This is a genomic window from Orbus hercynius, assembly GCF_003634275.1.
In the GTDB taxonomy this organism is placed as follows: Bacteria; Pseudomonadota; Gammaproteobacteria; order Enterobacterales; family Orbaceae; genus Orbus; species Orbus hercynius.
Genome location: NZ_RBWY01000001.1, coordinates 1083653 through 1141323, shown reverse-complemented (window position 1 = coordinate 1141323; position 57671 = coordinate 1083653). Strand labels below are relative to the sequence as shown.

The following is a 57671-nucleotide window of genomic DNA, read 5'->3' as shown; positions in this document are numbered from 1 at the left end:
TGAAGTTTTCACTGTTAAATTATCGCAATTATTTATCAGTGATGTAATATTAAAAATTATTGTTTTTTATGTTAATCAAATAATGATGATTATTTTGATGCCGATTATTGTTATTTGGGGCCTGTTAATCTTTGTTGCGATAACTGAAACAGCGATTGCATATTTCGTCAATCGTAGACGAGTGCATATTGAAAATTTTGTTAAGACTATATAAAAAACAGCAATGTAAGTCATGTGGACATAGACATCATTTGTAACATCTGAGACAATAGCAAACTGATAACATCGGGCAAGGGAACAAATAATGACAGCAACAATTATTGATGGCAAAGCATTAGCTCAAAAAATAAGAACTGATATTATCGATAAAGTCGCGGCACGAAAAGCCGCTGGATTGCGCGTGCCGGGACTTGCTGTAATTCAGGTTGGCGATGATCCTGCATCTAAAATTTATGTTAACAATAAGCAAAAAGCGTGTGATGAAGTTGGGTTTACCTCTTTTGCTTATGATTATCCTTCTTCTACGACTCACGCACTATTAGATTTAATCGATGAACTCAATGTGCGCAAGGATGTAGATGGTATTTTAGTGCAATTACCATTGCCTGATTATATTGATAAAACACAAGTTTTAGAACGCATTGATCCCAAAAAAGATGTCGATGGTTTTCACCCCTTTAACATAGGCCGTTTGCTACAACGAGAGCCGATTTTACGACCTTGCACGCCTTATGGCATTGTAACGATGTTGAAATCGACTGGTGTGAATTTATCAGGTTTGAATGCAACCGTGGTTGGTGCATCAAGCATTGTTGGGCGGCCTATGGCATTAGAACTCTTGTTACTCGGTTGTACGACAACAATTACCCATAGCCGAACGCATGATCTTGCAGAGCACGTTAAGCGCGCAGATATTATTGTTGCAGGTGTGGGAATCCCTAATTTCGTTAAAGGCGAGTGGATTAAAGAGGGCGCAATCGTTATTGATGTCGGTATTAATCGTTTACCAGAGGGTAAATTAGTTGGCGATGTCGAGTTTGACGTCGCCGCGCAGCATGCTAGTTTTATTACTCCTGTCCCCGGTGGTGTTGGACCAATGACTGTTGCAACATTAATGCAAAATACCTTAAAAGCATGTGAGATATTAACTAAGTAGTGTGAGTGGTGGCAGTAAGCCGTTTTTATAATAACATTAAAATTGAAATACAAACATTTGAAGGAACATATTATGATTATTTTTCATACCAACAAAGGCGATATTAAAATTGAAACCTTTGATGATAAGGCACCAGAAACCGTTAAAAACTTTATTGAATATTGCAAAGAAGGGTTTTATGACAATACGATTTTCCATCGTGTCATCAATAACTTTATGATTCAGGGTGGTGGTTTCGAACAGGGTATGAAGCAAAAGAAAACCAAAGCGCCTATTAAAAATGAAGCAGATAATGGCTTGAAAAATGAGAAAGGTACGCTAGCAATGGCAAGAACGGCTGATCCTCATTCTGCATCTGCACAATTTTTTATTAATGTGGTTGATAATGATTATTTAAATTTCCGTTCTGCAGATGTTAATGGTTTTGGTTATTGTGTTTTTGCTAAAGTTATCGAAGGATTTGATGTTGTAGAGCAAATAAAATCAGTGAAAACAGGTCGCAATGGTATGCATTCAGATGTGCCAGTTGAGGATATCATAATTAAAAGCGTGACTGTTGAGTAGTTGATGCAGCGTTTTTTTATTGCTGATATACATTTAAATGAAAACGAGCCTGAGATAACTGCAGGCTTTTTACATTTTCTAGCCTCTTTACCCGCTAATTGTGAGCTGTATATTTTGGGTGATCTTTTTGATTATTGGATTGGTGATGATATTGCAACACCATTACATCTGATGATTGCACGGCACTTAAGCGCATTGACACGACGTAATATTAAAAGCTTTTTTATTCACGGTAATCGTGATTTTTTATTAAATCATCATTTTTGTCAATTGTGTCACATGCAGCTGCTACCTGAAGTGAGTGTTTTAGATGATCATCAAGATAAGATGGTTATTTTACACGGTGACTTGTTGTGTACGGATGACAAATCTTATCAGCGGTTTCGACGTAAAATGCACAACAAAGGATTACAACGACTGTTTTTATTACTACCACGTTATTTGCGTAATAAGATTGCTGATAAACTGCGTAATAAAAGCTATCAACATAATCAGCAGAAAGCAGAATATATTATGGATGTTAATCAACAAGCGGTTGAGTTACTGATGGCTAAGCAGCAGGCCAACGTAATGATTCATGGTCACATACACAAGCTTGCAACCCATGATGTTAAACTCGCGGGTACTATCGGTCAACGGATGGTATTAGGTGCATGGCATGATGGTGTAAACTATATTCATCAAGATGACCAAGGCCATCTTAATGTTATTTGTGCTAACCAAATCAGTTAAATAAATTGCCCATCGACATAAAACCAATGTGATTCATGTTTAATAAAGCGGCTGATTTCGTGCATTTTTTCCGCTTTACCACGGCTGTTCCGGTAACGGGCAGTGAATTGAACAAATGCTTCATTTGGCGTGTCACTATCCCAACTTTTATGAATAACCAGCTCAATCCATTTAGCCTCACTAATTTCATCGGCCAGTTGCTTTGGTAATGTTTTTGGGTGCCAGGTTTTAATCAAATAATCGGCTTTTTGCAGTGCATAAGCACTGTAACGCGAGCGCATCAATATTTCAGCTGTTGGCGCATTTTTTTGCCATAGGTGATAAGGCTCACAGCAATCTTGATATAATTTTGCTGAGCAACAAGGGCATTGTGTGGCTGTTTTTTTATTCATCATGGTCATCGTATTTAAAAATAGTAGTTAAGAAATGTCATTAGCACGGGCATAATGATAGTCAATAAAAAGCCTTGTACGATGGCGGGTGGAACCATCATAAAACCGCCCCCTTTTTGTAGCATTGGCAGCGTAAAATCCATTGACGTTGCACCACAAATCCCCAGTGAAGTGAGTTTAAAGCGATTAATCAGGCTTGGAATTAAAATAATCGCACAAAGTTCACGCATAATATCATTGAGAAAGGTAATACTGCCAATAACCGGTCCTTGTGCTTCAGTCATTAATACACCCGATAAAGAGTACCAACCAAATCCAGATGACATTGCCATACCAACATTAATCGGTAGCGCTAAAATAAACGAGGCAATCACACCGCCAAGTAAAGCACTTAAAGTAACAACTAATGTGGTTGTGATACCTATTTTATTGAGAATAATTTGTTTTATCGTAATATTATTGCTGCGCAGCTGTATGCCAACTAAAATTAATAAAATGACCAAAATCACTTTGGTTGCCAGACCATTATATTGCCAAACGGTTAGAGGAATCAGGCCAACAACAAAACCAAGGATTAAGGCAAAACAGATTTTTAATGATTCTAATATCATTTTGAGCCGAGAGGCGAGTGGCTCACTATTGTTATTGCTGTTACGCCAAGGTAGGATAATATCAAGCATAAACAAAAAAAGCACATTAAGGCCAAATGTACAGGCAAACAATAATAATGTTGAAAAAATGAGGGTTGATAAATGGCTGGCTAAATCATTAATCTGGGCAAGTTCAACCCCCATTAAAAAAAGAATCATATAGATGATAATACTGAGCGATAGGTTGATAAAGCTTAACCAACTCTTATTCGTCAGTTTCACGCAATAACCAACAAATAATGGCACTAATGCGATTAAGATGCCAAATAACATAAACTCACCTTTGAACGATAGATATTATTGTAATGGTGATAACTGCTGGTGAATATTATCGACCAGGTTATCTAATAGTGCATAGCGGTTACGATACTCCGACCGTTTTTTACTCGCGATTTCTTCAAGTGGTTTACGGTTAATGGTATTTGGAATTACAAAAAGTTTGTTGTTATCTTCTTGCCCATCAAGTGTTTGCCAAAACTCATTATAATCGGAGTGAAGCCGTTGAAAACGTTTTTTATATCGCCAATTATTATAAATATGGGTTTGATTACTCACCGCAACAATTTGTTCAAGCTTGAGGACATTTGCTAAAATGAGTGTACTTTCCACAACTAATCGTTTAGGGAATAAACCATAGCAGGCTTTGGTTGCTTGCTGAATTGCCGATCTGGCGTCTTTAAAATTTGAACCTTGTAATCCGGCGATAAACAGCGTTGATTTACCTTGATATTCAATAATTGAAAAAGTCAGCGTCGCAAGATCCACCTGATTTTGATCGTACATGGAAATACTAAGCTCACCTTCACGTGCATATTTATCCTCAGCATGAATAAACAGACTAATTGTTTCGTCATTTTTAGCGGTAAATTCGGCTAAGCGATACGGCTGCTCGCCATAAAATGCGTGCGTCATTTTATCATTATGCGCAGCTAAAAAATCATAATGATAGACCAGCGCTTGTAAGCACATTTTATTACTCATGCATGATGATAAATAGGGGCGCTGTAATTTACAGGGTAAATTGGTCTGCCTTGCTAAGTAGTCACCTAACAATCGGTAATTCGCTAAATGTTGTAGCCAAGTGAAAGTTCTTGGATTGATCAATAGCGAGCGTAACACGAATTTGCAACGATAGCTCCATTTTTGCCACAGTGGATTTAATTTTAACTGGCCAGAGTAGAGCCATTTAAACAGGACCAGTTTATTTTTAGGTGCAGTGATATTGCGAATATTATTCATATGTTAGGTCTAACAATTATTTAATTTGAGTATAAATAACTCATAAAAATGAGTATCATAACTGATAAAGTAAGATTAGTAGAGTGTTAAATATGAGTCAACAATCTGTTTTTGAAAAATTGAAGGTGAAACACATTACACCACCAGCCCAGTATCGGGTGATTTTACATAATGATGATTATACCACAATGGATTTTGTAATTGATGTATTAATGCGTTTTTTTGGTCATGATGAAAATCAAGCGACACAAATTATGTTTGCTGTGCACCAACAAGGTAAAGGCGTTTGTGGTATTTATTGCGCTGAAATTGCAGAGACCAAAGTTTTTCAGGTGACACAATACGCTAAGGAGCATCAATTTCCCTTAAAATGTACGATGGAGAAAGTATCATCATGATGAATAAACAATTACAGTTAGTAATCAGCGAAGGATTTAACGAGGCACAGTCATTAGGATACGAATATTTTACCGTCGAGCAGCTATTACTTGCATTATTAAAAGATCAAACGATTATTAAAATTTTAACGATGCTTAATGTTGATCTTGAGCAGTTAATCAGCGATCTTATCTTTTTTATTGAACAAAATGCCAGCTATTTACCTGATGTACAAGATGAATTGCTAACCGAACCTACGGTGGCATTTCATCGCGTGGTTGAGCGCGCGATTATTCAAGTGCAATCAGCAGAAAAAACAGAGGTGATGAGCAGTGATGTTTTAGTCTCGATTTTAACTGAGCAAGAGTCTTATGCGAGCTATTTATTGCAAAGTATGGGCGTTGATTGGTTGACATTAACGCATTACTTATCACATCAAATGTCTACGTCGACACCAAACGATGAGAATCACCATGATGACGTTAACGATGAGCAAAATCCCCTTGCACGCTATACCACTAATCTTAATCAGCTAGCTAAAGAAGGGCGAATTGATCCGCTTATTGGCCGTGAACATGATATTGAGCGCGTGATGCAGGTACTTTGTCGTCGACGCAAAAATAATCCGCTGTTAGTTGGGGAAGCTGGCGTTGGTAAAACCGCCATTGCCGAGGGACTTGCATGGCTTATTGAACAACACAAAGTACCCGATGTATTGGCGGATGCCACCATTTATGCCTTTGATATCGCAGCGCTTATCGCGGGTTCAACCTATCGCGGTGATTTTGAAAAACGGTTTAATGAATTAGTGAAAGCGTTAGAAAAACAGCCGAATAGTATTTTATTCATTGATGAAATTCATATGATTGTTGGCGCGGGATCGACAGGGGAAAGTAAATTAGATACCGCTAACTTATTTAAACCATTACTATCATCAGGCAAAGTCCGCGTAATGGGATCGACAACCTACCAAGAATACAGCCGGATTTTTGAAAAAGATCATGCTTTAGCACGCCGTTTTCAGAAAATTGATGTCATCGAACCCTCAATCAAAGATACGATTAAAATATTACAGGGCTTAAAAAAATATTATGAGCAGTATCATAACGTGACTTACACTGCTGATGCGCTGAAAAGCGCGGTGACGCTTTCAGTTAAATATTTACCTAATCGTTTTTTACCGGATAAAGCCATTGACTTGGTTGATGAAGCCGGCGCGAAAAATACCTTATTACCAGCTAAGCAACGTAAAAAAACAATCAGCGCGCGTGATATTGAAAAAATTATCGCTAAAATTGCGCGTATTCCTGATAGGACAGTGTCAACATCGGATAAAACGAAGCTACAAAATCTTGCTGCTGAATTAAACTCGGTTGTATTTGGTCAAGATAAAGCCATTGGTGCGCTGTGCGATGTGATCACGCTTAATCGTTCGGGATTAGGGCTTGATAACAAACCTATTGGTGCTTTTTTGTTTGCTGGGCCAACGGGCGTTGGTAAGACCGAAGTGACACTACAATTAGCCCGCAAACTGGGCGTTGAGTTATTGCGGTTTGATATGTCTGAATATAAAGAGTCCCATACGATTAGCCGATTAATTGGTTCGCCGCCTGGCTATGTCGGATACGAACAAGGCGGGCTGTTGACCGAGCAAGTGATTAAACACCCACATGCGGTGTTATTGCTTGATGAAATCGAAAAAGCCCATCCGGATATTTATAACTTGTTATTACAAATTATGGATAATGGTTCATTAACCGATAGTAATGGGCGTAAAGCCGATTTCAGAAATATCATTGTGGTGATGACAACCAATGCCGGTGTTCAAGAAACGGTGAAATCATCGATTGGATTTTCACAACAAGATAAAAGCCATGATGCGATGTTTGAAATCAATCGGGTATTTAGTCCTGAGTTTCGTAATCGTTTAGATAATATTATTTGGTTTGAGCATTTAAGCAAATCGATCATGTTACAAATTGTGGATAAATTTATTGGTGTATTAGCCGCTCAGCTGATCAATAAACACGTTGAATTAGTGATTTCAAATGAAGCAAAAAGCTGGTTGGCGCATAAGGGCTATGATCGAGCGATGGGGGCTAGGCCGATGTCGCGCGTTATTCAACAGCAGCTTAAAAAACCACTAGCGCAAGAGTTATTATTTGGTAAATTACAGCAAGGTGGCAAAATAACCATTGGGCTAAAGCATGATAAATTGAGTTTTCGCTATAATGTAAAATAGCTATGCTTATGTGATTGGTCATTGACTCATAAAATTAAAGCAGGCCGAATATCGACCTGCGTGCGGTGACAGTTTAAACTGCCAGACAATTAATAAATGGCTTGATACAGCGCGACAATTTCATTAAGGCTTGCATTGCGAGGATTACCACCAGTGCATACATCATCAAATGCTGCTTGTGCTAACGCTGGAATATCTTCTTGTTTTACGCCAATCTCTTTTAAGGTTGCCGGAATACCGACATCTTTATTGAGCTGCTTAACGGCATCTATTGCAGCATGACGCGCAGCTTCAATCGACATTTTTTCAGTGCCTTGTATACCCATTGCTTTGGCAATATCACGGTATTTATTGGCGGTAAAATCAGCGTTATATGCCATAATATGGGGTAGCAAAACCGCATTTGCCACACCGTGTGGCGTGCCATAAAATGCACCTAATGGATGCGCCATACCGTGCACTAAGCCCAGTCCGACATTAGAGAATCCCATCCCTGCAATGTATTGACCTAATGCCATATCTTCGCCGCCTTTTGCGATGCCTTTGACCGAATCACGCAGTGAGCGAGCAATGACTTCAATCGCTTTAAGATGAAACATATCAGAGAGCTCCCAAGCGCCTTTAGTGATATAACCTTCAATCGCGTGTGTTAAGGCATCAACCCCGGTTGCTGCTTTTAAACTTGCAGGCATGCTGGTCATCATATCTGAGTCGATAATTGCCACAACCGGAATATCATGCGGGTCAACACAGACAAACTTACGTTTTTTCTCTTCATCGGTGATAACGTAGTTGATCGTCACTTCAGCAGCGGTTCCTGCTGTGGTTGGAATGGCAATAGTTGGTACCGCTGATTTTTTGGTAGGAGCAACGCCTTCAAGGCTACGTACATCAGCAAACTCAGGATTATTAATAATAATACCGATTGCTTTTGCGGTGTCTTGTGGCGATCCCCCACCAATTGCGATAAGGTAATCAGCACCTGATTGTTTAAATACTTGTACACCTTTTTGCACGATACCGATCGTTGGATTTGGCATGACTTCATCAAAAATTTGATAGCTTAAGCCTGCTTTATCGAGTAAATCGGTGACTTTAGTTGCAACATTAAATTTAATCAGATCTTTATCGGTAACCACTAATGCTTTATTAAAATCGCGTTTTTTGACTTCATCCACTATGTGGTTAATTGAGCCTGCCCCAAAGTAGGATGTTTCATTTAATATCATACGATAAGCCATTTTATACCCCTTATTAATTTATAAAATAAATCTGGTCATTATGCCTTAAGGATCTCTTCGATTCTTTTGATTTGTTGGCTATTTAGCGTGCCATTAAAATTGCGCGAGATCGGTTTCATATAGCCGAATTGCTGGGCAACTGCTGTTTTGATCGTTGTCACAAAATCATCACCGACTAAATAAATTTCAGAAAGTTTGGCAATTTTTTTATGTAGATTCGCAACAGTAGTCAAATCATTGGCTTTATAAGCATTAAAGAGCGAGACAAAGACTTCTGGCACAATGTTGGTTAATCCAGATAGTACCCCAGCACCATTATTCATTAAGTTAGGCGCAAAATATTCATCAAATCCAGCAAATACGCTAAAGTCTTGGCGAATTTTTTGTGATTCTAACGTAATGAGTCTGGTATGCGATGCACAGTCAACCGTATCTTTAATACCGGCAAAGCGAGGGCAGTTATTCATTAAGTGTTTAACAATCGATACATCAACGTCACAACCGGTTCTTGCCGGGAAATTATAGATATACCAGTTGCCAGCTAATTGGCTATCTAAATATTCAAAATAGCTAATTAATTGATTTGGTGTTTGGCCATAATAGTAAGGTGGTAAAATCATGACGGCATCATAATTGTTACTATAGGCTTTTTCTGCCATGAGCAGGATATCACTGACAACCGTTGAAGAGACGTGAGCAATAAGTGGTAGCGATGTCATTTGTTTGGCTGCGTCAATCACGGAGAGACGTTCTTGGATATTCATATTGGCAAATTCACCAATCGTCCCCATCACTAAAATGCCACTTAACTTTGCATCAGTTAAGCGTTTGTAGTGCTGTTCTAGTGCATTAAAATCAATTTTTCCTGCTTGTGTAAATGGCGTAACAGAAGGGCAGATTGCCCCTGTTAATTGTGTTTTTTCGTGAGTTTGTGTTGTCATTTTTACGTACCTTATAGCAATTTAATATTAAAATATGATTGATTACATTACGTTATAAAGAAACTTCGCGTTTCCAGAATATAAAGTCATATTGTTCAAGGTGATCTGATTTGACGAGGTAGTCGTGGCTAGCTGTTTTGATGACTAAATCTAATAAGTCTTCCGCCACTTCCTGTAATGAAGCACCTTCGATAACAGGGCCACAGTCAAAATCAATCATGCTGCTTAACTTGTTGGCGGTGATTGAATTGGTCGCAATTTTCAGTACCGGTACAATCGGGTTACCTGTTGGTGTGCCTAAGCCCGTTGAGAAGATCACCACATTTGCACCAGCGGCCACCTGCCCAGTGACGGCTTCCACGTCATTACCTGGCGTACAAACTAAAGATAATCCTGATTCTGCCATAGGTTCGCTATAATCACATACCGCCGAGATTGGCGCATGACCGCCTTTTTTAGCTGCGCCAATCGATTTGATCGCATCGGTAATAAGACCATCTTTGATATTCCCCGGGCTTGGGTTATCGGCGATTGAAGCATTACAAAGTTTCGCTTCTTTTTCGTATTGATTCATCAGATCAAGGAAACGAACTTTATCGCTTTGTTTTTGGCAACGGGCAACCATATCGCCCTCGGCGCCACATAACTCAGGGAATTCAGCCAGTCCCGACGCGCCGCCTAAGGTCACAATAATATCTGAGACAATCCCCATTGTTGGGTTAGCGGAGATACCAGAGAAGCCATCGGAACCGCCGCATTTTACGCCTAATTTCAATTTAGATAACGGCACCGCTTGACGAGTGACTTCATTGGCGCCTGCGAGTTTTTCAAACGTCTGTTTAATTGCCAGTTCCATCATCTCTTCTTCATTTTGCCACTCTTGTTGGCGATAGAATAAATACGGTTTATTAAAATTCGGGTTACGTAATTTTAATTGTTCGTCAAAAATGCTGACCTGCGCTTTTTCACACCCTAATGCAAACACGGTAATACCGGCGACATTTGGGTGGTCGGCGTAAGCTGCTAAGACCTTACACAGTGAAATTGCATCATTAGCCGTGCCACCGCAGCCGCTGTTTACTGTCAATGCGCGGATACCATCGATATTTGGAAAAAGTTTATTTTGGTGAATAACGCTATCACTTGAGTGACAACCTAATAGATTTTTGGTGATTTCATCATATCGGGTTTGTTTGTAACCAAGCGGCGTAGCTAGTGCTTCTTGCAGCTTAAGTACGTTACGATTTTGGCAGAAAACTAAAGGAATGATTAACCAGTAGTTAGCCGTACCCACACGGCCGTCATCCCTGATGATGCCTTTAAACGTTTTATCTTGCCATTTTGACACATCAGGCGGGGTCCAATGATAGCTATGGTTATCTAAATTAACTTCTGCCGCGTAGTGTTTCACATTTTGCGTGGTAATAATGGCACCTTTGGCAATTGGCTGCGTTGCTTTTGCAACCGGTAAACCATATAAGTATAAAATATCACCAACATTCACGTCGTGCGTGGTAAATTTATGTTTGGCTGGCACATCGGTTGATAACACATAACTGCTATTATCCCAACACACTGACTCACCTTTTTTGAGATCTTTGAGCGCAACAATTAAGTTGTCTTTCTCATTAATTAATAATATTTTTTGCATACATTGCCTCACTATTTATTATAAGTTTTGCCTAAAAACGCGATTAGTATTGCGCACAAAATCGTGAATAAGGATAGGGTGATAAGTCCTGCACTTGCACTATTGGTTAATTTTTCCGCATAGACACGAATGTTGGGTGCAAGAAAGCTACAAAATGCGCCGATAGTGGTAATAAATCCAATCCCTGCCGCTAAAGCTGAGCCGGTTAATAATTGCGGTGGGAAAGTCCAAAATATTGGCTGAACCGCAAGGAAACCGGTTGCACATACGCAAAGTGCAATAATCGCAATAACGGGGCCAGCATAAGCTGAGATTGTTAAGCCTATCGCTGAGGCAACCATACAAATAATTGAGATACCGACACGTTTATTCGCAAACTGATCAGCATAACGCGGAATATAATAGACACCTAATGCTGAGATTGCCCATGGAATTGCAGCAACTAAAGAGGCTTTAAAACCAAGTGTTGTACCCATTAATGTGGCAACTTGTGATGGAAGGAAAAATAGTAAGCCATATACACCAATTTGAATTGTTCCGTAAATCAGTGCAAGATGCCATACGCGAGTATTTTTGAGTGCATCACTTACTTTACTTGTTGCCGCGGATTTCTGTTCTGATGCTAGTTGATTGGTTAACGCATCTCGCTCTTCTGCTGTTAAAAAACGTGCATCAGAGGGTTTATCGTCAAGGTAAAAGAAGCAGACTAAACCAAGAACCGCAGCGGGAAGCCCTTCTAAAACAAACATCCAGAACCAACCGGGTTTACCCAGCCAGCCATGTAATTCTAATAGTGCGCCTGATAATGGCGAACCTAATGTTAAGGCAAGTGGTACACCTAATACGAAAATACCAATTGCTGTTCCTCTGATTTTATTGGGAAAGAAAATTGACGCAAGTAATAAGATACCCGGATAAAAGCAGGCCTCAGCCATACCCAATACAAATCTTAAAATAATAAATTCGATTTCGTTAGTCACAAAACCCGTTAAGGCAGATAATACGCCCCATAGTACTGTTGTTGCTCCTAACCACCGTTTTGCCCCTAATTTGTTCATCATTAGATTAGCAGGAATACCACATAATGCATATGAGGCAAAGAAGATACCGGCCCCTAAGGCGTAGGCTTCATTACTTAAATTAATATCAGCGGCAAAGGCATCTTTGGCAAAACCGATATTGATACGATCAATAAATGCAACAAAATACATAATAAACATAAAAGGCATTAATCTTCGCCATGTTTTCTTTATGGCTGAATTAAGGATAGGATTCTCAAAAGTATGACTAATAGACATTGTTATTCTCCATCGGTATATTTTTTAATTTATTTTACGCCAATATATTGAAATAGATATCTGTATACGGTTGTTATTGTAGGGGGTGTTATGTCATTTAACAACATAAAGATAGGTTTAAATCCAAATATGTGAGATGGATCATAAAAATGATAATCGATGATATTAAATTGATTATTTAATTAATTTAGTAAGTGAAAATAATTTTAAATTGAATAAAATTATAATGTTATTTTAATTTATTGGAGGAGGGGATTAAAGTTTTAAACAGGTAATATTGCTTTTAAGATGACGTTAAAGCATCAGAAATCGGGATATCAAAAAAGAATCAGCCCATTGTTATGGGCGTACGGGATTATCGAATTTTTTTGCTTAGTTTGGTGGCGGCTTCAATGGCATATTTTGCAAAGTCACAAATTTTATCTTTAGGCATTTGAAATACGACGCCAGAGGTACTAATTGCAGCGATTACTTTGCCATTATGATCAAAAACGGGTACGGCAATGCAGGTGATGCCTTCAAAATCTTCACCATTATCAAATGCCCAACCATTTTCGCGCACTTTTTTAAGCTCCGCTTTAAATGAGCTGCGCGTTGTTATGGTCGTTTGTGTATGAGCTGGCAAGTCTTCATCGGGAAGAAGCTGATCTATTTGCTCATCGGGTAGCCAAGCGAGTAGTACTTTGCCTAAACCAGAACAATGCAATGATAATCGCTTACCGAGCCAGCTTTTTACCAAAATGGCGTTAGGGCTATCGACTTTAGCTAAGTAAATCGCAGAATTACCATCTAAAATACCTAAATGGCAAGCAAGCTGAGTTTTATCCCTAAGTTGAGTTAATGGTTCGATTGCTAATTCACGAATATTAAACTGTTCAACTGATTTATTACCAAATTCGTAAAACATCAATCCTAGAAAATATCTACCCTCGTTTTGACGTAGTAGGCCATTGGCGATTAAACTTGCAAGTAAGGTTGAGGTTGAACTCTGTGGTAACGAGAGCCCTTGATATATCTGTGTATATGTTGAGCCACCATTTTCGGCAATAAAATGAAAAATACGTGTTGCTTTATCAATGGCAGGAGCTTGAGTTGAGATGACATTCATTGATTTTAAGCTTAATACAATAGTTAAGTTAGTCTTTAGTATAAATGATTTTATTATATTCGCCTATAGTGATACTAAATGAGGTTGATGAATAAGTGAATTTAGATAAATTGAGATAGTACGGATTATAGATGAATAATTTAACGTTTGCAGGTAGCGCAATTCTTGTCTTTTGGTCATCATTTTTAGTCCGTGTTACTTTGCATATTGACACAATTTTATTATTGTTCACAATGCGTTTATATTTTACAAATAAGGCATCATTATGAAAAATCAGTTAGCGGTTAATTGGGACGATTTCCTTAAACATTATTGGCAGAAAAAACCAGTAGTATTACGCCAAGCTTTTCCAAATTTTATCGATCCAATAACGCCTGATGAGCTTGCTGGGCTGGCGATGGAGAGTGAAATTGAGAGCCGAATCGTCAGTAATAAAGATGAGAAGTGGGATGCAAAATACGGTCCATTTGAAGATTATAGCGAGTTAGGTGAAACCAATTGGAGTTTACTTGTACAAGCTGTTGATCATTGGCATGAAGAAGCGGCAACGTTAGTTGAACCGTTTCGCGTTTTTCCGCATTGGCAGTTTGAGGATTTAATGATCTCTTATGCGACGCCACAAGGTGGAGTTGGACCGCATATTGATAATTATGATGTCTTTATTACTCAGGGAATGGGAAAACGCCGTTGGCAAGTGGGCGATCGTAATCCTCATTATCGTCAATTTAGTGCGCATTCTGCATTATTACACGTGGAAGATTATGCGCCGATTATTGATGAAGAGCTTAATCCTGGCGATATTTTATATATTCCGATTGGTTACCCTCATAATGGTGTGAGTCTAACTGAGTCACTGAGTTATTCGGTTGGTTTTAGAACGCCGACATCACAAGAAATGTTAAGTGGTTTTGCTGATTATGTATTAGATAATGTGCCTAAAGGCATATTCTATCAAGATCCGACGCTACAACTATCTGACAAGCCATATCAAATTCAGCCTTATGAAATTGAGATACTGAGATCACAAATGTGCGCGTTGATTAATAATAATGATTTATTTCTTGATTGGTTTGGTAAGCAAACTAGCCAACCGATGCATGAACTTAACATTATTCCATTAGATCCACCTTACTCATATGAGGAATTGGTGCAGGAAATCGAGAGCGGGGCATCGTTATGCCGTGTACCGAGTATTCGTATTTTTAAACTTGGCGATCATGGTTATGTGCACGGTGAAAAAATCGCGTTATCGGCGCAGTTTATTGATTTATTGTGCCAAAAAAGCCAATTAACGCGTGATGATTTGCAAGATGGTGAGCTATTGCAAGCAATGCTGAGTCTAGTTAATAAAGGTTTTTGGTATTTTGATCAATAAATGGGGCAATAACCCCATTTATATTGCGTATCAGTTAGTTATCAACCCCAATTGTTTGGACAAAAATCATATTAGTGGTACCCACTTTTCCTAGGGGGACACCGGCTGTGATGATTGCTTGGTCTCCTTTGGCTAGATAATTGTGAGTGATACATTGATTAATCGCATCACGGATCATCAGATCCGTGCTTTTCGCTTGTTCATGACCTTTGATCGGAATTACTCCCCACACCAGTTGTAACTTACGTAATGTTTTTATCTCTGGAGAGATGGCAAATATTGGCACCATTGGGCGATATTTTGATACCATTTGCGCCGTTTTACCACTTTCGGTGATGGTGATAATGCCTTGAGCATTGAGTTCATGGCTAACTTGCACCGCTGCATGGCAAATTGCATTGGATGTGAAGGTTTTATGATAGCCATAACGCCATAGGCTTTGCTCACTATCGAGTGTCGGTTCAATACATTGCGCAATCGTTGCCATGGTTTGTACCGCTTCAATCGGGTAGCTACCTGATGCGGTTTCACCACTTAGCATAATGGCATCACTACCATCTAAAATCGCATTGGCAACATCACTGGCTTCTGCGCGAGTTGGTCTTGGGTTAGTTGTCATGCTTTCTAGCATCTGTGTGGCGGTAATGACGGGCTTACCGATCTGATTACACAGCTTAATCATTTGTTTTTGTAATAAAGGAACGTGTTCTGCTGGAATTTCGACGCCAAGATCACCGCGCGCAATCATTAAGCCGTCGGCAAGGGCAAGAATTTCCGCCATGTTCTTAACGCCTTGCGCATTCTCAATTTTAGCAATAATTTGCACGTTAGCATTGTGTTGTTGTAACAGGTCTTCGATAGCTTGAATATCCTCGGCGCGCTGTACAAACGAGGCGGCAATAAAGTCAATATCTTGTTGCAAACCAAAGAGGATATCGGCGATATCTTTTTCGGATAGAAACGGTAAACTAAGATTAGCACCCGGTGCGGCAACGCGCTTGTTATTACTCATTTCGCCGCTATTTTCAATCGTTGTAATAATGTCTTGATCGTCAATATCGATAATTTTTAATCTGACTAGCCCATCAGAAAGCAAAATGTTATCGCCGATATTGACTTCTTTAGCGAGCGACGGATGGTTAATGGCGGCAATCGTTTCATCACCGTCAATTTGACGACCCGTTAGTATAAAGGTCTGGCCTTTAGTGAGCATCACTTTGCCTGATTTGAATTTACCTAGGCGCATTTCCGGCCCTTTAGTATCAAGCATAATGGCGATATTGACGCCGAGTTTGCTCGCCACTGATTTGACTAACTGCATATGCTTTTGGTGGCTTTGATGATCACCATGTGAAAAATTAAAGCGAGCGACATTCATGCCATTTAAAATTAATGACTCTATCACTTCGGCTTGAAGTGTTGATGGGCCCATAGTACAAACGATTTTTGTTTTTTTCATAGTATTCCTTAATGTCAATGATGAATGAATATTGGTTCAGTAAATTTACCTATTACTATTCTATTTAAGACGGTTGGAACTTAAGGTCAAAACACAACTAATATTGTACTTTTTACTATTTAATCAATGAGGTTGCTTATTGTGGTAAATGGACAAGACCATACCATGGTATCAGTAATTATCTATTGTGAAAATGGATTGTGAATGATGACTATTATTGTTTTTTATAACACCATTGTCAGTATCACTGAGTTTAATGGCATATTTTTTGCTTTCTTGGTGAAGATCATAGAAAATAACCGCGCATTTTTTGTTAAACCAGTTTTAGGCTAAAAATATCAAAAATACTATTTGAGGTAATAATGAATACAGAGTCAGATTTACTTAAGCATTCCGATAATAATCGAGCGACACCTTATCAAAAGAAAACCCTATTTGCATCAACCGTTGGTTATGCATTAGACGGAATGGATATCATGTTGTTAGGCTTTTGCTTACCAATGATTATTACTTATTTTAGCTTATCACCTACTGACGCTGGTACATTAAATGCCATTACGTTACTTGGTGCCGTTGTCGGGGGCATTATTTTTGGTATTTTAGCCGATAAATATGGTCGAGTTAGGGTGTTTTCTTGGACTATTTTAATTTTCTCCTTTTTTACTGGGCTTTGTGCGATTGCACCAAATTATGAAACCTTTGCACTATTTCGATTCTTGAGCGGATTGGGATTGGGTGGTGAGTTTGGTATTGGGATGACGCTAGTATCTGAAAGCTGGCCAAAACATAAGCGTTCACGTGCAACGTCGATTGTTGCATTAGGATTTCAGGGGGGAATTATTCTTGCAACCTTAACGGTGACCTTTATTGGCGCGTATTTTGGCTGGCGTTGGGCATTTGCCGTTGGCGTGCTACCGGCTTTATTCGTTGCTTGGACCCGTAAAGGATTAAAAGAGCCTGAAATTTGGCAAAAGTTAAAAGACAATAACCAGAATAAAATTTCGGTTGGTAAATTATTTAAAGATCCAAGAACATGTTTAACGACCTTAGGATTAACTATTGCTTGTGCGGTGCAAAATTTTGGCTTTTATGGCTTAATGGTTTGGATGCCAACGATGATTGCAAATGAACTGCAATTACCGTTTAAAAACACCACCTTTTGGACAATTTCAACGACGATTGGTATGGCATTAGGTATTGTGGTGTTTGGGTGGTTATGTGACAAAATTGGTCGTCGTCCATCTTATATTATTTTCTTACTGGTTTCAGCCGTATCCATTTGGTTTTATTTCCATCAGCAAGATATGGTGGTATTGATTGTGTTTGGCTCTGCCATCGGATTTTTCGTTAATGGCATGATGGGGGGATACGGTGCCTTGTTAGCAGAGCATTATCCAACCGATGCGCGCTCTAGCGCTGAAAATATTATTTTTAACGTGGGCCGCGGAATTGCCGGCGTGTCACAAATATTAATTGGTTATTTAGCTCAGCAATACTCAATTAGCTATGCGTTAGCATTGCTATCTGCCGCTTACCTACTGTCTGCATTTGCATTCTTATTCCTGATTCCAGAAACGAAAGGAAAAGCATTAGAATAGCGTGTGAATTGTGCTTTTCGCTCTCATCCATTTTTGGATGAGAGCGGCTAATTAGCTTTTATCTCCTACCTATTTATCATCAGATAAATTGACATTGCTTTTGTAATAGTAACTAATTTGAGTACCATTGCGAGATAACTCATAGTAATTAGTTATAACAATGCCTATAATAGTTTATTGATACATTGCGTTCTTACTGGTTTTTCTGCATATTATTCCGATATGATTAGAGTAAGTGATAAAGAGATGAATTTATGATTGAAATTCGACCATATGCCCAATTAGGCAGTGCTCAGTATCCGTGGTTAGAGACTAAGCATCATTTTTCTTTTGCTAACTATTATGATGATGAGCGTATGCATTGGGGTAAATTAAGAGTATGGAATGATGATACTATCGCTCCTGAGTCCGGATTCCCGCTACATCCGCATCGTGATATGGAAATTATTACTTACGTTTATCAAGGCGCGATTACCCATACTGATAGCATGGGCAATAACGGCCGAACTGAGGCGGGGGATGTGCAGGTTATGAGTGCTGGAACAGGCGTTAGACATAGCGAATATAATTTAGAAGATGAAACAACGAAGTTATTTCAAATTTGGATTATGCCAGACAAAATAGGTAATACACCTGCTTGGGGAACCAAACGGTTTCCCAAAGCCGCTAATCAAGCTCATTTCAAAATATTAGCAAGTGGATTTGCTGAAGATGAAAGTCAAAATTCCTTACCCATTCAGACAAGTGGGCGAGTATTAGCTGTCACTTTGCACGCAGGTCAATCAGCAGTGTATAATGTCCAAGTGGGGCATTACATTTATTTAGTTGCGGTAAAAGGCCAATATCAAGTGAATGGTTATCAAGCGAATGCTAGAGATGGTGTGGCGATTAAAAATGAGCAGGCATTGACGATCGAAGCGCTTGAACACACAGAAATTATCATGGTTGATACATTTTAAGCTTATTAGTAAGTACGATATTTAATGACATAACAAGGAGTTAGTATGCTAAAACGAACAAATGAAGTAACAATGCAGGGAAATCCGCTTACCCTATTAGGTAATTTGGTAACGGTTGGTGAAAATGCTCCTGACTTTATTGTCGCCGATGCAAATTTAAAGCCTGTCAAACTTGCAGATTTTAAGGGTAAAGTAAAAATTATCAATGCGGTGCCATCAATTGACACGTCAGTGTGTAGTGCCCAAGTGCATCATTTCAATACTCAAGCAGCCAAGCTTGATGATACTGTGATTCTGTCAATCAGTGTTGATTTACCGTTTGCACTTAATCGTTATTGTGCCGCTGAAGGTATTGATGCGGTAAAAGTGACTTCAGACTATAAAGATTTAGATTTTGGTTTAAAATACGGTGTAGTCATTGATGAACTACGTTTATTATCACGAGCGGTGTTTGTCATTGATAAAAATGACAAAGTGGTTTATGTTGAATATGTTAAAGAAATTACGACAGAACCTGATTATGAAAAAGCCTTGGCGGCGGCTAAAGCGTGTAAATAATTTTTTGTTATTCACTATTCTCCTTTTGCTAGGAGAATAGTTTTATCCCGCCTATTTGAATTTTACACGGTATTGATTATAATTGTCATCTCCCTGACACTACCGACATCTTATCATGCATCTATATCCTGTAGTGAAACGCTCGCAAGCTTGGTCTGCTATTTTATGTTTAGCTTTTGCGGCTTTTATTTTTAATACTACCGAATTTGTTCCGGTTGGTTTGCTGCCCAATATTGCTGCAAGTTTTGATATGACAGTTGGTCATACAGGGTTACTCATTACAATTTATGCATGGGCCGTATCATTACTCTCTTTACCGTTGACCATTATCACCGCTAAGTTTGAACGTAAACACCTTCTGATCGGTTTGTTTTTATTGTTTATTGCCAGCCATATATTAGCGGGTTTTGCTTGGAGCTTTGAAAGTTTAATGGTTGCACGTATCGGCATTGCGTGTGCTCATGCTGTTTTTTGGGCAATTACAACACCTTTAGCGGTTAGATTGGCACCGAGTGGCAAAAAAGCCAAAGCAATGGGCTTTATTGTTGCCGGATCCTCTATGGCAATTGTGCTAGGTGTTCCTATCGGCACAATGGTTGGTCAACTTGTCGGATGGCGAATTACATTTTTGTGTATTGGGGTTGTCGCTTTTGGTGTGATGTTAGCATTGATTTATTTACTGCCAAAGTTACCGAGTACCAATACGCAATCCTTACATAACTTACCATCCTTGTTAAGGCGGCCTGTGTTAGTCCATGTTTATATATTAACTGCAATTGTTATTACTGGGCATTTTACCGCTTACACCTACATTACCCCATTTATGCATCAAATCGGTGGATTTGATGATTACTTTGTCGTGATCTTGTTATTATGCATTGGATTGTCTGGTATTATCGGTAGTGTTATTTTTGCCCTGTACGCCGATAAGTATCCTATAATATTATTTGTTTATACTTTAGCGTTATTAGCTATGTGTTTAGCTTTATTTTATCTTTCATCCCTTCACTCGTATAGTGCAATTGCATTATGCTTAGTTTGGGGAACGGTCATTACAATATTTGGTATGCTAATGCAAAGTAAAGTACTGGAGATTGCGCCTGATGGCACTGATATTGCGATGTCTGTCTATTCGGGCATTTATAATATTGGTATTGGCGGCGGTGCATTAGCGGGAAGTTTTATTTTACAGCATTTATCGATTGCAGAGATCGGTTATATTGGCGCATTATTTGTGGTCTTTGCATTGCTTATTTTTGTCGTGTTTTCACATAGTCTATGGCTTAATACGCAAAAAAATGCCCAACAGGTGTTGGGCCAAGATAAGGAATAGGAAAACAATGAATAATCATTGAGTAACTATTATGACGTATTTCATTTTTTTTGTATGTAAGGCCTATGCAAAGCTTGAATAAAGAGTGTTTTGTTTATTATTGCTTAGTGTTAAGTAATAGTTAATTTGTATTTTTGAATAAAATAGCCATAAGATAATCGTTACGTTAATCTGTAAACGGTATTGATATTTAGTATTGTTCAGGTATGTTCTAATTTAATCATAATGATGATTAAATTACGGTGTGATGGTTTAGTCGGCCTGCAAATGTCATGGGGGGAGCATTTTAACCGCCTGCGCCACTGCAAAAATGCAGGGCATGGGATTTGATAATTTTTATTAAATTTCAGATCAAATATATCGCTCAGCTCAACCTTCTTACACTCAGATGTATCAACTTGAACCGTTTGATATCAAATCAGTCATGCATTTAGGTGCTATTCATCGTCACCGTGATGAAGTTGATGGTATCGGGATCATTTCCTATAGAGTGAGAATGCGAACGACTAATATTATTGATGATAAGATAATAAAAGGGCTGCAAATCATCATTCAAACACCAAAGCCCTTACCGATTGATGGGCGTATACAATCAAATATGGTCATCATTATAATTACTATCCAAATATTGTCTAATATCACAACGGTGTCGATGTTGTTGACATTAAGCAGCGTGTTTTTCGAGCACACTAATCCTTGAATTATTTTTTTGTACGCGATTTATTGGTGCAATGTGTTAATCTTTTCCTGTTGCGATTAGAAAATTAGGTAGATATAACATGGAAAAACAGCGGGCGATAAAGTGGAAATGGTGTGTGGTGATTAGCCTTAGCTTTGTGATTACGTTGATAATCTATATCAATCAAATACCCGCTTCGTTTTTACTTGGCCCAATGCTAGCAGGGATTATATTGGGTTTGAGAAACGTTAGCGTTTATATTCCCAAAAAAATATTCAATTTATCACAAGGTATCTTAGGGTGCTTAACTGCCAAAGCGATTACCGCCAATGTGCTATTCGATTTAATGTCCTATTGGCATCTTGCTTTAGTTATCACCATTTCCACCGTGCTAATTAGTGTTGTGGTTGGCGTCATTATGGTGAAATTTTCCGCTTTACCGGGTTCAACGGCGGTTTGGGGGGTTATGCCAGGTGGTGCTTCGGCTATGGTGGGGATTTGTGGCGACTATGGCGCTGATGCACGTTTGGTGGCGTTGATTCAGTATTTGAGAGTGATTGGCGTTGTTTTGATGCTGGCTATTTTTTCGCACTTTTTTGCCATCGAGACGATGACAAACTCTATGCCGCAAACAGTTTGGTTTGCACTACCGAGTTGGAACCTACTTTATACAATATTGATTGCAGTTGTTGGTGTAATCATTACCGGACTGATTCGTTTTCCTTCTGGACGTATTTTACTACCGATGGTGATAGGTGCGGTTTTACAAATTAATGGTTTTGTGCAGCTAGAGACACCGCTTTGGTTACTGTTATTATGTTTTGGTTCAATTGGATTATCGGTTGGTTTGCGCTTTAATATCGCTGTTATCAAGCTGGCGATCAAAGCATTACCGATTATTTTATTGTCGATTATCATTATGCTGGTTTTTTGCTATGGTCAGGCACTTTTACTGCATCACTATTTGGGTATTGATTATTTAACGTGTTTTCTGGCAACGAGCCCCGGTGGGCTTGAAACATCGGTCATTATTGCACTCGACACGCAATCGAATTTGGCGATTATTCTGCCGTTACAGATTTTACGGTTTTTTAGTGTGCTAGTGTTTGGGCCAATAATTGCGCGTTATTTATCGAAAAAATTATATTAATCGGGTTGGGCAAAGCCGCTAAACCCCAGTGTTATTTAACACCATTTTAATAAGAGTTTGAGTGAGTATGATAAATCGCAGTGTTAATCTATTTATTGCATTATTTGTGATAATCGTTATTAGTATTGAAACTTATATGTACTGGTTTCATCGCTTTCAGCCATGGCAACCGGCTTCACCGATTGGACGAATGGTGTTTTATTATAGTTTTTTTACCGTATTATCCAATATCATGTTGGCCGTGAGTTGCGCGGTTTTAGCCTGTAAGCCAACTTGTGATCGAACATGGTTTAATGTTATTCGATTAAATGGTATTGTGGGTGTGATGATTACTATGTTGGTTTATAATGTCATGTTAAGAGGCATTCATAAACCGCCTAGTTTACTATTAGCATTTGCTAACGAAAGTTTACATGTTGTTATCCCATTATTAGGCTTATTGACATGGCTACTGTATGGGCCATTTATGCGCATTAACCTAAAAGTGGTGAGTTATGTATTTTTATCGTTACTTGGTTATGGACTTTATATTTTTATAAGGGGTCATCTTACGGGTCAATATCCTTATCCGTTTATTAATGTTAATCGTATTGGTTATGAAAAATCGTTGATGACGGCGGGTATGGTGGCGATGTTGTTCTTTATATTGGTTATGTTATTAGCGGTTATTGAACGTATTCGGATTAAATTGAGTCACAGTGCTCAATATCGTTAGGAGAAAAAAATGAAATTATTTGTTTATGATCATTGTCCATTTTGTGTAAGAACGCGGATGATTTTTGGGCTCAAGAAAATTCCTTTCGAGTTAGTGATGCTCGCCAATGATGATGATGAGACTCCGACTAAAATGATCGGGCAAAAAATGGTGCCTATCTTACAAAAAGAAGATGGTACTTATATGCCTGAAAGTTTAGATATCGTTGAGTATGTTGATCAGCATTATGGCGATGCACCTGTTTTGGTGGGGAAACAATCTGAAGAGCTGGCCGCAATTTTGGCCAAAATCCAGGCTGTCGATTATATCTTAGTTTACCCGCGTTATGTTGCGCTTGGTTTACCTGAGTTTCAAACACACAGTGCGAGAGATTATTTTGAAAATAAAAAGAAACCACGATCGGGCCCATTTAGTGAATGCCTACAAAAAACAGAGCAGGTGACAGCACAAGTTGAGGCATTATTAGCACAATTAGACAAACAATTAAAATCACCTCAAGCCTGCAATGGTACGCTATCTATTGATGATATTTGTTTATTCCCAACGTTACGTAATTTAACGTGTGTGCAAGGATTAACATTTCCACCAAAAGTAAAAATTTACCTTGATTGTATGGCTAAATTAAGCCAGATTGACCTGTATTTTGATCGTGCGTTGTAATTGAACTTTTACTGGTTTATTTGGTGAGTCGCTCAGTGTGCGGTGATTTGATATGAGAGTTTTAATAAATATTAATAATACTTTTTATAATATATTCACATTTAGTTATTTTGCCGATAAACACCACGCGTTAAGTTGAATTTAAGGTGGAAATCACGCATACTAAATAAAATTTTTTGTTGTTTCTATTTTATAATAGTAAGTAGAGGTCATTTTATGTTTACAGGTAGTCTTGTTGCGTTAGTCACTCCCATGGACGTTAAAGGAAATGTAGACCGAGTAAGCCTAAAAAAACTCGTTGAATACCATATTGCAAGTGGCACATCTGCAATTGTATCAGTCGGTACTACTGGGGAGTCAGCAACATTAGATCATCTTGAACATATTGATGTGATTAAGCAAACTGTTGAATATGCGGCAGGGCGTATTAACGTGATTGCCGGTACCGGCGCTAATGCGACTGCTGAGGCAATTTCGTTAACTAAGCAAGTTGAGCGTGTCGGTGTGGTGGGGTGCTTAAGTGTGACGCCGTACTATAATAAACCGACGCAAGAAGGCCTATACCAACACTTTAGAATGATTGCTGAAAATACTTCATTACCCCAAATTCTATATAATGTTCCCGGTCGTACGGGTTGTGATCTACAGCCAGAAACGGTCGCTAAGTTATCGAAAATTAGCAACATTGTTGCATTAAAAGATGCAACAGGAGATTTATCGCGTGTTTATAAAACGCGGAAATTAGTCGGTGATAACTTTAAGTTATTAAGTGGTGATGATCTGACCTTTTTTGAGTTTATGCAATTAGGTGGTGATGGGGTGATTTCAGTCACTGCAAACTTAGCTGCTCGAGAAGTTGCAAGAGTTTGTCAGCTAATTGTTAGTAAACGTATTGAAGAAGCGCGCGAAATCAATGATACTTTATCACTATTACATAGTAAATTATTTATTGAGCCTAACCCAATCCCGGTAAAGTGGGCGTGTGAAAAAATTGGATTAATCCAAAATGCCACAATGCGATTACCGATGACGCCGTTAACTAATCCTGCTATTTTGGAAGTAGAAAAAGCATTAAAATTGGCTAAACTATTGTAGAATAGCTCACTATCAAACTTAAGTAGAAAGAGAATTATGTTTAAACAGACTTTGATTGTTGCTTCACTATTGTCATTATTGGTAGCTGGTTGTAGTTCAGATCAGCGTTATAAACGTGAAGTTGATGGTAATGATGAATATTTGAAAGCAACTGAATTGAAACCATTAATTGTGCCTAAGACGCTAACTGTGCCAGCAGCATCAAACGAATACTATATTTTTCCTGTCACGACGAAAGGCGAAGTGGGTAAAGCGGTTGACATTCGTCCACCATCTTTGCCACTACCAACGATTGCTGATAGCTATGTCACTTACCAATCGGGTATGATTAAGTTTGACTCACCGAGTTATGCGAATTTTTGGTCACAAATTCCAGCTATTTTAAGTACTAATAATATCAGTGCTGAACGTAATGACAGTTCTGTGATTAAAACTGGCACACGATTTGTTTACCGCACGGATGATCCACAGCCAGTTGAAGCCAGTTATTTATTGCAACGTAAACTGGCGAGTGGGCGTGAGTACATCACTCTTGAACTTGTGTCATTACAACGAATGGGGCAAGACATACCGAGTGCGATTGAGCGTCAATATTATACCAATGAATTTTTTAATTTGTTGATGAGATCAGCCGTAGTCCCCTCGCAAAACCAAGCAGTTAATTAGGATAAGGCGCATTAATGCGCCTTAATTATTTTATGTTTCTTCTGTTTTATTGATTAATTAATGGACCTGGAAATGAAAAAATTAGCTGAATTATATCGTGGTAAAGCCAAAACTGTTTATACAACAAGTAACCCTGATTTACTGATTCTTGAGTTTAGAAATGATACCTCTGCTTTTGATGGTCTGTGCATTGAGCAGCTAGACAGAAAAGGCGAGGTAAATAATAAATTTAACCACTTTATTATGACCAAGCTTGCTCAAGCTGGCGTGCCAACGCAGGTTGAACAGCTATTGTCTGATAATGAAGTGCTGGTAAAAAAACTCGATATGGTGCCAGTTGAGTGTGTAGTGCGCAACCGGGCAGCTGGTTCATTGGTCAAACGACTAGGGATTGAAGAGGGGATGGTACTTAATCCGCCAACGTTTGAACTGTTTTTAAAAAATGATGCGCTGCATGATCCAATGGTCAATGAGTCTCATTGCCGTGCCTTTGGTTGGGCAACGGAAGATCAGCTTAAGCAAATGAAAGAACTCAGCTTTAAGATTAATACCATACTCAGTGCTATTTTTGATCAAGCCGGCTTAATTCTCATTGACTACAAATTAGAATTTGGCATGTTTAAAGGGCAAATCGTATTAGGCGACGAATTTTCACCAGATGGTTGCCGGCTGTGGGAAAAAGAAACGCTGAAAAAAATGGATAAAGATCGCTTTCGCCAAGGATTAGGTGGCGTGATTGAGGCTTATGAAGAGGTTGCTCACCGTATCGGTGTTCCGCTATAATTAGTCATCTATTTTAATCAATGCCTTATCTATTTATCGGCTTTATCTTTGATGATAAAGTCGACATTTTCGGTACCTAGTGGGTGCTTGATAAGGTCAACAACCTCAGATAATTAGCGACTAGTGATTGAGTGGCGAAATGAGGGGATGAATACAATGATGGCACAGTTTGATGTTTCTTTTTTTATTTTATTAGCTTTAGCTGCACTTTGCTATTTGACGCATAATAATACCGTGACCTTTGCGGTACTATTACTGCTGCTCTTTAAGCTCACGCCGCTTAATCAATACCTTCCCGTTTTAAATCGATACGGCTTAACTGTTGGCATTGTTATTTTGACTGCGGCAATGATGGTGCCATTGGCTAATGGTTCCCTTGGCATAAAAGATATTTTAAGATCGTTTGCAACTTGGCAATCAATCTTGGCGATTGTGGTTGGGATTATTGTCTCTTGGTTAGGCACACGAGGCGTCTCGTTGATGGGGGCTAATCCGACGATCATTAACGGATTAATTATTGGCACACTGATTGGCGTTGCTTTTTTCAAAGGCATTCCCGTTGGGCCATTAATTGCTGGTGGAATACTGTCATTGATGATTGGTAAAGGTTAACATTTTACCAATGAGTTCTTTTGCACGCCATCTGATCATTTTGCGTGGTGATAATCAATCAATTACCACCCAACTTAATTACACGACAACAACGATTGCTGGTGATTGGATCGCGGTCGCTGATGAGCAAAAATTGCCAGTTAGCGCAGCCACTTATTATTCGACCAATCAAGCCAAATTATTACTTGGACAGGAATTTCAGCACGCTATTTTTGATGCGCGAGACGGTTTTGATCTAGAGGCGCTGGCGATATTAACCGGTACACTCGTTGCATCAAGCCTTTGTGTATTAATCTTGCCGATGTCATTTACCCATTGGCAAGATCAAGATAGCTTACGTTGGAGTGAATTACCCGCTGCCATTAATGTGCCTCACTTTGTTAAGCATCTAAATGAGATGATTTTATTGCAGCAGCGCCGAGCTCCTCATAGTATCGATTGCTTTGAACTCAATACTGCCCAACATGAGGACTATTTTACTAAACAGATACCTCCGCATTATCTCACTTATCAAAAATGTGATCTGCCGCAAAACTATTTTGAGCAACAGCAGTTGCTTGAGCGTGTTCTCAAGCTTGAACAGCGTATTATCGTCATAACAGCAAAACGAGGACGGGGTAAATCGGCTTTAGCGGGGTCATTTGCAACTTATCATGATTGTTGGATTACCGCACCTAATAGACAGTCTGTCACGACCTTAATGCGCTTTGCTGCCGATAAAGCACGGTTTATTGCACCCGATGAGTTAATCATGCAATTAAATTCATCACTCATTCAACCCAAATGGTTGATTATTGATGAAGCAGCAATGATTCCACTGCCGATGCTAGTGCAATTAATTGAGGGGTTCAAACGCATTTTATTGACAACTACCACTGATGGTTATGAAGGGACAGGGCAAGGTTTATTACTGAAATTACTTGCCAAGTATCAGCAGCATGATCAAGTGGCGATGCTACATTTAACCACTCCTATTCGCTGGCAGAACCATGATCCATTAGAGCACTTTATTGATAATCTAACCGTTGCGCTTGGGCAAAACAATCAAGCAAACTGCTACGATTACCAATTGCTCGTTAAAAAGATTACACAAGATGAACTCGTCGCATCAACTGATAGCTTAGCGGCATTTTTTGGGTTACTCAAAACGGCGCACTATCGTACGACTTTAATTGACCTAAGGCGTTTACTTGATGCTAAAAATTTATGGCTGTATCGTGCAACGTTAGGCGGTAGTTCGTTGGCCGGGGTACTCATTGGTATTTGCGAAGGCGGGCTCACGGCTAACGTGATTGATCAAATATTAAAAGGCTATCGCCGCCCTAAAGGCAATTTAGTTGCGCAATCGTTAGTTGCTCATGCTGGTGAACCTACCGCCGCTATATTGCGCTCTATTCGTGTAAATCGCATCGCTGTTGTTAATGCACTGCGCCAACGTGGTATTGCGCGCACTCTTTTAGCTGAGTTAATCGATGATGCTCGTCAGAGCGATTGCGCCTTTGTGTCAGTCAGCTTTGCATATAGTGCCGATATGCTGGCATTTTGGATAAACTGCGGTTTTGTGCCTGTGCATGTCGGCAGTAATAAAGAGGCGAGCAGCGGTAGTTATGCCGTGATGGCGATTTATCCGCTAACGCCGGCGGGTACAGAGTTATGTCATACTTTAAAACAACGCTTAGCGCGAAATTGGTACTGGTTAAAACGATTTATTCCGATTGATTTACCCATTATGATTGATGATGAGCAAGCATTGACGGATAGAGACTGGGCAGAATTATCTTTATTTGCTACAACCCATTATGCTTATTCGGCCAGTTTTGCGGTTTTATCTCGGCTAGCGAATTGGATAAAGCATTTTTGCCTTGAGCATCAATCACGATTGCCGTTGCTGATGAGTTTGGTTTTAAATCAGTTTGATGAAAAACCGGTTATTGCCAGTTTTCAGTTATCTGGTAAAAATCAACTATTAACATTATTACGTACCGAAATTTATCAGTTTATTGCTATGCAAGGATCCATAAATGAATAAAAAAACAAGCCTAGATTACTTTAGTCAAGGTTGGTCGTTAATTCAACTACCAAATATCCGGCATTATGTGATTATGCCAATGTTGGCCAATATCTTGATTATGTCATTATTATTTTATTGGTTTTTTTCAATGATAACCTCAGCAGTTGATTTTGGCTTAGGGTATATGCCAGCTTGGTTACAGTGGCTAAGTTATTTAGCAACGTTGATCATTGTTATAACATTCTCCATTTTCTTTTGTTATTTTTTTAGCACAATAACCAATGTTATTGCCGCACCTTTTAATGGTTTGTTAGCTGAGCAAGTGGAAGCGTATTTAACTGACTCACCGGCACCCGATACGACAATGTGGAGTTTAGTAAAAGATATTCCCCGAATAATGAATCGGGAGCTGAAAAAATTAGTCTATTATATATTGTGGAGTATTCCTTTATTACTGAGCTATTTTATTCCTGTTTTTGGCCAGTTTGTTACCCCCATTTTGTGGTTTTTATTTACTGCTTGGATGATTAACATTCAGTATGCTGATTACGCATTTGATAATCATAAGGTCAGTTTTTATCAAATGCGTCAACTGTTACAGCAAGATAAAATGGATAATACTTTGTTTGGCATACTGGTGAGTTTATGTACGATGATTCCAATTTTAAATTTAATTATTATGCCGGTTGCGGTATGTGGTGCAACGGCAATGTGGGTTGATCGTTACCGAAATCAAGTCTACACGCGAACCACGCGTGAAAGTACTGATTTATTCGTCAAAAAACCGTGAGATATGATTCATGAAAAATAAAAAACTCGCTTTATAGCGAGTTTTTTAATGATGAAAATAAAGTATTAAATATCTTGTAAGACTTTTTCAACACTTGCTTTTGCATCGCCAAATAACATATAGCTGTTTTCCTTGAAGAAGAGTGGGTTTTGCACGCCAGCGTAACCGGTATTCATTGAACGTTTTGAGATAATAACGGTTTTTGCTTTCCACACTTCAAGTACTGGCATGCCAGCAATTGGGCTACTTGGATCTTCTTCTGCAGCCGGGTTGACGGTATCGTTAGCACCAATAACCCACACAACATCCGTATCAGGAAAATCTTCATTAATTTCATCCATTTCCAGCACAATATCATAAGGCACTTTTGCTTCTGCTAATAGTACATTCATATGACCAGGTAAACGACCAGCAACCGGGTGGATACCAAAACGGACTTCAATACCCATATTGCGTAGCTTTTCAGTGATATTACTCACCGCACCTTGTGCTTGCGCAACAGCCATACCATAACCTGGTACGATAATCACAGAGCGGGCTTCTTTCAGTACTTGGGCAACATCTACAGGTTGCATTTCGCGGTATTCACCCATCTCTTCATCACTACTGCTAGCTGCTGGGCTATCATTACCAAAGCCACCAGCAATAACACTAATAAATGAACGATTCATTGCTTTACACATAATGTAAGACAAGATTGCACCGGAAGAACCGACTAAGGCACCTGTTACAATTAATAGATCGTTGCTTAACATAAAGCCGGCAGCAGCAGCAGCCCAACCAGAGTATGAGTTTAGCATTGAAATAACTACAGGCATATCTGCGCCACCAATTGAGGCAACTAAATGCACACCAAAGGCAAAGGCAATAATGGTCATAATGAATAGGCATAAAAATGCTACAAAGCCGGTTTCAAGATGAACAAATGCAAACATTAATAGCACTGATACGATAATCGCCGCTAAGTTTAAATAATGTTTATTTGGTAACATTAAGGCTTTAGAACTAATACGGCCATTTAGTTTACCAAAGGCAATGACTGAACCTGAGAAGGTGACAGCACCGATAAATACACCAATGAAAATTTCAACTAAATGTACCGTTAGCTCACCACCTGTGAATAGCGCGATGTGAGGATCTAAAAAGCTATTAAAACCAACGAGTACCGCTGCCATACCAACAAAGCTATGTAATAATGCCACTAATTCTGGCATTTGGGTCATTTCAACTTTTTTAGCCAGATATAAACCAATAGCGGCACCAATAATCATCGCGATGAAGATCCAATGAAATCCATCGGTAATGCTAAATACGGTTGCAAGTAAGGCAATAACCATACCAATAATACCGTAGATATTACCTGAACGGGCTGACTCTTGATTAGATAATCCTTGTAAACTAAAAATAAACAGTAACGCTGCAATAACATAAGCGGCCTGAATAATTCCTTGACTCAGCATGTTTATTCTCCTTTTCCTTTTTTGCCTTTGTTATCATTGCTTCCACGCTGGAACATTTTAAGCATGCGGTGAGTAACAAAGAAGCCACCAAAAATATTAACACTGGCGATGAGTATGGCAATAAATGCGATAAATGTAATAACGCCATCATCTTGCCCCATTTGTAGAATTGCACCGACCAAAATAATGCCTGATATTGCATTTGTTACCGACATAAGCGGTGTATGAAGGGAGTGCGTGACATTCCATACGACATAATAACCAACAACACACGATAGTGCGAAAACGGTAAAGTGTGATAAGAAACTATCAGGTACGACCGATGCAAGCCAGAAAAACGCAATTAATATTAATGCTAAAATGCTGTATTTTTTCTGTGGCGCCATTGGTGTTGGCGCTGGTTTGGCAACCGGTTTTACAGCAGGTTTTTGTTGCTGTGCTGATACTTTAATTGGTGGGGCAGGCCATGTGATTTCCTGATCTTTAACGACAGTAACGCCCCGGATAACGACATCATCAAAATTAATGTTAATCTTGCCATCTTTCTCTTTGGCAAGTAATTTTAGCAAGTTAACAATATTGGTGCCATAAAGCTGTGAAGCTTGAGCTGGCATACGGTTTGCTAAATCAGTGTAACCGATAATTTTAACTTTGTTGTCAGTTTCGTACACTTCGCCAGGACGGGTTAATTCACAGTTACCACCCGTAATTGCCGCTAAGTCAACAATGACACTACCTGGTTTCATTGACTCTACCATTTCTTTTGAAATGAGTTTTGGTGCAGGTTTGCCCGGGATTAATGCTGTGGTGATAATAATATCAACGTCTTTAGCTTGCGCGGCAAATAATGCCATTTCAGCTTCAATGAAGGCTGCTGACATTTGCTTGGCATAGCCATCGCCTGAACCGGCTTCTTCTTCAAAATCTAATTCTAAGAATTCAGCGCCCATACTGTGAATTTGCTCTGCCACTTCTGGGCGGGTATCAAATGCACGGACAATCGCTCCTAAGCTCACCCCTGCACCGATAGCAGCAAGACCGGCAACGCCAGCACCGATGACAAGAATTTTGGCTGGTGGTACTTTACCGGCAGCGGTCACTTGCCCGGTGAAAAACCGACCAAATTGGTTAGCCGCTTCAATCACTGAGCGATAACCTGAAATATTTGACATTGAACTTAATGCATCCAATGATTGTGCTCTGGAAATACGTGGCACACAGTCCATTGCCATAACCGTCACATTTTTTGCTGCTAATTTCGTTAACAGTTCTTGATGTTGAGCCGGATAAATATAACTGATTAACGCCGCACCGGATTTAATTAACTCGATCTCTTCATCTGTTGGCGCATGAAGTTTTAAAATTAAATCATTTTGCCAGATATCGTGCGTATTTTGGATTGTTGCACCAGCATCAATAAACGCTTGATCTGAAAAATTGGCAACTTGGCCTGCCCCTTCTTCTACCGATACGCTGAAGCCTAGTTTAAGCAACTGTCCCACTGTTTGTGGTGTCGCCGCTAGTCTACCTTCGTTCGGTAACCTTTCTTTTGGGATACCTATATACATTGTTCTCAGTCCTTATGTTGTTGTCAAATAAAGAAATTGTAAGCTAAATTTATCATGTAACATGAGTAAAATCTATGTATCTAGCTAAATAATCGACTTATTATGATATAACTTGAAGAATTAACAAACAGTTATAACAAACAATTATTCTATTGATTCAGCCATAAATTTTTCTGCATCGTTAACCATACTTTCCATCCCAACAAAAAGTGGGGTGCGTTCATGTAATTTACGTGGTTCAATATCTAAGATGCGTTTGGTGCCATTACTTGCTTTACCCCCCGCCTGCTCAGCAAGTAGGGCGATAGGATTTGCTTCATATAACAAACGTAATTTACCCATTGGATATTGCGCTGTACTTGGATAGATATAAATACCGCCTTTGAGTAAATTACGATGAAAGTCAGAAACCAATGAGCCGATATAGCGAGAGGTATAAGGGCGATTTGTGGCATCATCTTCTTCTTGGCAGTATTTGATGTATTTTTTGACCCCTAATGGGAATTTTGAGTAATACCCTTCATTAATTGAATACATATTACCTGTTGATGGGAATTGGACATTTTCATGTGAAAGGCAAAATACGCCGATAGAGGGATCGTATGTAAAGGCATTCACACCACAACCGGTTGTATACACTAACATCGTTGATGAGCCATAAATAATATAGCCAGCTGCAACTTGTTTATGACCTGATTGTAGAAAATCCTCTTCAGTAATCGGCGTGCCAATAGGGGTTATTCGGTGATAGATTGAGAATATTGTACCAACAGATACATTAACATCAATGTTTGACGAACCGTCAAGCGGATCCATTAATACAACATATTTGCCATGTGTTGCTTTATCTTTACCAAAAATCACTAGATGATCTTCTTCTTCTGATGCAATACCCGCGACCACGCCACGTGCTTCCAAAGCTGCCTTTAAAGCTTCATTAGCAAAGGCATCGAGTTTCATCTGCTTTTCACCTTGAATATTTGACTGACCACTTTCGCCAAGAATATCAATTAAACCCGCTTTATTAATATCTCGGTTAATAATTTTTGCGCCGAGTTTAATCGCCGAAAGCAAGGCGGTTAATTCTCCGGTTGCATGGGGAAATTGGTGCTGTTTTTCAATGATGAATTCACCTAACGTCTTCATATCTGGATCCTGTTGAATCAAATCTTATGGGAGTTGTAATAATAACGAAGTACAAATATACGTGAGTTAAAATCAGAAATCGACTATAATTCACATCGCGTTAGTTAGTTTTTTAAGTAAAAAAAGTATGGCGGAAAAACAATGATAAATACCGATTTAGAACAAGCTATTAATGCATTTTTGCAAGTAAAGCTCTACCGAGACTTTGCGCCTAATGGATTACAAGTTGAAGGAAAAAAAGAGATCAAAAAGATCGTCACAGGTGTAACTGCCTGTCAGCGATTACTTGATGAAGCGGTGAGGCTTAACGCTGATGCGGTTTTAGTTCATCACGGTTATTTTTGGAAAAATGAACCCGTAACAATAACAGGAATTAAGCACCATCGTATTAAAACATTATTGACTCATGATATCAATTTGTTTGCTTACCATTTACCATTAGATGGTCATAATCAGATCGGCAATAACGCTTTACTTGCGACTAACTTGGGGATCACGGTTGATGAGCGGCAAGATATCACTGATTTACTGTTTAAAGGGTCACTTACTCATCCGCTGAGTGCTATGCACTTAAAAACTTATATCGAAGAGACATTAAAACAACCGGTGCTATTTTGCGGCGACAATGCCCCTAATTTAGTTAAACGCATAGCTTGGTGTAGCGGTGGTGGGCAAGATTATATTGAAGAAGCTGCTTTGTTAGGATTTGACGCGTTTATGACGGGGGAAGTATCTGAGCGTACTATTCATATTGCACGAGAATATGGGATCAACTTTTATGCGGCAGGTCATCACGCGACTGAACGGTATGGCATTAAAGCATTAGGCGATTGGCTTGCTGATCGTTATTCTCTTGACGTAATATTTGTTGATATTGATAACCCAGCCTAATATCGTGCCAGCTGATTACGTATTGGAAACATGTATTCGTTAAGTGAAATGTAAAATAAGGCAGAAATCTGCCTTATTTTTGAGTTAATTATGGGTTAATTGGCAATGAGCAAATAATGCTTAAGTTTTGCCTGTTTTTGCTATCTGGCTTAGTCTCTTCCCAACGTCTTGGCATATTATTGGTATCAAGTAATGTACCTTGGCCAAAATCACTTTCATAAACTTTAATTATACCTTTAGCATACTCTTTTTTATCACAATTAGCGTACTGTTCAATCACAACAGAGTGATAGGTAATTTGTTTACCGTCCACTTCTTGTGTAATAGCGGGCACATAATTTGTAATCTGAGTATAAGTTCGAATGAATCGATTATATGGGTGCGTTTTTATCGATGTTCTGTCGATATACATATTCGTGGTTGATTGACCAAACGTAGATCGTTCTAGGGGAATATATTGAGCGGGAACGTTAGTGACGAAATTAGTGTCGTTTTTATTCGTATCAGCTACGTCAGCTAATGCAGAGTATGTGATAGTTAATAAAGCTAACCCACCAATAAATTGAAAAATTTTGCGTGTTGTTTGCATTTTATATTCCTGATTCAATTCGCGCATTATCAGTGGATAAATTCTGATCTGTATTGGTTTGTGTATTGGTTTGTGTATTTTGTGGTACGTCTGTGTCCGATTGCTTCTCATTGGGCTGATTACGAATATATTTGATATCTGGGTGAATAGAGTCAAGTAGTGATTTTGTAATATCACCTTGCATCGAACACACTAAGTGAACTTGATTCTCGTTGATTGGTTCTAGATATAACGATTTCTCGATGGTCCAGATACGCGGAATAATACCATCAACAACATAGGGGTTATTTTGCCAACCTTGCTGTTTATTTTTACGATCATAGGTCAATGGATTTGCAACATAACTGGTAATGTTATATTTTTGCCATGACAACTGATCTAGGGATTGTTTAACGCTATCAACAGTGCCATCAATGACAAATCCCCAATAGTAATATTGACCAAGAGATAATGTTTCAATGGCAATATTTTGATATCCGACAATGGTCAATCCACGATAGGGTAGGGGCTGTAAAAAATAGTTAATATTGCCGTCATCAGCGGTGATATCATCAACGGGAATATAAGCTATGTCATCTTGGATAACTAAATTCGTTATATCCTCAAAACTTTCCGCGTTAGACTTGAGTTGATAAAAAAAACTGCTATCGCAGTTAGTGAAAGCATCGATAACACTTTGGATATTATTATTAGCATATGCAACTTGTGATAATAGTGCCGAACAGCATAGCAAGAAGACTTTTTTCATGATCAAAATGACCTTTATTAACCCTTGATAAATATCTTTATTCAAAATTTTCAATGAGTAAGCTATCATATTGCCTAGTAAATAAGGGCATCATTTATGCTTTATACTCACTGAAAATATAATCTCATTATAGTTTGGATAATACTGTAAGGCATTGTAAGTGTCAAATTTAGTTTTGTAAGTTGTTTATATAAAATCAGTCTTTAGCCATTATCCATTAATGTAAGGTAAACCTTATTAAAGTGTGGAAATAAAAACAAGCAGATCGCCTTGTTCAAATGAGATAGTTACAAGATCATCGATGGCCTGATTACGAAGGCTTATTAATCCATTAAAATTTATTGTTTCATTTGTTAAGGGATATTTAAATCCAGTAATCGTTAAATGTTTTACTTCAGATAACGGAATTAAAGAGATCGTTTTGTCCTTAACGTGATTTAACGTAGTAAATTTTTTTGCGAAAAAGAAGTCACAATAGTTATCATAAAAGCGTAATTCAAAGATATGATAATAACGCATGGCGACTGAAATATTACCTAAGAAATGATCGCTAGCATGGCCATTAGCACCGTATATATCAAATTGATGTATGCCTTTATTGGCCAAGAACAATAATGCTTTTTCGAAATCAGTTTTACTTTGATCTGGGGTATGAATTATATCGATACGATTATCGATAGGTTGGTTTTGCAAGCTATCAAAATCACCAATAATAAAATTTGGCGTAATATCTGTCTGAGTGAGATAATTATGGTAAGCGCCATCAGTACATGCGATATATTGATATTGCGATAAATCGGTTGGGTAATTTTTTGGGGGCTCGCCATTGACGAAAAGTAATGCTTTTGCCATTTTTTCCTCTCGAATTATTCTATCATAATCGTGAAATCGTATAAGCCATGATAATGGCATCTTCACGACCATGAGCCGTTGGGTAATAGTTTTTTCGCACTGTAATTTCATTAAAGCCTAAACGTTCATAAAGGTGAATCGCGGTATGATTTGAGGCCCGGACTTCTAACCATAGCGTATGAACATTTTTTGTTGCTAGTTCCTCAATCAAATCCGTAAGTAAGCTCGTTGCTAACCCCTGTTTTTGCATGCAAGGATGGATGGCGATATTGAATAAGGTCGCTTCATCGACAACTTGCTGACAAATCAAAAAACCCACTAGTTGCTGATTGATAGTCACTTTTTTGTTGATGTATCGTTCACCTTGATTGGAGTGAAACGTGGCTTTACTCCAAGCAATGGGATGGCACTGTATTTCGATTCGATAAGCATCATCTAAATCAGCATGAGTGAGTGTTGAAATAATTTTCATATTGGCAAAGTGTATTCCAAAGTTGACGTTTTAAATGAGGAGATGCGGCTAGTTCAACTAATGAGGGTGTTTCAATGATCATCTTTTCATTCATTACTGGCGAATCAATCCAATTATTTGGTAGCATTTCATTAATAAACCAAACGGCTTGCTTAATCTGATCTAGCGGCAAAATAAGTTGAGCAGGGGATAAAATTAGACAGTTTTCTCTACTTACCCCAATTGCTGTTAGAATGTCGCTAAATATTTTATGAATGGGCTCAGATTGGGTAATGACAATTAGTTGAATATTTTCAGCAATATCTATTGATGCTTCGCCTTTAAGTACAGCCGGTTTACGTAATAGATATTGCGTAATGCCAAACTGATTTAGATACCAATCTTGATTATTCATAGGGTTTTATTAGTGATTCGTAAAAGTTAATTGTATAATCTATCCTATTTTTTATAAAGATTTTTTATTTGAGGTTAAATACATGTCGGCACTTACGCCATCGAGTCAAGTTCTACAACGTCATGAAGCACTCTTTTATGGCAAAAACATTTTAGTGGCTGGTGATTTTCATGATGATTATGTGTTGCAACTAGAGACTGCAGCCACTAAAATTCACTGCACATTATTCCATCTTTATTCACAATTAAAAAAGCGGTATTCAGATAAGTTAATTGAATTTGGTGTGATGCCAACAGATGCTTGTTATGAAAATACTAACACGTTAATTTATTATTGGCCAAAAAATAAACATGAAGCCCAGTTTCAGCTTGCCTACTTACTTAATCATTTAGCCCAAGGGACAGATATTTTTATTGTGGGTGAAAATCGAAGTGGCGTGAAAAGTGCAGAAACACTATTAACGTCGTTTGGCACTATTCAAAAAATAGATACCGCAAGGCGTTGTAGTTTGTATCATTTCAATGCCGATAGTCGATTAGCCTTTGATATTAAGCAATGGTGGCATCAGTATGAATTACAGTTAGATAAGCTAAATATTAAGATAGATAATTTACCTGGCGTCTTTAGCCAAAGAACATTAGATACCGGTAGTGACTTATTGTTAAATGCTTTAATTGATAATACATCTTTAATTAGAGGACGTGTTTTAGATGTTGGCTGCGGATGTGGCGTTTTATCTGCTGTTGTCGCTAAAATTAATCCAAGTATTGAGTTAATCTGCGTTGATGTCAGTGCTGTAGCTCTAGCCTCAACCACACAAACTTTGCTGACTAATGGAATTGATGGTGAGGTAATCGCGAGTGATGTATTTAGTGATATTAATGGACGTTTTGATCTGATTGTTTCCAATCCTCCGTTTCATGATGGCAAAGAAACTGATTATTCAGCTATAGAGACATTAATTGCACAAAGTCGAGCCTACTTAGCAGCTAATGGGAAATTGTGCATTGTCGCAAATTCTTTTTTACCTTACCATCGTTTGCTTGCTGAGCACTTCAAACGTGTTGACGTGATTGCTCAAACGACAAAATTTAAAGTATATTTAGCTAACTAAGCTTAAATGGACTTAACGACCACAAATACTGTTACAATTAACTAAAATCGAAAGGTTGCAGTTAATTGTAACAGTATATTTTACCGTTTAACTTACTCATTAAGTTATCAATATCCTGTTTTTTGTAATCATACGAAAATAAGGTTGACAACGCATTAATAAAAAAGGTATAAATGGCGCGCCTTTTAGGGTTTTCACGTATTCTTTACATAAATTTTAACTATTTGTACAGATTAAAAAAACCAAAAATCATTGAAGGTAATTTGAGTTCAATTTACAGGAGCTATATGGATACTCAATCGGGTCCCCCCGCGAATTATTTGGGGGTAAGTTTTAAATGCATCATTATTATCGGTTAATGAACTTGTCTAAATAATCTATTTTTTCAGTTCACTGCCGGCAAATGAAAAATCGGTAACGGTGAACGATATGCAATTCAATTTATTAAAACGCTATCAAACACATCTCAATCATTTAATTGCATCACATTTTGTGTTGTATTCTTCATGTTATTCTAATCAACTATTAGAACCACCAAGTTATATCTAATACTCTTATATTCTATATTGAAAATTTTAATACGTTATTAACTAGTCAGTTTTGATCGGCTAGCTCGTAGGTTATTTTCAAATATAGCGATTATTTTATCATTATTAGTTATTGTCTGTGAACATTACTGTTATCAGTTTAAATAAACTGATGATCTAATTTACACATAACTAATGAATTTAAGTATCTGCTATTTTTTTAGTGGCAATATATTTGAATAGAAAATTAGGTATAAACTATGAAACAACAAGTTAAAGCGAAAAATAATACTCGCGTTAAAGCGCTCCTTGAGTCTAAAAACAGCCTTGATGGTACGCTCGCAAATCTACAATCGAATTTATCCGGACTCACTACTGCTGATGCTAAATCTCGAATTGAGCGTTATGGCAAAAATGAAGTTGCAAGAGAAAAAGTACCATCAGCATTCGTACAGTTACTAATAGCATTTAATAATCCATTTATTTTTGTATTACTCATATTAGCTGCAGTTAGCTTTTTCACTGATTATTGGTTACCTCTTGAAAGTGGGGAAGAGACTGATTTGACGGGGGTTGTTATTATCCTTGTCATGGTGACGTTAAGTGGATTATTACGTTTTTGGCAAGAATACCGATCGAATAAAGCAGCAGAAGCGTTGAAATCGATGATAAAAACAACCGCGACTGTATCACGCCGACCTCATAAGAATATGTCTTCTGAACGAATGGAGGTTCCGCTTGATGAAGTTGTACCGGGTGATATTATTTTTCTTTCTGCTGGTGATATGATTCCTGCTGATGTGCGAATTATCGAGTCTCGTGATTTATTTGTCAGTCAAGCCGTATTAACCGGTGAATCAATTCCGGTGGAAAAATATGACACTTTAGGTGCGGTATCACAAAAAAGTGAGAATTCAACTGAAAATAGCAGTGAATCATCGAATGTATTAGATACCAATAACATCTGTTTTATGGGCACAAATATTGTAAGTGGCACAGCTAAAGCGGTCGTTGTAGCAACAGGTGCTGATACTTATTTTGGTTCATTAGCCAAATCAATTATTGGTACGCGATCACAAACGTCATTTGACAAAGGTGTTAACAGCGTTAGCTGGTTACTCATTCGTTTTATGTTAATTATGGTACCAATTGTACTGCTTATTAATGGTTTAACCAAAGGTGATTGGGGCGAGGCAACGCTGTTTGCATTAGCCGTTGCTGTTGGATTAACGCCAGAAATGTTACCAATGATTGTTAGTGCTAATTTAGCCAAAGGCGCGGTTGGGATGGCTAAACGTAAAGTTGTTGTTAAACGATTAAATGCGATTCAGAACTTTGGTGCGATGGATGTGCTTTGTACTGATAAAACAGGAACCCTAACGCAAGATCGGATTATTTTAGAGCAACATCTTGATATCAAAGGTAAAGTTGATCCATCGGTATTAAAGCTTGCCTGGATTAATAGCCATTACCAAAGTGGCATGAAAAATCTAATGGATAAAGCAATTATTCATTTTGCTGAGCAAAAATCTAACGTTCGTAAACTCGGTATTGGCCAATATAATAAGATCGATGAATTACCCTTTGATTTTATCCGCCGTCGTTTATCTGTAGTTGTACAAAATGGTAACGATAATCATCTAATGATTTGTAAAGGCGCTGTTGAGGAAATGTTATCAATTGCTTCTTATGTTTATGAAGATGGTGAATACATTGCGTTAACAGAAGAACGAAAACAGCAACTCATTGAACTTGCATATCAATATAACCAAGATGGATTTAGGGTACTTGCGGTTGGATTAAAAGATATCCCTGCTAGCGAAACGAAAACACAATACAGCGTTGCTGATGAATCTGCTTTAGCAATTCGGGGTTTTTTAACTTTCTTAGATCCACCAAAAGAGAGTGCTCGTGAAGCCATCAGTGCATTAAGTGAGCACGGTGTTGCGGTTAAAGTTCTTACTGGCGATAATGAAATTATTACCACCAAAATCTGCCGCGAGGTTGGACTTGAACCGGGGCAGCCACTTTTAGGCACTGAAATCGAAGATATGAGTGATGAGCAGTTAAAAGAGCAAGTGGAAATGCGCACTATTTTTGCTAAGTTGACACCATTACAAAAATCACGAATCATCCGATTACTTCAAGATAATGGTCATACTGTTGGTTTCTTAGGTGATGGAATTAACGATGCACCCGCATTACGTGATTCAGATGTTGGAATATCGGTTGATACAGCAACCGATATTGCGAAAGAATCAGCGGATATTATTTTACTTGAGAAGAGTTTAATGGTGCTCGAAGAAGGGGTGATTCGCGGTCGTGAAACTTTTGGTAACATCATGAAATACTTAAATATGACGGCCAGTTCGAACTTTGGTAATGTGTTTTCAGTATTAGTCGCTAGTGCGTTCATTCCATTCTTACCAATGCTGGCCATTCATTTGCTAATTCAAAACTTGTTATATGATATTTCACAGCTTTCTTTACCTTGGGATAAAATGGATGAGGAGTTTTTACAAAAACCAAGAAAATGGAATGCACCAAATATAGGCCGATTTATGGTTTGGATTGGGCCGACATCGTCTATTTTTGATATTACAACGTATGCGCTAATGTGGTTCGTCTTCTCTGCAAATAACCTAGAAGCACAGTCACTATTCCATTCAGGTTGGTTCATTGAAGGTTTATTATCACAAACATTAGTTGTACATATGTTAAGAACACAAAAAATACCATTTATCCAAAGTACAGCCGCATTCCCTGTTATTGTTATGACGATTCTAATTATGGCTGTGGGTATTTATATTCCGTTCTCACCATTTGGTGCATTAGTTGGACTTGAGCCGTTACCATGGTCATATTTCCCTTGGTTAGTTGGCACATTAGTTTGCTACTGCCTTGTTGCACAGTTGATGAAAACAATTTATATCAAACGATTTGGGCAATGGTTTTAATTTAAGTCAAACGGCTTATTGATAATAAGCCGTTATTATTGAAGAGATTGATAATATGATAAAAATGATTTAATTATCTAATCAATCAATTATATGAAAAATAAGAGATATATTATGCATAAATAAGGAGATTAAAATGAGAACTCCACATAAAAATTTAATCAAACTAATCAAAACCAAAAAAGACAAAAAAAATCATTTACAAGCGATGTATAGCGTAAAGTAAAATTCAGTTTTTGAAAAATTACGATTAGATATACAAAAAAATACCGCATTTATGCGGTATTTATTAATGTTCGATTAATAAGAAATATTAGTTAAAATGTGGTCGATTTTTGCCAATACATGAAATGGCGTGACGTCATTTTGTTTGATTAAATGGTTTTTAAACGTTTCATTATCATTAATCAAGTGATACCCATCTTCGATTGGATCATATTGGATACGTTTTATCAATAGTTTATTATTGAGCAAAATAATATAGATCCCCGCTAATACATGGGTTAAGTCTCCTTTAGCTAAACTAATAACGGCTATATCACCGCATTTTATTGTGTTTGCCATATTATTATAAGGGACTTGAACAATTGCTAAATCTTCATTAATCAGACCTGAACGGTATAACCAGTCACGACTTAACACCCATTCTGTAATAATATTGCTCTTTTTTTCAAGTGGGGTAAGCGTGTTATTTGTGAATGCTAATATATTATTAAACTCAATTTCAGGAACCGTCACAACGATATTTTTGGTATCTTGCGGTAAGAGATCTGCATTAGAAACGAATGGATCATGGCCAGTTGCTAACCAAGCAACTGACACATTTCCTACTTTTGCCATAGTCAATAGATTTTGAAGTGTTGGTTCAGATTCTTCTCTAATATATTTTCTAATGGCGCTCTCAGATAGATTACATTTTTTAGAGAAGCTTAGAAGAGAGCTGTCACCAATAATATATTTTAGTCGTTGAGCAAAGGTAAAATAATTTTGTTTCATAAGTTTCCGTTGTCTTAAATATCATATTAAACAATAAAAGAAAATTTTTCTTATTAACGGTATAGATTATCTTTTTTAACAATATAATGTCACAAAATCACAAAAAAATAAAGATAATTTAAGAAATATAAAGATAACGTAAAAAATTTAGTTAACGTCCAAGTATAACAATATTCATTTATATTTAATAATATTTTATTTTTTGGAAATTTAATTTCCTAAAATAATTTGTCGTCGTATAATGAAATTCTGAGTAAATTACCAAAATGTGGAAGTTAAAATGAAAAATCATAATGAAAATCAAAAAAAAATTCAAGATTGGCATCGAGCAGATATTCGAGCTGCACTCGAAAAACAGGGATTAAGTTTAAGAAAACTCTCGCGAGAGGCGGGCTTATCAGAAAATACGCTTCGTAATGTATTAGATCGTAAGTGGCCGAAAGGCGAGAGAATTATTGCCGATGCGATCGGTTTAAATCCAGAAGAAATCTGGCCTTCTCGATATGAAAATAAGATTAAAATATCGTGATTTTATTGTTATACTTCTGATACCGGTCAAATACCGATAGACCAAATTTTGATCATATCAAATATAGAGTGTTAACATGATTAAACTAAAAAATATCACCACATATATTGTTTTTTTTGTGGTTTTATCGAATTACAGTATCAGCTTTGCCAATTATTCACCGCTCATAAAAAAAAATGATGAATTACCAATTAATTCGCAACCTGCATGGCTAGAGATTGGTAAATCATTTTTCTATGATGGTGAAAGTGATGATCTTGCTACGGCAGGGTATGGATTTTCTCAACTTTCTCAAATCAAAGTTAAAAATAAATTTGTTGATTTACAAAATCCCACCTTTACTGAACTTAAAAGAGCAAGATTAAATCGCTACATTGATACTAAAGATGGTGAAGGGGAGTTTTTTGGGTTTAAAAAACAGTCATTAACACCTCTTTTTGATGGTCGAATTGCAGGGACTGAGATTCAAGCTGTTTTAGTCAATGGCGATGAGCGCGTTGCATTTTTGTTACAAGTGCCCCTCGATTTTGATAAAAATAATCCCTGTATTATTGCGGTACCCGCGACTGATTCTGATGGTATTTATAATGCCAAGGATATACAAATAAGAGGGCTTTGGGGGTTAAATCATAATTGCGCTGTGGTTTACAATGATAAAGGACTTGGTAACACTATATTTGATTTAGACCATCAAGATGGCTTTCGAGTGGATGGTCGAAAAAGTCATCAAGATGAAAATAATAATGAACTCATATTCAATTTGTCTACAACGGGAACGGCAAAAAATTATCTTAATCGTTATGCCATTAAGCAACTACATTCCAAACAAAATCCAGAAGCGAAATGGGGTGAATATGTTTTAAACTCAATCGAGTTTGCATTTTATCAGCTCAATGAAATGTTTTCACCGACTCGTGAGGCAATATTAAATAAAAATAATACGTATGTTCTAGTTTATGGTGCTGCTGATGGCGGTGGTGCTGCATTAAAAGCTGGAGAATTTGATAAAGAGGGGATTATTGATGGGATCGTTGCTGTCAATCCACAAATACAAATTAGCGATGACCCAAACATACCATTATTTATCAAACGAGGCACAGCTAATATTGCGCCACTCAAGATTAAGTCGCTCATTGATTATAGTTCCTATGGCGCTCTTTACATTCCCTGCGCGGCGTTAGAATTAAATGAGATGACTTTTGGCACTCGTGTGCCGGAGCAAGATGCATTCTTTTTTGCCGAAAACCGCTGCGCTGCACTACAGAAAGTCGGATTGTTAGCTCAATTAACGCCAAAAGAACAAGCCAAAGAAGCGTTAGAAAAACTATATCAATACGGCTGGACTCCCGAAATGGCCTATCAGTTGCCTTATTATTATCATGTTGAATCCATCAATTATCCCTATAAATACATTAGTGAATATGGTCGTTATGGTGTTGATGAACATTTGTGTAATTATTCTGTTGCCAGTATTGATACTGATGAATTGTATTATGAAGGGTCAGTTGAGCCATTAACAAAGACCAGTTTTGCGGCAATATGGGCTCTAAATTCAGGCTCTTTACCGATTAAAGTTGACGATCGTACTATTGTTATTGATTTGGTTAACGATACAGATCCTAAAGGCGCTCATCGCGAATTCTTTTCTCGTTCAAAGGGGGAAAGTGATGTTGATTATAATTTATCAGGTGCAATTTGCCTGCGAGATAAACTATCAGAAAGGCGAGTTCTCGATGGTTTAGCTGCTGTGACTGCGACAGGTAAATTAAATCAAATAAAAACGATTATAGTACACGGTCAATTAAATGTGAAAAATTTACCTGACTACTCTTCTCGAGCTTATGCGGCATTAAATAGCTTTGTTGAAGGCAGTTTTTCTAACTTACGTTATATTGAAGTTGAAAATGCCAGCTATCTTAGCGGTGAGCTACCTTTTGATAATACGTTAGTTGCTCTGGACTATTACGGCGAAAGTGCGATGAATTGGTTGTGGAGTAATTTAAATTCCAATACCACATTACCAGATAGTCAAATGATTCGCGCTAAAGCAAGAGAGGGCGAGATTGGACTTGCACCATCAGTGACTAAAGCAAATTTAGTTCCAATTGTGCAGACGGCAAAACAAAATGATTATATTCGCATCGCAAATGGTACAATCGAATTACCAATAGCGAATTAATACTTACTATTTTGGGATAAAATTTAAGCGAATTTAGGTTCGCTTTTTTTGTTTTTAATTGTTATGAAAGTGTAAATTTATTTTCTTCATGTAAACTATTTGTAAAGAAATGGAATTTTATTTTTATGATTATTTATTTTTATTTTAAAATAATTTATTAATAATAATCAATATAATAAATTTTATTTATTAGGTTTTGACATAAGTCAAATTTCCACTATATGATAAAGACTAGATAAAAAAATTGTGAACTCAGTTACCAAAATCATGATTATTTGCTTGATTATCTTTACAATATATGAGGTAATAATAACGAAGATTAATTGCGCAGCACGAACTTTGTTTTAGCATTAAGATTGTAAATGTATTTTTCATTGGTTTCTTATGTTTTACTCAGTTGGCTGTTGTAGTAGTCTTAAAAACAGCCTCAGTAGGCAAGAAATTAATTTTAGCAGGAAACTTAATAATGACTAAGAAAACTGGCCAAGTAAAATGGTTCAACGAAAGTAAAGGTTTTGGTTTTATCACTCCAACAGATGGTAGTAAAGATGTGTTTGTTCACTTTTCAGCAATCACTGGAGACGGGTTCAAAACATTAGCAGAAGGGCAAAAGGTCGAGTTTGCTATTCAAGACAGCCCGCGTGGTCCAGCAGCTGCTGAAGTTGTTGTACTATAAATAAACCGCTTTGATGAGAAAATCCGCTGCTTGCAGCGGGTTTTTTTTATCGACAAAAACATGTAAACTATTTTTTTTATTTTTGTGTACATGATGAGGTCAGTGTGTTTTATTTGATTGTTGTAACGATTATTTGGTCCTTTTCATTTAGTCTGATTGGTGTGTATTTGAGCGGTCAAGTTGATACTTGGTTTGCTGTTTTAGTTCGTATTATGCTTGCTTTGTTAGTTTTTTTACCTTTCTTACGTTTACGTTATTTTTCGATTAAGCAAATTACTTTGCTCGCGCTAGTTGGTGCTTGCCAATTAGGTATAATGTATATTTTTTATTATCGTGCTTTTGACTATATTACAGTGCCTGAATTACTATTATTTACCATTTTCACCCCAATTTATATTACACTTATCTACGATATTTTGCAGAAACACAAATTAAGAACCTACTATTTATTAACCGCTAGTTTGGCGGTTGTTGGCACAGCAATTATTCGCTATGATCATATCTCCGCCGACTTTGTTCAGGGATTTTTATTGATTCAAGGTGCAAACATCAGTTTTGCTATCGGACAAGTAGGCTATAAGCGTATAATGGAGGTTTATCACTTACCGCATCGATATGCTTTTGCTTGGGTATATATCGGTGCCGCTATTGTGGCTGTTATTTGCTGGTTTATGTTTGGTCACTCGGCGCGTTTACCGACAACATTAACACAATGGTCAATTTTAATTTGGCTTGGTATTGTCGCTTCAGGTGTCTGTTACTTTTTGTGGAACTATGGGGCAACAAAAGTGGATTCTGGTACACTGGCAATTATGAATAATTTACTTATACCTGCTGGAATTTTAGTCAATGTCATTATTTGGCAGCAGCAAATTGATTGGTTAAGGTTCCTAATCGGTGGCGGTATCATTGTTTTAGCACTAGCTGTTCAACAGTATGTGAGCCATGTTACCGTAAAAAAAGCCATCTAAATTAGATGGCATGGTTATAAAATGAAAAAATAAAGCAGTGGCACATATTAAGACAGGTAAACAAAATAGAAGTTCCATAAAAAAACACTTTTTTTTAAAAAAAAATTAACCAAATGATTTTATTAAAATAAATATGATATGTTCTTATTATAATTCTCACCAATGTCGATCTTGCTCCTGGTTAGAAAAACCGTACGCCAGACAGATACACGATAAACAAGCAATGCTATCTCAAAAGTTAAATGAGTTTAACCCTGAGGTGATTTTAGATCCGATTATGAGTGAGCAAGTTGCTTTTCGTAATAAAGCTAAAATGGCCGTTTTAGGTACGGTGGAAAAACCAATACTAGGCATAATGACCGATGGTAATGCTGTCGATTTATGTGATTGCCCCCTTTATTCTCCCGTAATGCGCTCAACACTATATCAACTCAGAACGTTAATTAAGCAATTGCAGTTAGTTCCCTATAACATTCGCAAGAAAAAAGGGGAAATTAAATTTATTATTCTAACTGAGGCCAAAGGTCAATTTATGCTGCGAATTGTTTTGCGCTCAGAAAAAGAACAATCAAAAATCACTCATGCTTTAGCTGAAATACAACAAAATATGCCACAATTGATCGTGATCTCGATTAATATTCAGCCAGAGCATTCGGCGGTTCTTGAAGGCCCACAAGAATTTATTTTGACGCAGCAACAACAGTTCCCGATAACGATGAATAATATCCCATTATTCATACAAAAAGGCAGCTTCTTTCAGACAAACACCGCTGTCGCCAGTCAGTTATATGCCACAGCTAAACAATGGTTAGACTCATTAAATGTTAATGCTATCTGGGATCTATTTTGTGGCGTGGGCGGATTTGGACTACATTGTATTACTGCGCAAAGGCAATTAACGGGCATTGAAATTAATCAAGAAGCGATAGCGTGTGCAAAATTATCAGCTCGTTTAATGGATTACAACAAAATTAGCTTCCAGTCATTGGATGCGGCAAAATTTGCCTATTCACAACCAAACTCGCAACCTGATCTTGTTTTAGTTAACCCACCTCGTCGTGGTTTAGGTCAAGCGTTAGCTGATTATTTACATCAAATGTCATCACAATATATTTTATATTCAAGTTGTAATTTAGACAGTTTAGTTGCTGATTTAAAGGTCTTAACACAGTATCAAATCCAATGTGTGCAGTTATTTGACATGTTTCCTCATACCGAACATATGGAAATTCTCGTACTATTAAAAAATACCCAATATAATAAGGACATCAAATGAAAACAATTGGCTTAATTGGTGGGATGAGTTGGGAAAGCACGGTGACTTATTATCAAGTGATTAATCGAGTCATTCAAGCGGAGCTTGGTGGTTTACATTCAGCAAAATGCATTATATATAGCGTTGATTTTCAAGAAATAGAGCAGTGTCAAGTCAATGGGAATTGGGATAAAAGTGGCAAAATTTTAGCACAAGCCGCTGCCAGCTTACAGCAATCTGGTGCTGACTTTATTATTGTCTGCACAAATACTATGCATAAAGTATTCGCTGATATTCAAATGGCAATCACTATCCCTATTTTACATATTGCCGAAACAACGGCACTATCATTAAAAACACAGCACATTAAAAAAGTTGCGCTATTGGGCACTCAATATACGATGGAACAGAATTTTTATAAACAAGTCATCATGAATCATGGTATTGAGGTCATCATTCCTGCGCCAGAGGATCGGGCTATCATTAATAATATTATTTATCAGGAATTATGTTTGGGCCTTATCAAGGCTGAGTCTAAACGTGCTTTTTTAACGATTATGCATAAATTAGCTAACGATGGCGCACAAGGTATTATTTTAGGCTGTACCGAAATTGGCTTATTAATCAAACAAACCGATACCGCGATTGCTTTATTTGATACTTGCTTTATACATGCGCAATACGCAGCACTTGAGGCGGTTGGCCGACATAAGTAAAAATATTTATCCTAATTGGCTAGTATAAAAAGCCCATAAAGTTATGGTATGATGAGTCAATATTGTCGTAATAGTTGCCGTGATGGAGGCCATTTTGATTCCTGATGTATCGCAAGCATTAAGCTGGTTAGAGAAACACTATACCGTTTTAGATGGAATTCAACGAGGCGTTGAAAGAGAAACGCTACGTATTTTACATGATGGAACCTTATCAAAAACACCTTTTCCACTTGAAATTGGTTCTGCCTTAACACATCCATGGATTACTACTGATTTCGCTGAATCAATGCTTGAATTTATAACGCCAGTTAATACCAATATTGATTATATGCTGACTTTTTTAAAGGACTTACATCGTTATGCTAATGTACATATTGATGATGAATTGATGTGGCCATTAAGTATGCCATGTTTTGTCGCTAATGAAGATGAGATCACTTTAGCGCAATACGGCACATCTAATGAAGGGTTATTAAAAACGCTTTATCGACAAGGGTTAAAGAATCGTTATGGGGCAATGATGCAAACGATTTCAGGAGTGCACTATAACTTTTCGCTGCCTCCTGCATTTTGGCAAGCTAGATATAACATCAACGATGCTCAGGAAGGCAAAGATGTCATTTCAGCCGGCTATTTCAATATTATTCGTAACTATTATCGATTTGGTTGGGTTATTCCTTATTTATTTGGTGCTTCACCATCGGCATGTGGGTCATTTATCAAAGATCCCGAAAAATTAAAAGAATTCACTAAACAGACCAATGGTAACTGTTATCTACCTTACGCGACGTCATTACGTTTAAGTGATATCGGTTATACCAACAATGCACAAAAACAGCTTGGTATTACATTTAATGATTTAGCCACTTATGTGAAAGGCTTAACCAAAGCAACGCACACTAAATCGGCTGAGTTTAGTAAAATTGGCATAAAAGTTGATGGTCAATATCGACAAATTAATGACAATATCTTACAGATTGAAAATGAGTTCTATGCACCAATCAGACCAAAACGAGTGCCGAAAAATGACGAAACACCATCGGACGCATTGTTGAGAGCGGGAATTGAATACATTGAAGTGAGATCTTTAGATATTAATCCATTCTCACCAATTGGTATTACTGAAGAACAGATCCGTTTTGTTGATCTGTTTTTAATTTGGTGTGCACTTGCACCATCGCCGGAAATGAGTAGTGAAGAGTTGCAATGTACTAAAGTGAATTGGAATAGAGTGATTATGGAAGGTCGAAAACCTGATCAAATTATTAGTATGGGATGTGGGAGTTATCATCAGCCTCTAGCGAAAGTCGGGCATGACCTATTTAAGGATTTATTGCAAGTGGCAGACGTACTTGATCATCAAGATGAACAAAAATCTTATCGTAGAGTGTGTGAACGGCTCAACATTATGTTCGATCATCCAGAACTGACATTATCAGCAAGAACATTACAGGCAATTAGTGATCTTGGGACGGCTAAATTTGGTTTAGCATTGGCTAAGCAATATAAACAGCAGCTTAATGCTGAACCTTTACGTATTCTAACTGAAGGTGATTTTAATTATCAAAAAATCCAATCCATCGCTAAGCAGAAACAAAAAGAGCAAAATCAAACATTGTCATTTGATGATTATCTTAAACAGATGAGGTAATGGTGCTGGGTGATAAGGGGTAATATGAATAAGTTTATCGGACTTTTACCTAATCATGATTACGTTATACGTTATCTTGGTGATAATAACATTGAACTTATCGAGCCCCACCAACAGATTATTGTTGATCAGCCACTCATTGTGGCTAATCAATTAAGTATCTTAGTGTGGAATATTTTCAAACAAAAACGTGCCGATAGCTTGGCTTTTTTAGAAAAATATTTAGATCAAACCCAACTTATTTTGCTGCAAGAAGCGCAAACTACACCAAGGTTACTGAATTTTATTCGTAAAAATCACAAAGTTGCCGATCATGTTCCTGCTTACTTTTTTAATGACAGCTATGCTGGTGTGATGACGATAGCCAATGCTAAACCTATCTCTGCTATTGCTTTTAAAGAAAAAGAACCGTTGATAAGAATTCCTAAATCGGCTTTAGTTACCCAATATCGCTTACCTAATACTACACAGAGCTTATTAGTTGCCAACATTCATGCCGTCAACTTTAGTTTTGGGGTCAAGATTTATCGTCAGCAAATAAGAATGCTACTAAATCGAATACAATTGCACGAAGGACCTGTGATACTAGCCGGTGATTTCAATGCCTGGAGCCGCCAGCGGCTACATTTACTCTATAATTTAGTTCGGATGATGAATTTAAAACCCGTTAACTTCACAACGGATTTACGCAAAACATTTATGGGGCGGCCTCTGGATTTTGTTTTTTATCGTGGCCTAAAGATTGAGCAGGCTTCAATTTTACACACCAATACCTCAGATCATAATCCCTTATTTGTCAGTTTTAGCCTTTGATCATTGTGACTTCGTGATCTGCCTACTAGCATTATTCAATGTGATCATTACGAACTGCCATTTTTAATATTAATGGTCAGTTTCTCGCCCGGCTTAAGTTTATTTGAGTTTTGAATCTTATTCCATTGCAGAAGATCACTGACGCTAACTTTATGATTTTTAGCAATTAAATACAGGTTATCGCCTGATTTTACGCGATAGATAATCTGGCTATAACGTTTATGCTCTTTTTCGTAATAATTAATCTCTCGATCAGTAATTTTAACGTATTTATTATTCGTTAAATTAGGATCGGCATTCGTGTATTTTGTTTCGATTGTATTGGGCTGAACTTGCAGTAAATCGATGATATCTGAGCTAACTAAATGAGATGCGCTTAATTTGGTATATAGTGCAGGTGCATAATTAGCTGGAATAAATAAGTGATATGGGCCTTTAACGACTTTTTTGGTATAAGCTGCGTTATATTCCAGTAATTCATCAAGTGAAATACCCGCATAATCAGCGATTTTATCGAGGCTAATTTGTTCTGACAAATCAAACTTGACTAATGAATTCGCATATACGCAATTCGGTAGCGAGATGCGATATTGGTCATTGTGACGAATAATATTGGTAATGGCTAAAAACTTAGGCACATATTGCATCGTCTCTTTCGGCAAATTTAGTGCCCAGAAATTGGTGGGCAGACCTTTTGATTTATTCCAGGTTATCGCTTTTTGTACACGGCCTTCGCCTGCATTATAAGCTGCAAGCGTTAGTAACCAATCACCATCAAAACGTTGGTTGAGGTATTGCAATAGATTAATAGCGGTATCGGTTGATTCAATCAGATCTCGCCTTGGATCATACCAATTATTTTTGGTCAAACCATATTGTTTGGCGGTAATTGGCACAATCTGCCATAATCCTGCTGCTTTAGCATAAGATGTTGCGAGTGGATCATAAGCACTTTCAATTAAAGGAATTAAAGCTAACTCCACAGGCATATTACGTTCATTAAGCTGGTTTACAATATAATAAATATAAGGCTCTGAGCGTAATATATTGGTTTCAAACGAATTCTTATTTTTGATGATTTTATCTTTTTCAATCATGATCCGTTTATTATCAGGAATTTTAATTTGTAACTGGTTTTGAATAAATGACCAAGGATCTTGTGTGATTAATGTGTAGTTTGAATTATCAGCTATTGTAACATTTGTTTTTACTCGTTTTTGGGTCACACTGCCCAATGTATTGGGTGATTGCGTATTTTGACATCCACTTATCAAAATCGTGAGTAAAAGAAGAAGAGCAATGCGCATTTTGACTAATCAGTTAGTATACAGTGGCGCGCATTATACCTAAAAACTGTCTTTTTGTGTCCTAAAAAATTTAAACAGTTCTAATTCATTATGAAAATTGAATTTTTTTTGTAAATTTACCTCATCACAACGTAAAAACAGGTTGATATCTTTTTCTTGTACAATTGTCGATGGTAAGGTGATAGCTTGATGTTTGATATGTTGCTCATATTGAGTAATTATCATATCTTCTGGTACAAGGGTTGCTGCGAATTTAAGATTACTAAGCGTGTATTCATGGGCGGCACAGACGATGGTATCATTAGGTAAGGCTTTTAATCGATTAAGTGAAGTCAACATTTGTGCATGCGTCCCTTCAAAAAGCCGTCCGCAGCCTGCCGAAAACAGGGTGTCACCACAAAATAAATACGGTTTAGCGTAATAAGCAACATGACCCAGTGTGTGGCCGGGGACTGGGATAATCTCAAATGTTAACTCACCAAAGTTGATTGATGTGTCTGGCGATATTTTTGTGATCGGTAAATCAATTTCATCAGGTCCAAATGCTGGCAAATTGGGGTAGCGCTGCTGCAAGCTACCCACACCATCAACATGATCATGATGATGATGGGTGAGCAAAATGGCTATTGGTGATAAATGATGGGTTGATAAGTAATCAATGACTGGCGATGCTTCACCTGGATCAACAATGATAACTTGATGCTGTGAATTTTCAAGTAACCAAATATAATTATCAGTTAAAGATGGAATAATATGTAATTTGTACTTAGTCACTGTGCCTCCCTAATGATGCTAATTATGACGCATCAGCGATAAAACCATCATCTTGATATTTTGGATTATTGGCCGATTCTTTAGCAATAATATCACAACGTTCATTTTCAATATGACCTGCGTGCCCTTTAACCCAAATCCACTCAATTGCATGTTGAGTTACAACACGATCTAAGCGGCACCATAAATCGGCATTTTTTACCGGCTTTTTATTGGCGGTTTTCCAGCCATTTTTTTTCCAATTATGAATCCATGATAAAATACCATTACGTAAGTATTGGCTATCGGAATAGAGCTTTACTGCACATTTTTGTGTTAATGCTTCGAGTGCAATAATTGCAGCAAGCAGTTCCATGCGGTTATTGGTTGTTAAAAAATAGCCCTCAGTTAAGATACGTTCTTTTTGCTGATATTTTAATATTGCAGCATATCCACCAGGACCTGGATTACCAAGGCATGAACCATCAGTGTAAATATCGATTTTTTTTAGCATACTCAATTAGCATTTTTTAAATTGCAAAATAAACGGTAAACTATATTACAGAATTAATCTAGATTAAAAAACCCTAAATCGCCAATGAATAGTAAAAATATGATAACACCAAATAGACAAATTGTACTTGATACCGAAACAACGGGTATGAATCAAGACGGAAAAAATCATTATGAAGGCCATAAAGTGATTGAAATCGGTGCGGTTGAGGTTGTTAATCGCCGTTTGACCGGCAATCACTTTCATGTCTATATTAATCCGATGCGCCTTGTTGATGAGGGCGCATTTGCCGTGCATGGGATTAGCGATGACTTTTTAAAAGATAAGCCGATTTTCAGTCATATTGCACACGACTTTATCCAGTTTATTGATGGCGCAGAGCTAATTATTCATAATGCATCGTTTGACGTGGGATTCATGGATTATGAATTTAGGCTGGCAAACATAGATTTTGTTACCGCTGCGCACTGTGTTGTGACCGATACCTTAGCAATGGCTAGGCGTATTTTCCCCGGTAAACGTAATAACTTAGATGTGCTGTGTGAGCGCTATCAAATTGACAATTCACATCGAACGCTACATGGCGCGTTGTTAGATGCTGAAATCTTAGCCGAAGTTTATTTGGCGATGACCGGTGGACAAACATTACTTACTTTTAATCACGATGAAGCGGGGAATGCTAATTCATCGGTGATGCAAGAACGAATAGCTAAAATCAATCGTGATGATTTTAATCTAAAAGTCATTAAAGCCACTGAAGATGAGCTTGTTATTCATAATGAATGGTTAGATAAAATCGATAAAAAAAGCGGTGGGGCGATTTGGCGTAAATAAGCATAGGGATGTTTTGGTGATGAATTTATGTGCAGTTGATTGCTAGGAATGCAAAATTTTATTGACGATATTCAAATAAATCTTTAATATCTCGCCTACTTTAAGACACAGTTTTGTCGTGAAGAAATAAAACGCGGAGCGGTAGTTCAGTTGGTTAGAATACCTGCCTGTCACGCAGGGGGTCGCGGGTTCGAGCCCCGTCCGTTCCGCCAATTTTATAAAATATAGATTTTTAGAAAGGTGCTGAATTCAGCGCCTTTTTTTATGCCGTTTATTTTTTAAATGCTAGTGTTCATGCTCACAACGTGACTGCGCGTAAACATTCCCGTAATTGATAACTTATTTATAATGGTTTAACATCTATTTTACGATTAACCATAGACACCATAATAATTTTAGTGTAAATTGTTTGCTATCTCTTATGAGATTCCTCTCTGTTTATCCACCTAGTTGAATAATTTTAGTGATCAGTCTTTGTGGACGGTACAATATTTTAAAGTAATATCAAATTGTGTTAATTAAGTTAAAACGTTTTATTGTATAAAGAGATGACATTTAGACTATTCATTACGTGTATTAATACAAAATGTTAATTGCGTGGATATAAACAAACAACGAATTAATCATATCGAAATTATCCTCAAGAACCTATTAAACTATGAATCTAACCGAACTAAAAACTAAACCTGTATCAGAGCTTGTTACACTAGGCGAAAAAACAATGGGGCTTGAAAACTTAGCCCGTTTACGTAAACAAGATATTATTTTTGCTATATTAAAGCAGCACGCAAAAAGTGGCGAAGACATTTTTGGCGATGGCGTACTTGAGATTTTGCAAGACGGCTTTGGTTTTTTGCGTTCAGCCGACAGCTCTTACCTAGCCGGTCCTGATGATATCTATGTTTCACCAAGTCAAATTAGACGCTTCAATTTAAGAACTGGTGATACAATATCAGGCAAGATTAGACCACCGAAAGAAGGCGAGCGTTATTTTGCATTATTAAAAGTCAATGAAGTCAATCATGATAAACCTGAAGATGCCCGAAACAAGATCCTATTTGAAAACTTAACGCCACTCCATGCCAATTCAAGACTTCGTATGGAACGCGGTAACGGTTCTACTGAAGATTTAACGACTCGCGTATTAGATTTAGCATCACCAATCGGTAAAGGTCAGCGTGGTTTAATTGTTGCACCGCCAAAAGCCGGTAAAACCATGTTGCTACAAAATATTGCACAAAGCTTAGCAACCAATTACCCTGAATGTGAATTAATGGTGTTACTGATTGATGAGCGCCCAGAAGAAGTCACGGAAATGCAGCGTTTAGTTAAAGGTGAAGTGATTGCCTCAACATTTGATGAGCCCGCTGCGCGCCATGTGCAAGTAGCTGAAATGGTGATTGAACGCGCTAAACGTTTAGTCGAACATAAAAAAGACGTAATTATCCTTTTAGACTCCATTACCCGTTTAGCGCGAGCATACAACACAGTTGTTCCTTCGTCAGGTAAAGTATTAACCGGTGGTGTGGATGCTAATGCATTACACCGTCCAAAACGCTTTTTTGGGGCAGCGCGTAATGTTGAAGAAGGCGGAAGCTTAACAATTATTGCAACTGCGTTAGTTGATACCGGTTCTAAAATGGACGAGGTTATCTACGAAGAGTTTAAAGGCACGGGGAATATGGAATTACATCTTTCTCGCAAAATCGCGGAACGCCGCGTGT

General features: G+C 37.7%; 55 protein-coding genes and 1 tRNA gene (2 of these 56 running past the window's edge). 35 read left to right on the top strand and 21 right to left on the bottom strand.

Going from position 1 to position 57671, the window contains the following annotated elements; all coding sequences use genetic code 11:
* The 4 genes from DES39_RS05220 to DES39_RS05205 form a co-directional block, all read left to right on the top strand.
* Nucleotides 1-214, top strand: partial view of a hypothetical protein gene (locus tag DES39_RS05220; RefSeq protein WP_147405422.1) — the final stretch only. 503 nt of this gene lie to the left of the window's left edge; only the last 214 of its 717 coding nucleotides appear in the window; its start codon lies beyond the left edge, outside the window; the stop codon is at nucleotides 212-214.
* A 90-nt stretch (nucleotides 215-304) separates the two neighbouring features.
* Nucleotides 305-1156: a bifunctional methylenetetrahydrofolate dehydrogenase/methenyltetrahydrofolate cyclohydrolase FolD gene (folD, locus tag DES39_RS05215; protein ID WP_121144673.1), complete on the top strand. Its 852-nt coding sequence runs from the start codon at nucleotides 305-307 to the stop codon at nucleotides 1154-1156.
* A 72-nt stretch (nucleotides 1157-1228) separates the two neighbouring features.
* Nucleotides 1229-1720, top strand: coding sequence for a peptidylprolyl isomerase B (ppiB, locus tag DES39_RS05210; protein WP_121144672.1), 492 nt, complete (start codon nucleotides 1229-1231; stop codon nucleotides 1718-1720).
* 3 nt (nucleotides 1721-1723) lie between these two features.
* A complete protein-coding gene (locus DES39_RS05205; RefSeq protein ID WP_121144671.1) occupies nucleotides 1724-2452 on the top strand; it encodes a UDP-2,3-diacylglucosamine diphosphatase in 729 nt (242 codons plus the stop codon).
* Here the strand turns inward: DES39_RS05205 and DES39_RS05200 are convergent.
* The 3 genes from DES39_RS05200 to DES39_RS05190 are packed head-to-tail and all read right to left on the bottom strand — an operon-like array spanning nucleotide 2449 to nucleotide 4733.
* Nucleotides 2449-2844 (bottom strand): YchJ family protein, encoded by a 396-nt coding sequence (locus DES39_RS05200; RefSeq protein ID WP_121144801.1) that lies wholly within the window; start codon nucleotides 2842-2844, stop codon nucleotides 2449-2451. The two genes, DES39_RS05205 and DES39_RS05200, sit on opposite strands and share 4 nt — an antisense overlap.
* A gap of 14 nt (nucleotides 2845-2858) precedes the next feature.
* Nucleotides 2859-3767: a LysO family transporter gene (locus DES39_RS05195; protein WP_121144670.1), complete on the bottom strand. Its 909-nt coding sequence runs from the start codon at nucleotides 3765-3767 to the stop codon at nucleotides 2859-2861.
* Between the two features lie 24 nt (nucleotides 3768-3791).
* The gene (locus DES39_RS05190; RefSeq protein WP_121144669.1) at nucleotides 3792-4733 is read right to left on the bottom strand and encodes a VirK/YbjX family protein; all 942 of its coding nucleotides are present in this window, start codon (nucleotides 4731-4733) and stop codon (nucleotides 3792-3794) included.
* 92 nt (nucleotides 4734-4825) lie between these two features.
* Between DES39_RS05190 and clpS the strand changes: the two genes are divergently transcribed.
* Both clpS and clpA read left to right on the top strand, forming a co-directional pair.
* Nucleotides 4826-5131, top strand: a complete 306-nt coding sequence (clpS, locus tag DES39_RS05185; RefSeq protein WP_121144668.1) for an ATP-dependent Clp protease adapter ClpS — start codon at nucleotides 4826-4828, stop codon at nucleotides 5129-5131.
* Nucleotides 5128-7353, top strand: coding sequence for an ATP-dependent Clp protease ATP-binding subunit ClpA (gene clpA / locus DES39_RS05180; protein WP_121144667.1), 2226 nt, complete (start codon nucleotides 5128-5130; stop codon nucleotides 7351-7353). Before clpS ends, clpA begins: the two co-directional genes overlap by 4 nt.
* An 89-nt stretch (nucleotides 7354-7442) precedes the next feature.
* On the opposite strand, the gene fucO is transcribed toward clpA, so the two are convergent.
* From fucO to DES39_RS05155, 5 genes are all read right to left on the bottom strand, one after another.
* Nucleotides 7443-8594, bottom strand: coding sequence for a lactaldehyde reductase (gene fucO, locus DES39_RS05175; RefSeq protein ID WP_121144666.1), 1152 nt, complete (start codon nucleotides 8592-8594; stop codon nucleotides 7443-7445).
* A 38-nt stretch (nucleotides 8595-8632) separates the two neighbouring features.
* Nucleotides 8633-9535 (bottom strand): dihydrodipicolinate synthase family protein, encoded by a 903-nt coding sequence (locus tag DES39_RS05170; RefSeq protein ID WP_121144665.1) that lies wholly within the window; start codon nucleotides 9533-9535, stop codon nucleotides 8633-8635.
* A gap of 52 nt (nucleotides 9536-9587) precedes the next feature.
* Nucleotides 9588-11186 carry a UxaA family hydrolase gene (locus tag DES39_RS05165; protein WP_121144664.1) on the bottom strand — a complete coding sequence of 533 codons (1599 nt, stop codon included), beginning with the start codon at nucleotides 11184-11186 and terminating at the stop codon, nucleotides 9588-9590.
* 11 nt (nucleotides 11187-11197) lie between these two features.
* Nucleotides 11198-12484, bottom strand: coding sequence for an MFS transporter (locus tag DES39_RS05160; protein ID WP_121144663.1), 1287 nt, complete (start codon nucleotides 12482-12484; stop codon nucleotides 11198-11200).
* A gap of 355 nt (nucleotides 12485-12839) precedes the next feature.
* A complete protein-coding gene (locus tag DES39_RS05155; RefSeq protein ID WP_121144662.1) occupies nucleotides 12840-13592 on the bottom strand; it encodes an IclR family transcriptional regulator in 753 nt (250 codons plus the stop codon).
* Nucleotides 13593-13857: 265 nt separating this feature from the next.
* Between DES39_RS05155 and DES39_RS05150 the strand changes: the two genes are divergently transcribed.
* Nucleotides 13858-14967, top strand: coding sequence for a ribosomal protein uL16 3-hydroxylase (locus DES39_RS05150; RefSeq protein ID WP_121144661.1), 1110 nt, complete (start codon nucleotides 13858-13860; stop codon nucleotides 14965-14967).
* 34 nt (nucleotides 14968-15001) lie between these two features.
* Here DES39_RS05150 and pyk read toward each other — a convergent pair whose 3' ends face one another.
* Nucleotides 15002-16426 carry a pyruvate kinase gene (gene pyk, locus DES39_RS05145; protein ID WP_121144660.1) on the bottom strand — a complete coding sequence of 475 codons (1425 nt, stop codon included), beginning with the start codon at nucleotides 16424-16426 and terminating at the stop codon, nucleotides 15002-15004.
* 204 nt (nucleotides 16427-16630) lie between these two features.
* On the opposite strand from pyk, the gene DES39_RS11075 reads away from it, so the two are divergent.
* The 14 genes from DES39_RS11075 to cysZ all read left to right on the top strand — a co-directional run bounded on the left by DES39_RS11075 (nucleotide 16631) and on the right by cysZ (nucleotide 30035).
* Complete coding sequence (locus DES39_RS11075) at nucleotides 16631-16759, top strand: hypothetical protein (protein ID WP_281271061.1); 129 nt, start codon at nucleotides 16631-16633, stop codon at nucleotides 16757-16759.
* Between the two features lie 29 nt (nucleotides 16760-16788).
* Nucleotides 16789-18024: an MFS transporter gene (locus DES39_RS05140; RefSeq protein ID WP_121144659.1), complete on the top strand. Its 1236-nt coding sequence runs from the start codon at nucleotides 16789-16791 to the stop codon at nucleotides 18022-18024.
* Nucleotides 18025-18278: 254 nt separating this feature from the next.
* Complete coding sequence (locus DES39_RS05135; protein ID WP_121144658.1) at nucleotides 18279-18983, top strand: pirin family protein; 705 nt, start codon at nucleotides 18279-18281, stop codon at nucleotides 18981-18983.
* A gap of 45 nt (nucleotides 18984-19028) precedes the next feature.
* Nucleotides 19029-19541, top strand: coding sequence for a thiol peroxidase (gene tpx, locus DES39_RS05130; protein WP_121144657.1), 513 nt, complete (start codon nucleotides 19029-19031; stop codon nucleotides 19539-19541).
* Nucleotides 19542-19656: 115 nt separating this feature from the next.
* Nucleotides 19657-20874 (top strand): sugar transporter, encoded by a 1218-nt coding sequence (locus DES39_RS05125; protein ID WP_121144656.1) that lies wholly within the window; start codon nucleotides 19657-19659, stop codon nucleotides 20872-20874.
* Nucleotides 20875-21653: 779 nt separating this feature from the next.
* A complete protein-coding gene (locus DES39_RS05115) occupies nucleotides 21654-22703 on the top strand; it encodes an AbrB family transcriptional regulator (RefSeq protein WP_121144654.1) in 1050 nt (349 codons plus the stop codon).
* 67 nt (nucleotides 22704-22770) lie between these two features.
* Nucleotides 22771-23418, top strand: a complete 648-nt coding sequence (locus DES39_RS05110; RefSeq protein WP_121144653.1) for a Pr6Pr family membrane protein — start codon at nucleotides 22771-22773, stop codon at nucleotides 23416-23418.
* A gap of 9 nt (nucleotides 23419-23427) precedes the next feature.
* Complete coding sequence (gene grxB / locus DES39_RS05105; RefSeq protein WP_121144652.1) at nucleotides 23428-24078, top strand: glutaredoxin 2; 651 nt, start codon at nucleotides 23428-23430, stop codon at nucleotides 24076-24078.
* A gap of 216 nt (nucleotides 24079-24294) precedes the next feature.
* Nucleotides 24295-25173, top strand: a complete 879-nt coding sequence (gene dapA, locus DES39_RS05100) for a 4-hydroxy-tetrahydrodipicolinate synthase (RefSeq protein ID WP_121144651.1) — start codon at nucleotides 24295-24297, stop codon at nucleotides 25171-25173.
* A 36-nt stretch (nucleotides 25174-25209) separates the two neighbouring features.
* On the top strand, nucleotides 25210-25839 hold the full coding sequence (gene bamC, locus DES39_RS05095; protein WP_121144650.1) for an outer membrane protein assembly factor BamC: 630 nt from the start codon (nucleotides 25210-25212) through the stop codon (nucleotides 25837-25839).
* Nucleotides 25840-25911: 72 nt separating this feature from the next.
* Nucleotides 25912-26622: a phosphoribosylaminoimidazolesuccinocarboxamide synthase gene (purC, locus tag DES39_RS05090; RefSeq protein WP_121144649.1), complete on the top strand. Its 711-nt coding sequence runs from the start codon at nucleotides 25912-25914 to the stop codon at nucleotides 26620-26622.
* A 159-nt stretch (nucleotides 26623-26781) separates the two neighbouring features.
* A complete protein-coding gene (locus DES39_RS05085) occupies nucleotides 26782-27234 on the top strand; it encodes a DUF441 family protein (protein ID WP_121144800.1) in 453 nt (150 codons plus the stop codon).
* A 10-nt stretch (nucleotides 27235-27244) separates the two neighbouring features.
* Nucleotides 27245-29263 (top strand): tRNA(Met) cytidine acetyltransferase TmcA, encoded by a 2019-nt coding sequence (locus DES39_RS05080; protein WP_121144648.1) that lies wholly within the window; start codon nucleotides 27245-27247, stop codon nucleotides 29261-29263.
* Nucleotides 29256-30035 (top strand): sulfate transporter CysZ, encoded by a 780-nt coding sequence (gene cysZ / locus DES39_RS05075; protein WP_121144647.1) that lies wholly within the window; start codon nucleotides 29256-29258, stop codon nucleotides 30033-30035. The genes DES39_RS05080 and cysZ overlap by 8 nt, the downstream gene beginning before the upstream one ends.
* 65 nt (nucleotides 30036-30100) lie before the next feature.
* On the opposite strand, the gene pntB is transcribed toward cysZ, so the two are convergent.
* The 3 genes from pntB to fbp form a co-directional block, all read right to left on the bottom strand.
* Nucleotides 30101-31492, bottom strand: a complete 1392-nt coding sequence (gene pntB / locus DES39_RS05070; protein WP_121144799.1) for a Re/Si-specific NAD(P)(+) transhydrogenase subunit beta — start codon at nucleotides 31490-31492, stop codon at nucleotides 30101-30103.
* A gap of 5 nt (nucleotides 31493-31497) precedes the next feature.
* Nucleotides 31498-33063, bottom strand: coding sequence for a Re/Si-specific NAD(P)(+) transhydrogenase subunit alpha (pntA, locus tag DES39_RS05065; protein WP_121144646.1), 1566 nt, complete (start codon nucleotides 33061-33063; stop codon nucleotides 31498-31500).
* A 144-nt stretch (nucleotides 33064-33207) separates the two neighbouring features.
* A complete protein-coding gene (fbp, locus tag DES39_RS05060) occupies nucleotides 33208-34209 on the bottom strand; it encodes a class 1 fructose-bisphosphatase (RefSeq protein WP_121144645.1) in 1002 nt (333 codons plus the stop codon).
* Between the two features lie 141 nt (nucleotides 34210-34350).
* Here fbp and DES39_RS05055 point away from each other — a divergent pair, with 141 nt between their 5' ends.
* Nucleotides 34351-35100 carry a Nif3-like dinuclear metal center hexameric protein gene (locus DES39_RS05055; protein ID WP_121144644.1) on the top strand — a complete coding sequence of 250 codons (750 nt, stop codon included), beginning with the start codon at nucleotides 34351-34353 and terminating at the stop codon, nucleotides 35098-35100.
* Between the two features lie 88 nt (nucleotides 35101-35188).
* Here the strand turns inward: DES39_RS05055 and DES39_RS05050 are convergent, their stop codons facing one another.
* From DES39_RS05050 to DES39_RS05030, 5 genes are all read right to left on the bottom strand, one after another.
* Entirely contained in the window at nucleotides 35189-35689 is a 501-nt protein-coding gene (locus DES39_RS05050) for a surface-adhesin E family protein (RefSeq protein ID WP_121144643.1), read from the bottom strand.
* 1 nt (nucleotide 35690) lies between these two features.
* Complete coding sequence (locus tag DES39_RS05045; RefSeq protein WP_147405421.1) at nucleotides 35691-36437, bottom strand: hypothetical protein; 747 nt, start codon at nucleotides 36435-36437, stop codon at nucleotides 35691-35693.
* A gap of 237 nt (nucleotides 36438-36674) precedes the next feature.
* Nucleotides 36675-37289: a thiamine diphosphokinase gene (locus DES39_RS05040; protein ID WP_170143343.1), complete on the bottom strand. Its 615-nt coding sequence runs from the start codon at nucleotides 37287-37289 to the stop codon at nucleotides 36675-36677.
* Between the two features lie 22 nt (nucleotides 37290-37311).
* Nucleotides 37312-37761 (bottom strand): ribosomal protein S18-alanine N-acetyltransferase, encoded by a 450-nt coding sequence (gene rimI / locus DES39_RS05035; RefSeq protein WP_121144640.1) that lies wholly within the window; start codon nucleotides 37759-37761, stop codon nucleotides 37312-37314.
* Entirely contained in the window at nucleotides 37730-38155 is a 426-nt protein-coding gene (locus tag DES39_RS05030; RefSeq protein WP_121144639.1) for a DNA polymerase III subunit psi, read from the bottom strand. Before DES39_RS05030 ends, rimI begins: the two co-directional genes overlap by 32 nt.
* Before the next feature lie 82 nt (nucleotides 38156-38237).
* Between DES39_RS05030 and rsmC the strand changes: the two genes are divergently transcribed.
* Together rsmC and mgtA are read left to right on the top strand one after the other, a co-directional pair.
* Nucleotides 38238-39269 carry a 16S rRNA (guanine(1207)-N(2))-methyltransferase RsmC gene (gene rsmC, locus DES39_RS05025; RefSeq protein WP_121144638.1) on the top strand — a complete coding sequence of 344 codons (1032 nt, stop codon included), beginning with the start codon at nucleotides 38238-38240 and terminating at the stop codon, nucleotides 39267-39269.
* Nucleotides 39270-40056: 787 nt separating this feature from the next.
* Nucleotides 40057-42753 carry a magnesium-translocating P-type ATPase gene (gene mgtA, locus DES39_RS05020; protein WP_121144637.1) on the top strand — a complete coding sequence of 899 codons (2697 nt, stop codon included), beginning with the start codon at nucleotides 40057-40059 and terminating at the stop codon, nucleotides 42751-42753.
* A 300-nt stretch (nucleotides 42754-43053) separates the two neighbouring features.
* Here the strand turns inward: mgtA and DES39_RS05015 are convergent, their stop codons facing one another.
* On the bottom strand, nucleotides 43054-43749 hold the full coding sequence (locus DES39_RS05015; protein ID WP_121144636.1) for an XRE family transcriptional regulator: 696 nt from the start codon (nucleotides 43747-43749) through the stop codon (nucleotides 43054-43056).
* A 280-nt stretch (nucleotides 43750-44029) separates the two neighbouring features.
* On the opposite strand from DES39_RS05015, the gene DES39_RS05010 reads away from it, so the two are divergent.
* The 8 genes from DES39_RS05010 (at nucleotide 44030) to DES39_RS04975 (ending at nucleotide 52539) form a co-directional block, all read left to right on the top strand.
* Nucleotides 44030-44278 carry a helix-turn-helix domain-containing protein gene (locus DES39_RS05010; RefSeq protein ID WP_121144635.1) on the top strand — a complete coding sequence of 83 codons (249 nt, stop codon included), beginning with the start codon at nucleotides 44030-44032 and terminating at the stop codon, nucleotides 44276-44278.
* 76 nt (nucleotides 44279-44354) lie between these two features.
* Nucleotides 44355-46457: a 3-hydroxybutyrate oligomer hydrolase family protein gene (locus DES39_RS05005; protein ID WP_121144634.1), complete on the top strand. Its 2103-nt coding sequence runs from the start codon at nucleotides 44355-44357 to the stop codon at nucleotides 46455-46457.
* Between the two features lie 466 nt (nucleotides 46458-46923).
* Nucleotides 46924-47133, top strand: coding sequence for a transcription antiterminator/RNA stability regulator CspE (gene cspE, locus DES39_RS05000; RefSeq protein ID WP_121144633.1), 210 nt, complete (start codon nucleotides 46924-46926; stop codon nucleotides 47131-47133).
* Nucleotides 47134-47237: 104 nt separating this feature from the next.
* Entirely contained in the window at nucleotides 47238-48104 is an 867-nt protein-coding gene (locus DES39_RS04995) for a carboxylate/amino acid/amine transporter (protein ID WP_121144632.1), read from the top strand.
* 133 nt (nucleotides 48105-48237) lie between these two features.
* Nucleotides 48238-49380, top strand: coding sequence for a 23S rRNA (uracil(747)-C(5))-methyltransferase RlmC (gene rlmC, locus DES39_RS04990; protein ID WP_121144631.1), 1143 nt, complete (start codon nucleotides 48238-48240; stop codon nucleotides 49378-49380).
* Entirely contained in the window at nucleotides 49377-50075 is a 699-nt protein-coding gene (locus DES39_RS04985) for an aspartate/glutamate racemase family protein (RefSeq protein ID WP_121144630.1), read from the top strand. The genes rlmC and DES39_RS04985 overlap by 4 nt, the downstream gene beginning before the upstream one ends.
* 94 nt (nucleotides 50076-50169) lie before the next feature.
* Nucleotides 50170-51726, top strand: a complete 1557-nt coding sequence (gene gshA, locus DES39_RS04980; RefSeq protein WP_121144798.1) for a glutamate--cysteine ligase — start codon at nucleotides 50170-50172, stop codon at nucleotides 51724-51726.
* A gap of 24 nt (nucleotides 51727-51750) precedes the next feature.
* On the top strand, nucleotides 51751-52539 hold the full coding sequence (locus tag DES39_RS04975) for an endonuclease/exonuclease/phosphatase family protein (protein ID WP_121144629.1): 789 nt from the start codon (nucleotides 51751-51753) through the stop codon (nucleotides 52537-52539).
* Between the two features lie 47 nt (nucleotides 52540-52586).
* Here DES39_RS04975 and DES39_RS04970 read toward each other — a convergent pair whose 3' ends face one another.
* The 3 genes from DES39_RS04970 to rnhA are packed head-to-tail and all read right to left on the bottom strand — an operon-like array spanning nucleotide 52587 to nucleotide 55113.
* Nucleotides 52587-53846: a transglycosylase SLT domain-containing protein gene (locus tag DES39_RS04970; RefSeq protein ID WP_121144628.1), complete on the bottom strand. Its 1260-nt coding sequence runs from the start codon at nucleotides 53844-53846 to the stop codon at nucleotides 52587-52589.
* 39 nt (nucleotides 53847-53885) lie between these two features.
* Nucleotides 53886-54620 (bottom strand): hydroxyacylglutathione hydrolase, encoded by a 735-nt coding sequence (gene gloB / locus DES39_RS04965; RefSeq protein WP_211324621.1) that lies wholly within the window; start codon nucleotides 54618-54620, stop codon nucleotides 53886-53888.
* Between the two features lie 22 nt (nucleotides 54621-54642).
* Nucleotides 54643-55113, bottom strand: a complete 471-nt coding sequence (gene rnhA, locus DES39_RS04960) for a ribonuclease HI (protein ID WP_121144627.1) — start codon at nucleotides 55111-55113, stop codon at nucleotides 54643-54645.
* 99 nt (nucleotides 55114-55212) lie between these two features.
* Here rnhA and dnaQ point away from each other — a divergent pair, with 99 nt between their 5' ends.
* From dnaQ to rho, 3 genes are all read left to right on the top strand, one after another.
* Entirely contained in the window at nucleotides 55213-55947 is a 735-nt protein-coding gene (dnaQ, locus tag DES39_RS04955) for a DNA polymerase III subunit epsilon (protein ID WP_211324620.1), read from the top strand.
* 135 nt (nucleotides 55948-56082) lie between these two features.
* Nucleotides 56083-56159, top strand: a tRNA-Asp gene (locus DES39_RS04950).
* Between the two features lie 446 nt (nucleotides 56160-56605).
* Nucleotides 56606-57671, top strand: the 5' portion of a protein-coding gene (rho, locus tag DES39_RS04945) for a transcription termination factor Rho (protein WP_121144625.1). Its footprint extends 197 nt past the window's final position; the window shows 1066 of its 1263 coding nt (coding positions 1-1066); the start codon lies at nucleotides 56606-56608; its stop codon lies beyond the right edge, outside the window.

Coding starts and splice junctions, on each gene's coding strand:
- DES39_RS04970 (WP_121144628.1), bottom strand. CDS start 53,846: ATGCGCATTGCTCTTCTTCTTTTACTCACGATTTTGATAAGTGGATGT.
- clpA (WP_121144667.1), top strand. CDS start 5,128: ATGATGAATAAACAATTACAGTTAGTAATCAGCGAAGGATTTAACGAG.
- fbp (WP_121144645.1), bottom strand. CDS start 34,209: ATGAAGACGTTAGGTGAATTCATCATTGAAAAACAGCACCAATTTCCC.
- DES39_RS05205 (WP_121144671.1), top strand. CDS start 1,724: ATGCAGCGTTTTTTTATTGCTGATATACATTTAAATGAAAACGAGCCT.
- grxB (WP_121144652.1), top strand. CDS start 23,428: ATGAAATTATTTGTTTATGATCATTGTCCATTTTGTGTAAGAACGCGG.
- rsmC (WP_121144638.1), top strand. CDS start 38,238: ATGTCGGCACTTACGCCATCGAGTCAAGTTCTACAACGTCATGAAGCA.
- DES39_RS04985 (WP_121144630.1), top strand. CDS start 49,377: ATGAAAACAATTGGCTTAATTGGTGGGATGAGTTGGGAAAGCACGGTG.
- DES39_RS05015 (WP_121144636.1), bottom strand. CDS start 43,749: ATGAAACAAAATTATTTTACCTTTGCTCAACGACTAAAATATATTATT.
- DES39_RS05080 (WP_121144648.1), top strand. CDS start 27,245: ATGAGTTCTTTTGCACGCCATCTGATCATTTTGCGTGGTGATAATCAA.
- cspE (WP_121144633.1), top strand. CDS start 46,924: ATGACTAAGAAAACTGGCCAAGTAAAATGGTTCAACGAAAGTAAAGGT.
- DES39_RS05045 (WP_147405421.1), bottom strand. CDS start 36,437: ATGAAAAAAGTCTTCTTGCTATGCTGTTCGGCACTATTATCACAAGTT.
- fucO (WP_121144666.1), bottom strand. CDS start 8,594: ATGGCTTATCGTATGATATTAAATGAAACATCCTACTTTGGGGCAGGC.
- purC (WP_121144649.1), top strand. CDS start 25,912: ATGAAAAAATTAGCTGAATTATATCGTGGTAAAGCCAAAACTGTTTAT.
- DES39_RS05010 (WP_121144635.1), top strand. CDS start 44,030: ATGAAAAATCATAATGAAAATCAAAAAAAAATTCAAGATTGGCATCGA.
- DES39_RS05115 (WP_121144654.1), top strand. CDS start 21,654: ATGGAAAAACAGCGGGCGATAAAGTGGAAATGGTGTGTGGTGATTAGC.
- DES39_RS05085 (WP_121144800.1), top strand. CDS start 26,782: ATGGCACAGTTTGATGTTTCTTTTTTTATTTTATTAGCTTTAGCTGCA.
- DES39_RS05195 (WP_121144670.1), bottom strand. CDS start 3,767: ATGTTATTTGGCATCTTAATCGCATTAGTGCCATTATTTGTTGGTTAT.
- DES39_RS05140 (WP_121144659.1), top strand. CDS start 16,789: ATGAATACAGAGTCAGATTTACTTAAGCATTCCGATAATAATCGAGCG.
- DES39_RS05030 (WP_121144639.1), bottom strand. CDS start 38,155: ATGAATAATCAAGATTGGTATCTAAATCAGTTTGGCATTACGCAATAT.
- DES39_RS05055 (WP_121144644.1), top strand. CDS start 34,351: ATGATAAATACCGATTTAGAACAAGCTATTAATGCATTTTTGCAAGTA.
- folD (WP_121144673.1), top strand. CDS start 305: ATGACAGCAACAATTATTGATGGCAAAGCATTAGCTCAAAAAATAAGA.
- DES39_RS05135 (WP_121144658.1), top strand. CDS start 18,279: ATGATTGAAATTCGACCATATGCCCAATTAGGCAGTGCTCAGTATCCG.
- pntA (WP_121144646.1), bottom strand. CDS start 33,063: ATGTATATAGGTATCCCAAAAGAAAGGTTACCGAACGAAGGTAGACTA.
- rlmC (WP_121144631.1), top strand. CDS start 48,238: ATGATATGTTCTTATTATAATTCTCACCAATGTCGATCTTGCTCCTGG.
- DES39_RS05165 (WP_121144664.1), bottom strand. CDS start 11,186: ATGCAAAAAATATTATTAATTAATGAGAAAGACAACTTAATTGTTGCG.
- ppiB (WP_121144672.1), top strand. CDS start 1,229: ATGATTATTTTTCATACCAACAAAGGCGATATTAAAATTGAAACCTTT.
- bamC (WP_121144650.1), top strand. CDS start 25,210: ATGTTTAAACAGACTTTGATTGTTGCTTCACTATTGTCATTATTGGTA.
- DES39_RS05190 (WP_121144669.1), bottom strand. CDS start 4,733: ATGAATAATATTCGCAATATCACTGCACCTAAAAATAAACTGGTCCTG.
- DES39_RS05155 (WP_121144662.1), bottom strand. CDS start 13,592: ATGAATGTCATCTCAACTCAAGCTCCTGCCATTGATAAAGCAACACGT.
- dnaQ (WP_211324620.1), top strand. CDS start 55,213: ATGATAACACCAAATAGACAAATTGTACTTGATACCGAAACAACGGGT.
- DES39_RS05160 (WP_121144663.1), bottom strand. CDS start 12,484: ATGTCTATTAGTCATACTTTTGAGAATCCTATCCTTAATTCAGCCATA.
- DES39_RS05200 (WP_121144801.1), bottom strand. CDS start 2,844: ATGAATAAAAAAACAGCCACACAATGCCCTTGTTGCTCAGCAAAATTA.
- DES39_RS05150 (WP_121144661.1), top strand. CDS start 13,858: ATGAAAAATCAGTTAGCGGTTAATTGGGACGATTTCCTTAAACATTAT.
- rimI (WP_121144640.1), bottom strand. CDS start 37,761: ATGAAAATTATTTCAACACTCACTCATGCTGATTTAGATGATGCTTAT.
- tpx (WP_121144657.1), top strand. CDS start 19,029: ATGCTAAAACGAACAAATGAAGTAACAATGCAGGGAAATCCGCTTACC.
- DES39_RS05170 (WP_121144665.1), bottom strand. CDS start 9,535: ATGACAACACAAACTCACGAAAAAACACAATTAACAGGGGCAATCTGC.
- DES39_RS05050 (WP_121144643.1), bottom strand. CDS start 35,689: ATGCAAACAACACGCAAAATTTTTCAATTTATTGGTGGGTTAGCTTTA.
- DES39_RS04975 (WP_121144629.1), top strand. CDS start 51,751: ATGAATAAGTTTATCGGACTTTTACCTAATCATGATTACGTTATACGT.
- cysZ (WP_121144647.1), top strand. CDS start 29,256: ATGAATAAAAAAACAAGCCTAGATTACTTTAGTCAAGGTTGGTCGTTA.
- DES39_RS11075 (WP_281271061.1), top strand. CDS start 16,631: ATGATGACTATTATTGTTTTTTATAACACCATTGTCAGTATCACTGAG.
- DES39_RS05110 (WP_121144653.1), top strand. CDS start 22,771: ATGATAAATCGCAGTGTTAATCTATTTATTGCATTATTTGTGATAATC.
- mgtA (WP_121144637.1), top strand. CDS start 40,057: ATGAAACAACAAGTTAAAGCGAAAAATAATACTCGCGTTAAAGCGCTC.
- rnhA (WP_121144627.1), bottom strand. CDS start 55,113: ATGCTAAAAAAAATCGATATTTACACTGATGGTTCATGCCTTGGTAAT.
- DES39_RS05005 (WP_121144634.1), top strand. CDS start 44,355: ATGATTAAACTAAAAAATATCACCACATATATTGTTTTTTTTGTGGTT.
- DES39_RS05125 (WP_121144656.1), top strand. CDS start 19,657: ATGCATCTATATCCTGTAGTGAAACGCTCGCAAGCTTGGTCTGCTATT.
- dapA (WP_121144651.1), top strand. CDS start 24,295: ATGTTTACAGGTAGTCTTGTTGCGTTAGTCACTCCCATGGACGTTAAA.
- clpS (WP_121144668.1), top strand. CDS start 4,826: ATGAGTCAACAATCTGTTTTTGAAAAATTGAAGGTGAAACACATTACA.
- DES39_RS05040 (WP_170143343.1), bottom strand. CDS start 37,289: ATGGCAAAAGCATTACTTTTCGTCAATGGCGAGCCCCCAAAAAATTAC.
- pyk (WP_121144660.1), bottom strand. CDS start 16,426: ATGAAAAAAACAAAAATCGTTTGTACTATGGGCCCATCAACACTTCAA.